The organism is Mucilaginibacter sp. OK098 (assembly GCF_900142915.1).
Classification (GTDB): Bacteria; Bacteroidota; Bacteroidia; order Sphingobacteriales; family Sphingobacteriaceae; genus Mucilaginibacter.
Window position 1 is genome coordinate 692060 of record NZ_FRCM01000001.1, and the last position, 57671, is coordinate 749730.

A 57671-nucleotide genomic window follows, 5' to 3' on the forward strand; every position below is an offset into this window, starting at 1 on the left:
GGCATTGCCGAAGCCTTAAGTGGATATCCCAATGTCCCGGTTATTTTCGACCCGGTGATGGTGGCGTCCAGTGGCGACCGTTTGATCGCCGGGGATACTGTGGAAACTTTAAAAAAATACTTGTTCCCTATAGCCGCATTAGTGACTCCCAATTTAGATGAAGCGGCTATCCTTGCCGGAATGGACATCAAAACCCCCGGCGATATGAAAACGGCCGCTGCACGGATCATGGAATACGGTTGTCATGCAGTACTGATCAAAGGAGGACATCTAAAAGGCCCTGACCTGTTTGATGTTTACCTGGACAAAGAGGGTAATGAGCGTATTTTCAGATCTACAGCTATTGATACCGTTAATACACATGGAACAGGATGCAGCCTCTCATCTGCCATTGCTTCTTTTACAGCATTAGGAAACGATCTGAATATTTCCATATCAAACAGTAAAAAATATATTCAACAGGCAATAGAGCAGGGCAGGGATGTAAAGACTGGAGAAGGTCACGGTCCGCTGAACCACTTTTTTGATCCCCAAAAATTAGTGAAATGTGAAATAGAGTGAGTCGGCTTGGCAGGAAGCTACCCCTGTTTATAGAAAATATTGTTGAGTTCTTTATGAAAGAACTCAACAATGGGTGGATACAGAAATTTTTTAGTTATTCTAAAGCAAAGGATTAAAGCATTAAGTTTATCTAAGAAAATGTTGCGATTATAGCTTGTAAGCCCCTGCGAATGAAACCCTACTAAAATTGAGGTAAGCTAAAGTAAAAAGTTGACCCTTTACCTTAAGCAAAGGATAATTTATTAGATAAATGGCGGTTACTGCATCATTGAATTTAACACCTGTTTAATTATGTTTTGCCCACTCTTTCAATTGATCTATAGCTTTTGCCAATACACCCGCTGAGCCTTTAAAAGCAGCGGAACCATTAGGCTTACCATCGATGCCATACCATTCATAAAAACCTTTGTCTTTGATTGTTCTGTTAAGCATGGGTTGTAATTCTGTATACGCTTCTTTAATAAAGCCATGCCTTATTAGCTGCCGAATCATTCTTGCACCAAACCAGGTCCAGTCTCCTCCGTTTTGATATATATATGGTTTTGACGCTGAGGAGTTTTTATAAATATTCTCCGGATAGATTGGGTAAAGTGTTAAGCCAATAGAAGGAGCGCCAGATAATTTAACATTGTGTAACATGTCCTGATTAACAAGCATAATTTCATTTTTTGATAAAATTCCTGCTTCAATAGCTATAGCCGTTCCGCCATGAAAATAGATTTTGTTTTCATCAAAACTTGCCGGGAATGGTGATTTATCAAGATACAAATGCGGAATGAATTTATGTTTTTTTATATCCCAAAGATATTTCCTTATCGAGTTGATGGTATTAGCTTTTAGCTGCTGCCACTTTTTTCGGTCTGTTTCTGTTTTATAAAAACCGGCCATATCATTAAGCGCTATAACAAACATGGCGTTATCATATATATCAATAGCCCAATGGGTGTTTTTATCAATATCAACTACCGCGCCGCCCTCTATCTGAACATCTCCCCAGTCCTGTGTTGTAGCTCCGGTTAAAAGATGATATTTGCCTGAGTAACGGTTCTTTTGCAAATAAGCAATAGCCATTTCCAGGCGTTGTAACGCGGTTTTTCCCGCTATTATTTCCTGCAAAATTGAGCTGTCGCCAGTTATACGGATGTATTTACCTATAGCCTGTATCAGCGAAGTTTCCTGGTCTGTTTCAACTGTGTTTTTAAAACCCACATGGGAAACATCATTAGGAGAGGTGTAAATATTAGGGTCGTTCCAGGTTACATGGCCCTTCAATACATAGCCGTCCACAATTTCGCCGTTGGGTTGTTGAAGCCTGAGAAAAGTAAGCAGATTTGCCCGTATGCTGTCCCGGCTGTAAACTTTACAGGAAGTTTCAATAAACGTATTAAAGTCACGTATCCAAACCTGGGGGTAACCATCACCAGCGTTAAAGCCTTTACTTAAAAGAGTTGTGGCTTTTGAGTATACTGTGTCCAACTTTTTATCTGCCATGATTTGTGCGGCCAGGTCCTGCTGTTGCTGAGCCAGTCCTTTTATAGAAATGCCAATTATTAAAACAGTAGTTATAAAGATGTTTTTCATGTTCGTTCTTAATATCAATGGTTTTGATATTTTAAAATCAAAAAAAGTCTATAATGGTCTGTAAAAATGACAAATGTTTAGTGATTGTAATTTCTCGTATTTGTCATATGATTAAGCGAAATTGGCAATATGCTTGTAGCATATATTAATCTTATCCCTCAAAGAAAAATTTGGAAAGAAGCAATGGTGTGTTAAAGGTTTTTTTAGAATCTGCGAATTAAATATTTATAAAGAAAAGCTTTATAAAAACAAGCTTCTACTTATGCTTGCGAATGGATTTTAACTTACCTATCTTGAACTTTCAACAGTATATACGAAACTATCTGCTTTATAATAACCCAGGTTAAATTCTATCGGCCGCTCCCCCTGGTCGAAAACAAACCGTTTTCGAAATAGTACAGGGCTGTCGACCGCTATTTTAAGTTTAGCAGCAATAAATGTATCAGCAGCTTTTGCACTGATTTCTTCTTTTGACAAGGTGGCAATAACAGAGTGATCGTTTTCCAGCATTTCATATAATGGTTTTTTAAAATCCTCGTCACCTGTTAACCCAACACGTGGATGAAAGTACGAAACAAAATACACGAAAGGCTCATTCGGTTTACCTCTTACCCTTTCCATCTTCAATAGTTTACGATCGGTCTTTATTTCAAAGAAATTAGCAAGGGCTTCATCCGGGTATACCCATGTTACATGCAACTCAAAGTTCTTGATCAGTATGCCCCTTAATTTCATTTCCTGCGAAAAGCTTAACCAATTATTTGATTTTGAGCTGACGGCGGCCTGGGCCACTTTTGTGCCGGTTCGTTTTTTCCGCACAAGCAAACCTTCAAAAACAAGCTTATTAATTGCTTGTCTTAATGTGGTACGGGATATGGCCAATTGTTTTGCCAGGTCCACTTCATTAGGTAAAGTTTTACCATTTTTATATTCTTCCTCTGCAATTATATCTCTTAAAAGCATTTCTGTTTGTATATGCAGGGGAATAGGGCTTTTGTGGTCGATGGAATATTTCATTTATATAAATATATTTACAATAATAAGCATTTTGAAAATTAGTTGATTTGTTTGTACATTAAACGCAACTGTAACATTATTACAAACCCTGCAAATAAACTTTAAATAATTGTTTTTAATTTATATGTTTGTACATTATAACATATATCGTATATGTGTTAATTATTGCAAATTAGTATAATGCAAAGTTTTTGCTTGCTAAATATACCCATACATTACTATAACAAATATGACTTCTAACCAATTGAATAATCGAATTTTTGATCAAACGCCAGTAGAAATAGCACTTCGTAAATCTTCACAATTTTTAATGCCCGTTAAATTGGAGCAGGATAATGCATTGGAAGGTATTTATAACATTTATCCGGCTTATTCACTTGGTGAAAATAAGATTTTCAATGGCTATGGTTCGCTTGCAAAATGGATTGTAGAACAAAAAACTGTTATTATAGATGGTTATGCAGGGGTGTTTTGGGATAAGATTAAATCGGCACTTCAACAGCAAATGGCAGCTACAGGTTTAAAGGTAAACTGGATTGATACCGCAGCTTTTTTGAAGCCCGTTTCAGAAATTGAAACCATTGTACAACCCTACCTGGGTGTACCGGAATCTGTATGGGGAACCAGGTGTTTGCTTGAACTTAAAGACCTTTATGTATTTGAGGACCTTGCCGCACAATTACCGGACAATGGGTATGATATTAATATTGCAATTGGTACGGCCGCTTCATTAATAAATTGGGATTCTCCCATAATTTATATAGACCTTCCAAAAAATGAATTACAATACCGGATGCGGGCTGGTTCAGTCACCAACATGGGTAATAACCAAATGGAAGAGCCTTTTCTGATGTATAAAAGATCTTATTTTGTGGATTGGGTTTTACTAAATCAGCATAAAAAAGCAATACTTGATAAAATAACTGTATTAGCAGATGGGCAATGGCCAACAGATATTAACTGGATGCTGGCAGCCGATTTTAAGGAAGGGCTAAACAAGATTTGTCATTCAACAATCCGGGTTAGGCCCTGGTTTGAGCCTGGGGCATGGGGCGGTCAGTGGATAAAACAACATATCCCCAATATAAATGAAGATGTAGTCAATTATGCATGGTCGTTTGAATTGATAGTGCCTGAGAACGGGCTGGTTTTTGAAAGTGAGGGTTACTTATTGGAAGCTTCGTTTGATTTTTTGATGTTCCACAATCAGGAACAGGTACTAGGCAAACATGCAGCACAATTTGGCGATGAGTTCCCGATACGATTTGATTTTTTAGATACGTATGATGGCGGTAATCTATCTATCCAATGCCATCCAAAACTAAAATACATCCAGGAGACATTTGGAGAAACCATTACCCAGGATGAAACCTATTATATATTGGATTGCGAAAAGGATGCCCATGTATATTTAGGTTTCCAGGAAAATATAGATCCTGAAGCTTTCAGGAATGAATTGGAGAAAAGCCAGGATGAAGGTTCCGAAGTAACAATTACCGATTATGTACAATCGCATTCCGCAAAAAAACACGATCTGTTTTTGATCCCTAATGGTACCGTTCATAGCGCTGGTGCCGGCAACCTTGTACTTGAGATAAGCGCCACCCCATACATTTTTACCTTTAAAATGTATGACTGGCTCAGGCTTGATCTTGATGGCAACCCGCGGCCAATTAATATTGATCATGCCTTTAATAATTTAAATTTTGAGCGTAAAGGAAATCGCGTACAGGAAGAGTTGATCTCAGCCCCCAAAGTTTTAGAAACTGGTAAAGATTGGGAACTTATCCATTTGCCAACACATGCCGACCATTTTTATGATGTACACCGCATTGATTTTGACAGTGCGATAAAGATAGAAACTGATAATTGCTGCCATGTGATGATGCTGGTTGAAGGTGAATCAATACTGATAGAAACAGCGGATGGATCAAGCCAAATATTCGCTTATGCCGAAACTTTTGTAGTCCCGGCGGCGGCAAACAGCTATAAGATTACAAACCTTGGTAAAAGCAAAGCAAAAGTTATTAAAGCATTTTTAAAATAACGCGATGAGCACAGCAACAATAAAAACTTTAACAAAAAAGAGCAACACTTACCTGTACCTGGTTTGCCTGGTAGCGGCCCTTGGCGGGTTCCTATTCGGGTTTGATACAGCTGTAATTTCCGGCACAGTTAGCCTGGTAAAACACGATTTTAACCTTGATGCCAATTACGAAGGCTGGTTTGTAAGCTGTGCCTTACTGGGTTGTATTATAGGGGTAAGCATTTCTGGTAAACTAAGTGACAAATATGGTCGGAAAATAGTGCTGATCCTCTCCGCAGTTTTGTTTCTTGCTTCGGCATTGGGCTGTATGTTTTCCGGCTCGTTCACCGTATTGGTATTGTTCAGGCTGATTGGTGGTTTGGGGATCGGCGTAGCATCAATGGTATCGCCTTTATATATCTCTGAATTTTCACCTTCGCGTTTTCGCGGGATGATGGTTTCGCTATACCAATTGGCTTTAACTATAGGAATAGTGCTTGCCTATTTCTCAAATGCTTATCTGCTTAACCACGCAGGTGGTTTCTTTGGCAGCGATGGTATGAATAGGGTTTTTTCTACCGAAGTATGGCGGGCTATGCTTGGCCTTGGCGCTTTGCCTGCTGCTATATTCCTTATTTCATTATTCATGGTACCCGAATCACCAAGGTGGTTGCTGTTAAAGGGCGAAGAACAAAAAGCAAAAGACATTTTAATAAAGATTGACGGCGCTGATGCCGCAAAAAATGAAATAGCGGCCTTTAAAGCGTTAGGGGATGAGGATTCGCAAGGATCATTGAAAGAGTTATTTAAGCCGGTATATCACAAAGCCCTTTTGATTGGTTTGTTATTGCCATTTATGTCGCAGGTATGTGGTATTAACGCGGTTATTTATTACGGGCCAAAAATACTGGAACAAGCGGGCTTTACACTCAATAATGCTTTGGGGGGCCAGGTAACCATAGGGCTGGTTAATGTTGTGTTTACTTTTGTAGCCATTTTTACAATTGATAAATGGGGGCGCAGGCCGCTGTTGTTTGCCGGTATAGGTGGTGCCGTAATTGCGTTGATTGTCATCGGTGCGCTGTTTGCATTGGGCATCACATCTGGTCCGTGGATATTGATTTTCATTATAGCTTTTACTGCTTGCTTTTCTTTCTCATTCGGGCCGGTTTGCTGGGTGGTAGTAGGTGAAATATTTCCGAATGCCATCAGGGGGAAAGCCATGGCCCTGGCGACACTTTCATTATGGATAGGCAATTTCTTGGTAGGGCAACTAACCCCGGTAATGCTGGAGGGGCTGGGCTCTTCATGGACATTCTGGCTATTTGCACTGTGTTGTTCACCGGCATTGTGGGTTACCTGGAAACTGATACCTGAAACCAAAGGTAAATCGCTGGAAATGATCGAAACCTTTTGGAAGACAGCTTATACCGATAATAAAAAAATAAGCAAAAGACTTTAAAGTAAAATAATGATCATATATAAGTTCAATTTAAGGCGATCTGTCAGCATTCAAAATGCTGGGTACAGGCCTCAAACATGCAGCTTAATATACCGATAAAGATATGGCATACTATAATCAACTATCCATTTAAATCAATTGAAAATTACCTGTGAGGTTTTTCTAACAGAAATGGAAAAAATGTGGAATAGTGTTGCAGCCAAAAGTATTTCAGGGATGAGATCCTGAGGTTTAGTTGATTGGTAGTCCCGGCTATGCCGGGACGTTTTTTGAAGTGAAAACCGGGTAATGTTAATAAATAGGCAATATCTATTTAAAAGGAAAACTGACCAAGCACCTTTAGACATAATTTATAAATTTTAGAACAATATATCATATAAAATATATATGCCCCTGATACATATGCCCGATTCTTTAATCCTGAAAATTATTTCATAATGAAAAAACAAACTTATACCGCTTATTTCATTCTTATTTCTTCTATTCTCAGTGCATTTTCAGCCTTTGCTTTAAAAAATCAACATAATACGGTTATCTCTGTTCCCCCTTCAAAGCGCGCTGTAGCGTTAGGTATCCCAACACTTGATAATTTGGCTGGCGATTGGATCCCGATGGCGCAGGTTGAAAATATGCCGGCTGTTCATAACTTCAATCATATGTTGGTGGTTAACCGCGATTTGACCTCCTATTTCTATTATCCGGGTGGCATATATCCCTGGAAGAAAGGCCACCCCATAACTACATTGACCATTGATGGGCAGGAATATCCTGCGATGGAAACCAGGTGTTTTCCCTATAAAGCTCTCCGCCGAAACCAGTATTGCAATGGCACATCGGTAGAAACCGATACGCGCATGATCAATGAGTTAAGAAATGTAATGTGCCGGATCATTGCAACTAATACAACTATATTGCCGCGTCGCATCACCCTTGCACTCCATGTGCCGGGTAAACTTATGGCTGATGGTATTGGTGTTTCTAATAGCACACAGCGCCCAGGTGTGGTGTCCGTCGTACGTCCGGCACGCAAGCCGGATGCTGTATCTGTTGAAAAAGATACTGTTGTTTGGCGCTGGATGGTGGAACTCCCTAAAGGTGGTTCTACGCATATTGAATTTGCTGCTGGGGACGAAGCTTCTGAACAAAGTGCTCAAACCGATGCAAATGTTATCAAATGGGCTGCCGGGTTCAACTCTTATTTTGATGCTTGTAAAACAAACTGGGAGAATCGCTGGGCTGATGCTTTTACTCCCGGAAATAAGCATTTTTCCGGGCATCTACCCATTTTAAAGAGTAATGATGCGGCGCTGATGCGTAACTACTATGTGGGCGTATGGACAATGTTAGCTTTAGAACGTACCCAGTTTCCTGTCAATAAACGTTCTTTCATTACAAGTGGTGAGCGTGAAGATGGCACCCAGTTTTACTGGGATGCATCCATGCAGTCAACCGCATGGGCACTTCTGGAACCTGCCGGTATGAAGGCAACGCTGCGCCGCTGGTTGGTGCAGAACCCGCGGACTGGACAGGCCAGCGGATATGCGCTTGATTTGAGGAATGTTAAGGGATTTGATACGACTCATTACAATCGCATCAATGGTTATGCCTTCAACGCATGCACTATTTTTAAAACGATTGACGAATATCTGCGTGTGACAAACGATCGTGCTTTTCTGGATGAAAAACTGGAAAACGGCAAAAGCGTTATAGAAACCCTGGATGCGCTTGCTACTGATTGGGAAACCCTTCCAAAAGGGCATGATGGATTGGCCAATTACGGTGAGAATAACAACCTTCTTGAATGTGCACCGGCTTATATCAATTGCGTATCATCTTGTAACGCGCAGGATATTTGGATGATGCGGCAGACGGCCAAATGGTATTCGCTGCGTAATAATAGTATGCGTGCTAAACAACTTGAGACAAAAGCTGCTGCTTTACTTCCCAAAGTAATGTCGCTTTACGAGCCGGGCGCCGGGGTTTGGAATGCCTGGCAGTTAAATGGCAAACGTGTGGAACTGCGTCACTGTGTAGACTTTATTTATACCGGTAACGCTTTGAAAAGAGATCTGTCGGGAAAGCAAAAGTCAGAGATGGTCTCATTTGTTAAAAATGAACTGCTTACCCGTGATTGGATGCGTGCCATGAGTCTAAAGGATTCTGCAGCGGTGAATTCAGACCGGCCGGATCATGGACCAATGGGAGCCTATGACGGTTGGGTTCCACTAACGGTTAATACCATGTGGAACCTGGGTGATCCCGAAGGCGCTTATAAATTCTATTGCAGTACGGTGGTGGTTACAAGCGAAGGCCCTTTTGCCCAGGCCCGTGAGTTTTTTGGCCCTAACCGTATGGAATATGATGCGCCCGTACGCATTGCAGCAAGGCAGGGTTGCATGAAGGAATGTATCAGTGGCGTGGCCTTTAGCGATGTTGTGATAACTACTTTCTTCGGCTTTGTTCCTGAAGCCGGTAATGGACGTATTTTGGCCGACCCATCTACACCACGCCCTTTTTCGGGCGAGTTACGTAATGTCCATTTTGCCGGTAAGGAATTTACGCTTAAAGCAGGACACAAAGGCGTTAAAGTGATTTCGGAACATTGAAAAATCAAAAATGAAAACATTAAATATTACCCTATCAATCAGTTTAGTTTTTGTGCTTATTGGCTTTAGTTGTTTAGCACAAAATACTACGTTCAAAATAAGTAAGGATATTCGGGCAAGCGAAATTACCTCGTCGGCATCGAGCAGTTTCGGTCCAGACCAAAGTGTTAACCATTTAACAGACGGTTCTGGTATTCATAACAACCTGCATGATAATAACGGTAGCGCACTCACCATGTGGCATACAACGGAAAATCCTGTTGCCAGCATCCCTGCAAAAGGATTGCCTTTATGTAAGGCATGGGTGAGATTTGATTTTTCAACTCAAAAATCTTTTAATAAGATTTGGATATGGAACCATAATCAGGAGAACCTGACTAGCCGTGGATTTCGTTTGATAAAAGTGTACGGAACAACAAATGAAATTGATTGGTTTGAGTTAACTACACTGGAATTACCTGATGCTAAAAACCTGAATGGAAAAGCATCAGAAATAGTCGTTAATGAAAAAAAGGCATTAAAGTCAGTAATTATTGCTGCCGAATCTAATTGGGGAGGCAATGTTTATGGCCTGAGCGGAGTGAAATTTATAGCTGAGCTTGAAGTTAATGAGTCAGCATTACCATTTCCCAATGATTTTGAATGTGCACCAACAAGCATATACCGTTATTGTAAAGATGGCAAGCCAGGAAGAGAAGTAGTGCTCACCTTTAAGGGGGCTAATTTATATCAACCTTCAGAAATAGAAGTTACAGCAGATAGCCGGACAATAACCACCTCTGTTCCATTTAGGAAGGATGGATTAGAAACGGCAACAATTATACTTCCATCTGGTGTTGGTGTTGAGAAAGAAATACAAATATTCGTTTCATTAAAAGCGGGAAGTAAAATCATAAGAAAATCATTTGTATTGCCTAAGCAAAGACAATGGACAGTATACATTTACCCACATGCACATGTTGATATAGGGTACACAAATACCCAGGCAAATGTCGAAATTATCCATAAGCGCAATCTTATTAACGGAATGAAGCTGGCAAAGGAAACGGCAAACTATCCGGAGGGGGCACGATATATTTGGAACCCCGAAGTTATGTGGCCTGTTGAGCGTTATTTAAAAAATGCGACACCAACCGAGAGGGAAGAATTATTGGATGCTATCAGAAAGGGATATATCCATCTTGATGCAGGGTATATTAATGATAATACGAGTGTTACGGCCGATGAGGAGTTTCCCGGGTTTTTTGGAGAAGCAAAGCGTCTGGAAAAGTTAACAGGTGTCCCGGTAAGTACGATCGACCAGACAGATGTTCCCGGTATGTCATGGGGAATCGTTCCGATGGCTGCTCAATTTGGAATTAAATACGTTTTCGCCCCGTTCAACGGTTCAGACCGCACCGGGTTAGCCGACAAATTCAATTTCAAACCATTCTGGTGGATTGGGCAGGATGGCGTTTCAAAAGTACTATTTCTTCAACCCGGCGATTATACTCCCGGAGCAAGAGAAAAAGGATTTAAATACTGGCCTTTAATGGCTGGCCAAAAAGATCCAAATAAATTACTGCAAATCGTAAAAACAGATCATCCCCGTGAAAATTTCATCGATGGTTATTTATGGGAAAAACTTAAGCAGTTGGAGGGTAATAGCAGTTATCCCTACGATTTATTTCCAATGACATGGGCAATGGCAGATAATACACCAATAGATGCTGACCTGCCCGATGCAGTTAAAAGCTGGAACGAAGAATATGCATTTCCGCACCTGGTTATTGCAAGTTCAACAGATATCATGTCGGCATTTGAGAAGAAATACGGAGATATAATCCCCTCATTCAGAGGTGATTTTACGGAATATTGGACAGATGGTTTGGGGGCTGCAGCTAAAGAGACAGCTATGAACCGGAAGTCCAAAGAGCGCTTAATTCAAACAGACGTTCTTTGGTCAATGTTGCATCCGCGCGAAAAAGCACCCCGCCCAGAAATGAATGAAGCGTGGCGCAATGTACTCATGGGATCAGAACATACCTGGTGCTATATGAATCCTTACCAGGCCGATATGCAGGATGAAATATGGGGGGTAAAGCAAAATTTCTTTAATACCGCTGAAAAAAGCAGCATTCAACTTCTTGCCAATGCGCTTAGCGCTGTATCGACTGATAAGTCAAATATTTTCTGTGTTTTTAACACTTTGTCCTGGGCACGCAATGGGTTGATCACAATTTCAAATGATCAAAGTGAAGGAGTTTTATCCGTACGGGATGAAAACAATAAACTGGTTGAGTCACAACGGCTAAGTACAGGCGAATTAGTGTTTTTAGCATCTGATGTTCCCGCATTAGGGACAAAAAACTATACCCTGAGTACTGAAAGCGGGGGTAAATCTGGTGTGAAGATGGCTAAAGGGAATATCCTGGATAATGGGTTGGTTAAAATTTTGATTGACCCTGTTACTGGGGATATTACCAGTTTAAAAGATAAAACAGGTGTTGAATTTGTGAACCCCGGTGATGCCTGTAACATGAACAGTTTTAGGTATCTTCTTGGAAGCGGAAAACCGGCCTCAAGTGGCCCGCAATATGCGGCAAATGTAACAACACCCTTCAGTACCACTCTTCAGAAGCCTGTACATGCAACAGGACCAACAGAAGTACAAACTTTAATTAAAGAGAATGGGCCACTTCTTGCCGCTATTGAGGTGACTTCAAAAGCCGATGGTTGCAATAAGCTGACCCGTGAAGTTCGTGTTATAGCTGGCATGCCGGAAATTGAAATAAATAATTTAGTAGATAAAATAGCCATAACGGAAAAGGAAGGGATTCATTTTGGGTTTTCATTTAACATTCCAAACGGACGAACACGTATTGATGTCCCATGGAGCGTGGTGGAAATAGATGCAGATCAACTTCCTGCTGCAAACCGAAATTGGATTTGTTTTCAGCGCTGGCTTGATATATCAAATGAAGGCAAGGGGATAACCTGGTGCTCATTGGATGCGCCTACTTTCGAAAGTGGTAATATTACTGCTAATATTATTGGAGGAGCTTTTCATTCGCCTGAATGGATCCAACATTTGCCATTAAGTTCAACCATATACTCTTGGGCGCTTAATAATCATTGGCATACAAATTTTCCGCTGTCGCAGGAGGGTAAATTGAGTTTTCGTTACAGGATATTACCTCATCAGTATGCTTATGATGCGGTTAAAGCTAATCGTTTTGGGCTTGAACAATCACAACCACTGATTGCTACTCCTGTTAAAGAAAAAATAAGCCTGAATACTTTAGTAAAAATAGATAATTTGAACGTTTTTATTTCGATCATCAAAACATCTGAAGATGGAAAGTCAATGATTATTCGTCTGCGATCATTATCTGATAAACCGGAAAAGGTAAATCTATCATTTCCTTCTTTTAAGCCACAATCTATACGAACATGCGTTGCTGATGAAACGCCGGGTGAAGAAGCAGGGAATTCAATTAATATGTTGCCACACGGAATTACTTCACTTATAATAGAATAGAAGTAGGTTTAGGAGGGAGCAATATGTTTAGGAGCCCCAGTTAGGTATATAAAAGGAAAAAGTATACCGATTGATAGATATGATCAATAGCAATAAATAGGATAACCTGGAGCAGATTAAGAAGATTAGGATAGGTTGAATAGTTGAGTTAGCCGACACTGGGACAGATAGGAGGTTTATAAAACACAAAATATTTTTTTACAATAGAACTTTAATAATTATGAAACTAAAACTGGTGATTTTATATCTGATGATGGCGGTTGCAACAGGGGCATTTGCGCAGCCGAAGAAAGTCAATCATAAGGATGCACCAAAAGTAACCGATATATGGGTAGTATTTAAAACCCACTTTGACCTGGGTTTTACCGATTTACCGGAGAATGTATTTGCGCGATATAGGGGAGAAATGATGGATAATGCGTTAAATGTTATAGAGAAAAACGCAACATTGCCCCAGGAAAAGCGCTTTGCCTGGACAGTACCCGGATGGCCCCTTTATGCTCAAATATTAGGGCCTTTGCAAACTCCTGAACGTAAAGCGAGGATAGAAAAAGCGATAAGAGACGGTTCAATAGTTGCTCATGGGCTGCCATTTACCATGCATACGGAGTCGTTGGATTATGAAGATTTGGTTCGCGGATTGGGTTACTCGTCAAATATTGCGCGTAAGTATGGACTGCCTTTGGCGATAAGCGCTAAAATGACCGATGTACCAAGTCATTCCTGGATTCTTCCAACATTATTAAACAATGCAGGTATAAAGTTTCTGCAATTAGGTTGTAATCCGGCAAGTCAGTACCCTCGATTTCCAGCACTATTCTGGTGGGAAGGTGCCGATGGTTCAAAGATTCTCTGCAACTATACTCCTTTGTATGGATCGGATATCAAGCCTATAAAAGATTGGCCTAGCAAGAATTATTTAGCAATGCAAATGACTGGTGATAATCATGGACCACCAAATGAGAAAGAGATAGCTAAATTGTTAGCTTACGCAAAAAAAGAATTGCCAGGTATAAAAATTCATTTTGGAACCCTTGATGATTTTGCCAAAGCTGTTTTAGCCGAGAAACCTAACCTGCCTACTGTTAAAGGTGATTGTCCGGACACCTGGATTCACGGCTTGCTTTCAAATCCGCAGGAAACAAAGCTTGCGCGAAATATCCGCCCTTTAGAATCTGCGCTTGATGGGCTAAATACGCAAATGGGAATTTGGGGCACACCAGCCGGGTCTGTTTCGGCAAAACTGGCAAAAGCTTATGAGCAAAGCCTTTTGTATGCTGAACATACCTGGGGCATGAATGCCGAATACGGTCCGCGTTTTAGCTACGGCGATGATTGGAAGAAATGGATGGCAGAAGCTGAAGCAGAACCTGTTCCTGAAAATGGTGATTATTCAAAACTTAAAAATAGTGATGCGGAAAACACAAAAGAAGGGAGTAAAAGAAAATGGCTGCATTCGTATGACGTAAAACGGCAATACATCCGTAATACAAACGATATTGTAAGTAATGAATTAAACACCCATCTTGATTTATTGGCAAAATCTGTAAACGTGGCGGGAAAACGTTTGGTAGTTTATAATCCGCTGCCATGGAAAAGATCGGGAATAGTTGCAAATCCATGGGAAAAAGAAAAAACTTTTTATGTGAAAGAAATTGCACCATCCGGTTACGTTACCTATTCTCAGAATGATTTAAAAGAATTAGCGGTTACCAATGATGAGCAACCTGTATTCAGCACCCCTAACTTTAAAATAGTTTTTGATTTAAGCAGGGGAGGGATATCTTCATTAACAGAAAAGACAACAGGGCGTGAATTAGTTGATAAATCCTCTAAATATGTTATTGGCCAGTTTTTGCATGAACGGTTCAGCACCAATGAGGTTGATAGATGGTGGAATGTTTATAGCCGGATAAAAGAGGGTTGGGGCCTGAATGATTTGGGAAAGCCCGGAATGATTAACGCTGAAAAAGCGCCATATGTAGCATTTACCCCAAATGATTGGAAAATATCTGTTTCGCATTCAGAGATTGCAGATATAGCTACTTTGACCTCACTTGCAACACAAGGTTTTGCAAAGAAATATACTTTAACGTTTACCTTTCCCCGAAATGATGCTCATGTTGATGTTGAATGGGCTGTAGAATCTAAAACAGCAGACAAACAGCCGGAAGGTGGATGGCTTTGTTTCCCTTTTTTAGTTAAGAACCCTAACTTCACAGTTGGCCGTTTGGGTGGCCCGATAAATCCTGTAACAGACATTGTTTCAGGTACTAACAGGTATCTGATGGCTGTAAATTCGGGCGTTTCAATTACTCAGGCAGATAAATCAGGAGCCGGGCTTACACCAATGGATTCCCCTTTGATTAGCTTAGGAGAACCCGGGTTGTGGGAGTTTGCACTAGAGCATACACCCACAATACCTTCTGTATTTGTAAACCTATATAATAACATGTGGAACACAAATTTCGCATTATGGCAAGACGGATCATGGAGTGAAAGAGTTCGGATCTGGCCTATTGATAAAAACACACCAACAGCCCCCAACCTGATTCAAAAATCGTGGGAAGCCCGCGTACCTTTATTAACAGGAACAGCTGAAGGCGCTGCAGGGAAATTAGCGGCGAAAAATACCGGTATATCTATTTCAAGAACCGGTGTGCTGGTAACCGCTTTCGGCGAAAATCCTGATGGTAAGGGAACTGTTTTGCGTTTGTGGGAGCAGGGTGGTATATCGGGTAATATTACGGTTACATTGCCTAAAGGTTCAACTTACACTAAAATGATTCCCGTAAACCTTCGGGGGGAAGTAGCAGGGAAACCGATTTATGTTTCCAAAGATAAGGTAACGTTTTTCATACATGCTTATGCGCCAGCAAGTTTTATCCTGACTATTTCTTCCATCGAACATAGAGCCGCTGCTCTGTGACTGGGGCGTTGCATAAAGGGAAAAAGATCATCATTGTTACTATGGCTACCAGCTTAACTGGCGGAGAATGGTGCTGGCCCGATGTTATGATAGGATATTCCGGAGGACTTGACCATATGATTCCGTTCTCCAAGTTTATGTACTTGTGTTAGATGGATTACTAAATTGATTCTGCTCATAAAAGTATTAGCATTATCAAAGTGTTTAGGAATGATATTTTTGATATTCCAGAACGAGGTGGTCAAAGATCCCGGAATATCCAGCTTACACAAAATATTCCTTATATATATGAGGAATATTTTGTTTCCCATGAGTTGGCTTATTGGGAAGAACATATATTTAAGACCTTAGTATTTTTTAATGAGCAATTATGAAAGACTTAAATTTAAAATCATCTCTTGATCTTGCAGATCATAGTAATCCGATCAGTAGCATGTTTGAACAACCAAAGAATGCAAAAGATTGGGAACAATATATACTGACAGAGGAGCAAATCTCCTCTTTTAAAAAGGATGGGTTTGTTCGTGGTATTAAGATACTGTCAGAAGGGCAGGTGGATATACTAAATAAGGAACTTGTAAAGCTACAATCTTTAAGTGAAGCAGAGAAGGAATTGTTTTATCATTACGAAAGTAATGAATCCGAAGATTCTGCAAAGGTGCTCTTTCACGCTATTGGAGCTTGGCGGGTTACCCCAGGGTTTCATGATTTGATCTGGTCCCCGGCGTACCGTATGGCGACATATCAGTTGTTAGGACAATCATTCAGGCTTTTTCATGACCAGTTATTTTGTAAGCCCGCCAAACACGGTGGCGTTGTAGCCTGGCACCAGGATTATTCTTACTGGACTTTTACCAGGCCGATGCATCACCTTACCTGCTGGATAGGCCTTGACGATGCAAGCAAAGAAAACGGATGCCTTTATTTTATCCCCGGTAGTCATAAATGGGGGCTATTACCTGTTACCGGATTAGCGGGAGATATGAACGCCGTAAAAAAAGTTTTAAATGAAGAGCAACTGGATATTTTTGAACATAAAGTAGCAAATGAATTGCCAAGAGGCTATGCGAGCTTTCACCACCCCTTAACCATGCATGGATCGTATGAAAACTTTTCTGAACAACCGCGAAGAGCTGTGGTAATTAATGCTATGGATCATCGTACGTTGGGGAACACAGCTGGATATGACAGATTGGAAGCATTGAAAAGTTTTCCTGCCATGCCTCAGGATAAACTTCTGGATAGCCGATTTTTCCCTCTTTTGTTCGATGGGGATAAAGAATTGGAAGCTTTAGGTAGAGATATACCCAAAGTTAATGATAGTGAATTATATGATGATCCTGCAATTTGTAAAAATAAATAGATATAAAACGGTTTAATGGCTTAAAAAATCATTTTCCTTGTTTTGCCTTTACTATCGGAAATAATTACAGATGTAACATTTTTAGCAATGCTCAAAAATCTTGCTGATTGTGACAAAAAAGAAAAGCCATAATAAAATTCCATCCTTTGTTTTTTACCATTTCTAAATGATATTTCAGCACTTATGTCATTGGGCTGCAAAGGTATATTGTTAGTATTTTTTTTAAGTTCAAATACTTTGAGGGGGCCCCGGTTTTGCCCGGCGGCCAGCAGATATTTACCATTTTTACCCCTAAATTTTATTAATGCCTTGCCATTGCCCGGAATAAAAATGCCACTTTCAAGAATCGTTTGCGGAATAAAATTACCTTTACCATCTCCTTTTAGCATCAACCCATTCAATGCATCGTAACGGCCAACGGTTACATCGGCTCCGTAATCATTTGTGTTGATTACCACATCCAGGTTACCATCACCATCAAAATCGTCTACAGTCATTCCATTTAAAGTGGATAGTTGAGCCTGAAAAGGTAAGGGAATCAGGGTAAATTTACCATTACCGTCATTTCTACAATAGCAGGAATTGAAATTATTTGCTTTTAATATTAATGCGTCTTTTAATTGTTCTTTCGAAAACAGTTGATCCATTGTAGCAGTAGCGTACGATTTATAATTCTGAAATATTGAACGCATTCCTATCATTTGTTTTACAATGTCATCTCTTGTTTGTGCCGGAAATTCTTTTTTTGTCGGGTCTTCCTGGCTTGCAGGAAGGAATAAAGAAGGGAAGGCATCGTAGCTCCCGTTGCTATCAAAATCTTTTGCATAAATTGATACTGGATACTGCTGGCTTGCTTTATAAAAAGAATTTTGTCCAAGGTTTCCTATTATATAATCAATATCTCCATCGTTATCAAAATCGCCTGCGGCGATACTATTCCACCATCCAATTTGATTTGACAGGCCCGTTTTTGGAGTTACATTTTTAAAAGTGCCTTTATCATTTTTCAAAAATGTAATGGGCATCCATTCTCCGGCCAAAACCAGATCAGGCCATCCATCATTATCAAAATCAGTAACCATTGCATCAGATACCAGGCCAATATTATTTAAGTCTTTTGCTACCTGGCTGGTAACATCGGTGAATTTTATTTTACCATTTTTGGAATCATTCCGGTAGATACAACTTGATACCGGTTTGGGGTAGCTCCAAGGTTCAACCCTTCCGGTAATTAAGAGATCAAGGTCTCCGTCTTTGTCATAGTCAATTGCCCTCACACATGATTTACTTGTGAAATTTCGGGGCAGCGCTAAAGAATCAATTGAAAAATTTCCCTTTCCATCATTAATGTAAAGAATATCCTGATAAGCTTCTGAATTAGGTTTGTTTTCATAACCACCACGGGCTATAAATATATCCAGGTCGCCATCGCCATCAGCATCAAATAGGGTCACACCTAAATCCTGCAACTGCAATATGCTTTTTTCAGACTGCTGTGGCAGCGCTTTCTTTATAAAAGTGCCATTAGCCTGCTGGAATAGGATAGTGGTCCCAAAGTCAGAATTTCCACTTACAATAATATCATCCAATCCGTCGCCGTTCAGGTCACCGGCAGCTAGCGCTGGCCCATATTCTGAAAACTTATGCGGTAGTAATTTTTGAATAGTAAAATCAATAAAATCTTTCTGGGAATGCGCATAGTGAATATTCAAAGAATCAGATACTTCTTTAAAAAGTGTGTTTGGCGCAATCATTGAATGGTCCCATGAATAATTGATCTTTGCATTTGCATTTGAAACACTTATTGTTTGATTGGTGTGTACTTTTTGTAAAACCTGTTTTTTACCATTGGGCCATTTTACAACCATAGAGTCAATAATGGAAACATTCCCCAGTCCAAAGTGAGGGTTTGACTGTATAGAAGATAAATAGCCACGATATGGTGTTTCCTCATAAGCCTGTTGCTTACCACCATAATATAGCTCTATCCATGTTCCCAACCCATTCCTGTTCATAGAATCTCCTATAAGTTTAACATCTAAATAGTGTTCGTTTATCGGTTTAGAATCCATCGTTGTATTCTCATAAACTGAAGCCTCATCATTGATATTATTAATAATCATATCCAGATCGCCATCATTATCTAAGTCAGCATAAACAGCTCCGTTTGAAAAGGTAACGGCGGTTAGCCCCCAGTCTTTAGAAACATCGTCAAAGGTTAAATTTCCATTATTATGAAAAGCGTAATTGTGCAGCTTTACTTCCGGTATTTGCTTCAAAGTATAAGACATTGGGATAATGGGCGAAGCATCCTTCCGAAAAGTAATAAAATCGTGATCCGTTATATCTTTCGGAAAGCCGTTGGTAATAATTACATCGCGAAAGCCGTCATTGTCAAAATCAGCAACTAATGGACTCCAGCTCCAATCCGTTGCTGACATACCTGAAAAGTACCCAACATCACTAAAAATCGGATCGCCAATTGAATCGTTTGAATTTACTCTTGGGCCCTGGTTAATCTGTATGGTATTTCTTACATACTGGTATTGGTATTTAAAAAAATCGTTGAGTTGAAATGCCTGATAGCTACTTGAACTCAGCATCATTTTTTTGCGATAATTATCTTCGGGGTTCATATCTAGTTCTATTACATCAGATAGGCCATCGTTATTAATATCTATCACATCTTGCCCCATTCCATTTGCAGAAGTATGTTTAAAATAGGATGCCGCTTTTTCTGTAAAAGTTCCATCATGATTATTTATATAAAGTAGGTCGTTTGAGATAAAATCATTGGTCACAAAAATATCTTTCCATCCATCTTTATTAATGTCTGCAATAGTTACTCCATGGCCGTAACCTTCAATGGTAAGCCCAGCCTGCTTGGTAACATTTGTAAATACAGGATGTTTGAGCTTAGTATTCCAGTCATTTCTATATAACCGGCCCGTACTTGGAAAAGAGCCATCTGTAACTTTAGGTCTAAAAATTGATGGATTTACGTTTGGAGGGATCTGATTTACTACCAGGTACATATCCAAATCGCCATCGTTATCATAATCAAAAAAGGTGGCCATGGTTGAATGCGTAGTATCATCTAATCCATATTCTGCAGCCATTTCTTTAAAATATGGCAGCCCGTTTTTATCCAGGCCCTGGTTAATGTAAAGAAGGTTTTTTCTCTTTTCCGGGTTTTTATCCATGGATGCGCAAACGTAGATATCCATCCATCCGTCATTATTAATATCTATAACAGTTACACCTTTGCACCATTTACCATCCCCGCTTACCCCCGCACTTTTTGTAATATCCTCAAATTGCAAGTTCCCTTTGTTTAAATATAATTTATTAGATACTATGTTTCCGGTAAAGTAGATGTCTTGTAAACCATCATTATTAAAATCACCTACACCTACACCGCCTCCGTTGTACATATTTGTTACATCAATAGGATTGATGGAATCACTCTCAACTATCTTATTATTAAAATGAATTCCGGAATGCTCCGAAGATATTAATTGAAAAAGCTGAGGGTTTTGCTTGCAAGAGAAAAAAAACAAGGAAATGGTTGCAAAAAAAAGAATGTTAAGAACAGATTTCATATGCGTATCATTTTAAAATAAAGTATCGGAAAAAAATATCAGCACTATTGTGTTTTGTGCTACCTCTCATATTATTTTTTATCTTAATACAAAAAAATAATATGAAGCTGCCAGCAGGTTTTATTATTTTGAAGCGGTTGCTGGTTTCAGTGAAACTGGCAAAACCCGAAAATATTTTTTGTATTTTATATAAGTATTAATTGTTTTTTTTCAAAAAATTGAAAATCAGCATTTTATTAAATATAAAATATTCCTATTCCCCCTAATACATACCAAATTCCTGAATAAAAAAAATTTGTGAGTTATAATTATTTTTTTTTACATTTGATATTAATGTATGTACATAATTACATATGTACAAAATTACATTTATATTTTAATTAAATTATTTTAGTTTTCAAAAACTGAAAATCAGATAATTATTAAGCCTTAAAATTTTTTCTTCTTTAGATATGCATCTCATGCCCCCAGAGGAGTAAAATTTTACTTTTATATATTATGTATATACATAATTACATTTAAATAATATTGCACCTATATTTTCAATAAACTATGTAGTTCCGTTTTTTATTGAAAAAAATAAACATTTAAATCTTGCTGGTTAGGCAGCAAACTAAAAATATGGAAAAAATAAACAGCCCTTAGAAAAGGATCAAACCTTTTATTTAAAGGTTCTTGTTGTGTGGGTCGCAACAAAGAATTATGGAACTCAAGTTTAATTTTTATCAACCATTAATTGCCAATTATGAAATATAAATTACTACACTATATTAGGTATATAACTAAATTCACTATTTGTGGGTTTGTTTTAACCTGTTTTTTTTGCCCGGAAGTATGGGCAAATACTCCTCCTCCCCGAATAAATAATGCGGGAAAAGCCCTTGATATTAGTGAATATGGAACGAGCAATTTCCAAAGTATAACTATTACAGGAAAAATAACAGATGAAAATGGACTTGGGATTCCAGGGGCCAGTATTCTGGAAAAAGGTACTAAGAATGGTTCCATTAGCGATCATGATGGAAATTACACCATTAAAGTGAAGGATGAAAGCAGTATTCTGGTAGCTTCTTATATCGGGTATTTGAACAAAGAAATAACAGTAGGTTCTTCATCTGTTATTAACATAAAGATGGAAGTAAATTTAAAAAAGCTTGACGAGGTAGTTGTTGTTGGGTATGGTACTCAAAAAAAATCGGAGCTTACCAATGCCGTTGTACAAACAACAGGTAAGGAGCTTACGAAATCAAACGAATTGTCCCTGTCTAATTCCTTATCGGGCAGATTGCCAGGATTATATGTAAATCAAACAAGCGCTGCCCCGGGTTTTGATGATGCACAAATTTTGGTTAGAGGATATAATACCTACCGGAATAGCTCCGCATTAATAGTTATTGATGGGGTGGCAAATGCAGATCCTGATGGGCTTAACCGTTTGGATCCGCATGATATAGCATCTATTTCTGTGCTGAAAGACGCTTCTGCTGCTATTTATGGTGCACAGTCGGCGGGTGGCGTTATCTTAGTAACTACCAAACGGGGTAAAACCGGGAAGCCATCTTTTGATTTTAGCACTAACTTTTCAGATCAATCCCCAACAATGAAAGTTAGGTCTGCCAATGCACTTGAATATATGAAAGTTCTTAATGATAGAAGAACATTAGAAGGCACACCTCCTGACTTTCCGGATGCATTGGTTCAGGCCTTTACTGATGGAACAAGAAGGGGAGAAAACTGGTGGAATGCATTGATTGGCCCCCCTGCCAATCAATCCAGGCAATCTCTAACAATGCGGGGCGGTTCTGAAAAAATAAAATATTTTACTTCAATTGGTACAGCTGCGCAAGGGGCGATTCTTCGTGGCGATAATAAATCAAAACTTAATCAATACAATATTAGGAATAACCTGGACGTATCGGTTACAGATAATTTTGATGTAGGGCTCGATCTTGCATTAAGAGAAAAAGATACTCAGACCCCTCAAGGCGGCCCCGGCGGAGAAATTGGATACCTTGCAAATACCAGTCCATTACAAGAAGCTTATCTGGGTGGGGATTATCGTTATCCGGCCATAGGATGGTCGCAATTAAATCCGGCGGCAAGAATTCTAAGCCCGGGTTACCGTAAGTATCAAGCCGATGTTTACAGCGGCACGCTTAAGTTCAAATACAACATGCCCTTTGTAAAAGGGTTGGCTTTAGATGGTTTTGCCTCTATGGATAAAACGATGAACTATAATAAAGCTTTTAACTATACATGGTTTTATTTTGAAAAAAACGCAGCAGGAGATATTGTAAAGGTACCATCAAGATCAGTAGAAGATATTGGATTGAGAGAGGATTTTGCTCAAAGTTTCAGAAGTACTGAAAACCTAAAACTTTCTTATAATACTACTATAAATGAAGACCATAAAATTAACGCATTTGTTTCCTATGAGCAAATGACGTATAAGGATAACAATTTCTATGCACAACGCCTTGGATTCGATTCTCCGCTAATTGATCAACTTTTTGCCGGTAGCCCAACCCCTGCAAATGGAAGTAACAGTGGCAGCGCTACGGAATCTGCCAGGCAAAATTATTTTGGACGTGTAAATTATGCATATAAGAGTAAGTACCTCCTTGGATTCAGCGCCAGGTATGATGGTTCACCTATCTTCCCTCAGGCAACCCGGTTTGGGTTTTTCCCGCAGGCTTCTGCAGCATGGGTAATTAGCGAAGAATCATTTATGCCGAAGGATCTGTTTAGCAACTTAAAAATAAGGGCTTCATGGGGCAAGTTAGGTAACGACAGGGTAAACCCTTTCCAGTATATCGGTGCGTATGGTTATACTATTAAAGATCCACAGGGCAATGTCAGCACAGTTCCTGGATGGGTTGTTAACGGAGTAGATGCGCGGGGTATTGCGGCTACATCAACACCCAACCCTAACATTACCTGGGAAGTAAGTGAAAAAACGGATTTAGGTTTGGAAGCCGGGTTTTTACAGAATAGGTTAACCTTTGAAATAGATCTTTATAAAAGTGCAACTTCACATATCCTGGGTCAAAGACAAGCATCAATTCCGGGATATACAGGATTGGTACTACCGGATGAGAACATCGGTAAAATGGAAAGCCATGGAATTGAATTTCAGGCAGGATACAGGCAGAGTATAGGGAAAGTGAATCTTAATGTTAGCGGGAATGTGTCATTTAATGCAAATAAAGTGGTGTATTTCGACGAAACACCCCAATCAGAACCCTATCAGAAAGCAGAAGGACATCCCATTGGCTCTATTTTGGTATACAAGGCTATTGGTATCTACAGAACCGCAGCAGACCTGACTAGTAATACGAGCTACCCGGGTGCAACATTAGGCGGGTTGATTTTTGCAGATTTAAACCATGACGGTAAAATTGATGCAAATGACCAGTATAGGTATGACGCGGGTTCGATTCCTGCTGACCCTACTACTGGTCAAGGCAGAGTAGCGGTTCCTAAAATGCAATTTGGATTAAACATCGGATTAGATTACCAAAGCTTTGACTTGAGCATATTATTACAAGGACAAAGCGGCGCCAAATGGCGTTTAAGCAATGGATTTAATTCTGGTGCAGGTGGTAACGGGCTTGAATACGTAGCTAATAACAGTTATTCATTATCAAATCCTAATTCAGTACTTCCAAGGATTGAACCGGTAGGTACAGAAGGGGCGGATGCTGATTTTTACTACCATACTTCAACCTGGTTGCGTTTAAAGTCGCTTGAAATGGGGTACACCCTTCCAAAGAGTTTAGTTTCCAGGCTTAAAATTTCCTCGTTAAGATTTTATGTGTCAGGTAATAACTTGTTTATGCTGGTGAACAATCTTAAAAAATATGGCGCCGGCGATCCAGAATTCTTATATGGAAATGGAGGAGGTTATCCAAATATGAAAATTTTTAATGCTGGACTTAATCTTACTTTCTAAATAAAAAACATATGAAATATTTAATATTTAATAATAAAATAGCTAAGAAAGGCTTTGTCATATTGATAATATCCTTTATAGCCGCTATCGCTTCGTGTAAAAAGCTATTGGATAAAAAGCCATTAGATGCAATATCCGACGATGCCGTTTTTAACGACCCTACATTTCTTCAAAACTATGTGTATAATGTGTATAATGGCATAAAACCACCATGGAGCCCGGGAAGCGGTGGTTTTGAAACATTGACAGATGTCGCAGTTGATCAACCCGAAACACATGACAGAGCTGCGGGGGTTCGTGAATATTTGCAGGGAATTCTTTCTCCGGATAATGTTACAGATCTTACTAATATTTGGAATGAAGAATATGGCTATATCAGGAAAGCTAATATTTTCTTTGAAAAAACTGGCAATTCCGCTATTAGTCCTGATAAACTTAATCCAATGAAAGGAGAAGTACATTGTATACGGGCCTGGATGTATTTTGAATTGATGCGAACTTATGGAGGAGTGCCGATAATTACAAGCAGCTTTGCATTAAATGATAAGAGTTTTGATAAGCCCAGAAATACCTATGATGAATGCGCAAAATTTGTATTAGATGAATGCGACCAATCAATTAGTTTATTGGATGGCATTACACCTTCTCCCGGAAAAATTAGCAAAGCGGTTGCTCTGGCTTTGAAAGCCAGAATGTTGCTGTATATGGCAAGTCCGTTGAACAATCCTTCAAACGATAAATCAAAATGGCAGGCAGCTGAAGTAGCTACCAAAGCTGTAATTGATGCCGGATTTACCTTGCATCCTACGTTGGAAGACCTGTTTGTAAAACCAGTAAAAACGGATGAAATTATTTTTGGTAAATCTTTTACTCCCGGAAACAGGATACCCGATTGGGGCTATAATTACGATTATTGGCCTTGTGGGTTTGATGCCAGGCAACGGCTTGAGCCAACGCAGACATTAATTAATATGTTTCAACTTACAAATGGAAAATATCCTTACCAGGATGACGGCATAACCGTAAATTCTGCCTCAGGATATGACCCGCAAAATCCAAATGTTAATAGAGACCCACGATATTATACTGATATTATTTATCCTGGTTGTAAGCCAGTAACCATCAATGATGGAGCTAAGAGTACCGTAAGGACTTATGAATATTGGGAAGATGCAAATCCTAATCCTGATAATGCCGCTCCTTACTTAAACCCTAATAAGGTAGATCCTCTTAATGGGCAAGATCTATTTGATTTTGGCAGGGATTCCAAAACATACTGGGTAAAAGGGTTAACACCGTTTCACTGGAGAGTTGAAACAGGATATACTTTTAAAAAGCTAACTGATTTTAGTGGGCCTCGTGCCAGTTTTGATTATGACTACGCTCAAGTAGTTGCTTTCATGAGAGTATCAGAATTTTATTTAAACTATGCCGAAATCCAAATAGCTTTAGGTAATGAACCTTTGGCACGCCAGTATATTAATATGGTTAGGAAAAGGCCATCGGTTAATATGCCAGATATAACAAGCTCTGGTGCGGATTTGGTTAAAGATTATAGAAACGAAAGGGCTATAGAATTACTCCTGGAAGATTCACGTTTCTTTGATCTTATGCGTTGGAAGGCAGCGCCTGGACATGTGGACATTCCAGTTATGGGGCTAACCAAAGTGACTATGGACTGGACAGGCGCTCATCCAGGAGATTTATTAGGAAAGCTAGCATTTACTTTTGGCGTGATTCCTGAAGCTGAAGTAAGAACAGCATGGAAAGGGGATTATTATTACTTATTCCCTATTCCAAACGTTGAAATTAAAAAAAGCAATAACGCTATAAAACAAAACCCTGGTTACTGACACCTTGTATTTTTAAGGTATTGCTAATTTGACCAATTTCATTTATAGTTAAAGTCAATGGCAGGAGCCCTCCTGCCATTGACTTTTTAGGGTAACTGCCTGAGGGTTAATAAATCAGGATCTAGTTAAAATAACCACAAAATAAACTTGTTTGGGCTAGTAACGCCAGGATTGCTAATTCTTCTAAAGCATTGCGTGAAACCAATGATATGGAATCTAAGAACAGACTGGCAAAAGTTATTAAAGCATTTTTAAAATAACCCGATGAGCACGGCAACAATAAATACTCTAACAAAAAAGAGCAATACTTACCTGTACCTGGTTTGCCTGGTAGCAGCGCTTGGCGGCTTTTTATTCGGGTTTGATACAGCCGTAATTTCAGGCACGGTTAGCCTGGTAAAACACGATTTTAACCTTGATGCAAATTACGAAGGCTGGTTTGTAAGCTGCGCCTTACTTGGCTGTATTATAGGGGTAAGCATTTCTGGTAAATTAAGCGATAAATATGGCTGTAAAATAGTGCTTATCCTCTCCGCGGTTTTGTTTCTTGCTTCCGCATTTTATTGTGGTTTATCAAGGCAGATCTTTTGATAGTTAAATTATTGATTATTAAGAAGATAGTGATTGAACAAAACTTGAACAAACTTGAACAGGTTTTTGTCAGCACCGATTTTATATTTGTTACCAAAGCCCTTTGTTGAACTCCGGTTAAAACATTAAAAATAATAACGGAGGGTTGAACTGTTTTTAAGGCAGCTGATATTTTTACCAATAAACATTATCAATCATGATGAAAAATAAAATAATTCTTCTTCTCTCCACCGTGATCTGTGTATTACTGCTCTGCTATAAATCCCGGGCACAGGACACGTTGATCCGCCACGATACTCTTTATTCCAAGATACTGCAGGAAAAAAGACCTCTGCAGGTAATTTTTCCTGGCGATTACCTCCCCGGCTCATCGGAACAATATGAGATCATCTATGTGCTGGACGGTACCAGCACCTTTATACAAATGGAGTGGAACTTTTTGCAGGGGGAAGGATTTATCCCCAAAAATATGATCATGATCGGCGTGGAAGACACCTTTCATGGCGATGTGAATCTCCGCGACCGGGATTTCACTCCGACCCGTACCAACCCCGTTTCCGGCGGTGCTAAAAATTTCCTCGCTTTTTTTAAGGAGGAGCTGATGCCTTATATATCCGTCAAATACCATGCAAAGCCGGGAGGCCATACGCTTTATGGGGGATCATTAGGGGGGCTGTTTGTTATGTATGCTTTTTTAAACGAACCGATGCTTTTTACCTCTTATGTTGCCGTTGACCCAAGCCTGTGGTGGGACAACTTTTACATGCATAAACTTGCCGTAACGAAACTGGATAGTGTTAAAAATTTTCATAACACCCTGTGGATTGCCGGGCGTCAGGGTAACCCTTATCATTTCATGGGAACCTTCGGGATGGATTCCCTTCTCCAGGAGAAGACTCCGGTTGGGTTGGACTGGAAATGCACGGCTTATCCCAATGAAAGTCACTACTCCACCAATTTTAAAGGTTTTTATGAGGGGATGAAATATTCGTACGGCGGATTTTACGCCTCAACGGGGGGCTATAACACATCCAGAACTATTTTTATTAAGCCCCGCTATGGTCGGGTCATTAAGGATAAACCGTTTCAACTACTTTGCTTTAATTTAGTGCCTGAGCTTTACATACATTATACTGTTGATGGTTCAGCTCCGGTTCGTTCTTCCCCTAAACTGGCAGGGGAAATCACTCTGCTAAGTTTGAGCGACAATACTAAACTCCGGGTTAAATCTTTTGGTATGCGCGATGAATATAATAAGACGGACAGTGGATATTTCCTTACCGGGGAGATTTTACCAGCCATGGCGAGACCTAAAAATGTTCAGCCGGGTGGTTTACAATACACTTATTATGAAGGGGAATGGGACAAGTTGCCTGACCTTAAGAAATTAAGACCAACTCAAGCCGGGTTTGCCGGCAAAGACTTTGATGTCAACCATTTCGGCAAGCAAAAGAGTTTTGTTTGTGTGCTGGATGGACACCTGGAAATAACCAGGAATGGTTATCATATCTTTGAAATGGGGGATGGAAATGAGTACTCGAAAGTATTTATTGGGGATACTCAATTGCTCGGTGAACATTTTGTACCCGAAAACGGAGAATTTTATCTATTGCCTTTACAAAAAGGCTTTTACCCATTCCGGATCGTCTACGTCTACAAAAAGGGCGGCGGCGATCTGGTGCCGATTTATTTAAAGCCTGAAGGCATAGATGACTTTCCGATAGCTGGCAAAATGTTATATAGCCGCCATTAGATGGTCTTATAGGAAAAATGAAGTCATGGGGGTGCTAAATGCCTGTGTGGTGGACCACGATACGCCGCTCCATAGGACTTCTTGTACAATTAAACTCCAGACCTTTTCGATAAACACGTTTGACCATTAAATTTACCTCTTTTGCATAGTAGAGAATGTTCTGTTCTCAATGATGATGAAATACATAAGCTTGTAGAGAATTGTAGATTCTTTATGTGTTAATCTATATATTATTGATAACCCATTAGTTGGTAATAAGTATTACTTACTGGCAGAGTTTATATAAAATCCTTCATTTTAATTTTTAAAATAATTGATAAGTAGTTAGTTAATCTGAGAACCTTATATAACAAACTAAGGCATATCCTTTGCCCGAATAGCTCTTGTATAATGGAATAGAGAACATCAAATTTCATTAAAAAAAGATACTATCCCTCAAATCAAACAACTTCAAACAAAAAACCCTCTCTACTTAACCGTAAAGAGGGTTTTTAATTATTACAGTAAAGTTAGGTAGTACCTAAACTTTTCCTGTACCCAGAGCCGGGGTCGAACCGGCACGGCCTTGCGACCACAGGTGTTTGAGACCAGCGCGTCTACCGATTCCGCCATCTGGGCATTTTTTAAGACATGAACGGTGGATTAGTCGTTCAGAATCGGGATGCAAATGTATTCAAACTCTCTTTAATACGCAACAGATATTTTTGTCTAAAATAACAATCTGCTATTTTATTTAAACGGTCTTCCTTTGCGGTATCATCCAATTGCTCATAACCGGCAGTAAACCCTGCAATACTTTCGTCAATATCTCCCTCAATAGCAAGCACTTCTGCGGTGATGTGGCCAAGCTCATTGGCGTCGTCCACTTCCATCAGCCGCTCGTTAAGATCCATCATTTCCATTAAAAAATCTGAAGGAAGCTGTGGTTTTGCACCATCTTCCAACAAATTATGGGTACGTAAAATGTATTCGAGCCGCTTATAGGGGTCTGAAAGCGTTTGATGGGCCTTGTTATTTAGGGTGGAAAGCTCTAAGATCTCCTGTTGTTTTTCATCACTCTCGTTGGCATGAAAATCGGGGTGATATTTTTTGCTTAGCTCATAAAATTTCTTCTTTAGCAAAGCAACATCTGGTGTAAACGATTCAGGAATACCGTAAAACTCAAAGTAATTCATGGGGTAAAGTTAGTCCGAAAGTCCGGAAGTCGGAAAGTCCGGAAGCAGAAAAGGTGAATTTTATACGAATTTTACATCCGGCAGAACTAATTGCAGCGTCTTTCGGGACTTCCGGACTTTCCGACTTTCGGACTAAAAAAAAGAATTATCTTTGGCAATTATATTCCAAGTTTATGTTATTTGACCAAATGCGGCAGAAGCCGTTCTTTATACTGGGCCCATGCGTAATGGAAAACCAGGAGCTTTTATACACCGTGGCCGAAAAGGTTGCCGAAGCAGGGCAGAAGTATAATGTGCCTGTTGTTTTTAAATCATCGTTTGATAAGGCAAATCGTACCTCTATTCATTCATACCGCGGGCCGGGACTTGAAAAAGGTATGGAAATGCTGTTGAAAGTAAAGGAACGTTTTGGTTTGCCGCTTATAACTGACATTCATGAAAGCTACCAGGCCGCTATTGTAGGCGAGGTGGTTGACATACTACAGATCCCGGCGTTTTTATGCCGTCAAACTGATCTGCTGGTGGCTGCTGCTAAAACCGGGAAGATAGTTAATATAAAAAAAGCGCAATTTCTGTCGGGACAGGATATGTTTTACCCGGCTCAAAAGGTTATTGAGGCCGGCAATACACAGGTAATATTAACCGAGCGTGGCAACATGTATGGCTATAATAACCTGGCGGTTGATTTCAGGAATATTTATGATATGAAAAAAATCGGCCATCCGGTTTGCATGGATTGTACACATTCGGTACAGCGGCCGGGCGGCGCAGGTGGCAAAACCGGTGGCGACCGTACTTTTGTACCTATGATGGCCCTTGCGGCAAAAGCCTTTGGCGCTGACGGCTATTTTATGGAGATCCACCCAGACCCGGACAACGCGTTGAGCGATGGGCCTAACATGGTAAAATTACAGGATTTGGATAAAGTAATGGCGCCTCTTGTAAGTTAAGTATGAAAGATATTGCCAAAAGAGTTTTTGATACCGAGATAGCTTCACTGCAATTTGTTGCTGATTCCATTGATGACGAGTTTACCAGGGTGGTTGAGGCGATATTGAAAAACGCGGGTAAGCTTATTGTTATCGGCATTGGTAAATCGGGGATCATCGGGAAAAAGATAGCGGCTACTTTTGCCAGCACAGGCACGCCCAGCTTTTTTTTGCATCCTGGGGAGGCTTTTCATGGTGATTTAGGGATGGTGGGCACCGATGATATGGTGATCCTGATCTCGTACTCGGGGGAGACAGACGAGGTATTAAAGCTGATCCCTTTTTTGGAGTGGAATAAAAATACCATTATTGCTATAACGGGTAATCCTAAATCAACGGTTGCAAAAAACAGCCACTATCACCTTAATATTTGTATCAAGCAGGAGGCTTGTCCATTGGCGCTGGCGCCAACATCATCAACCACGGCCGCACTGGTTATGGGTGATGCACTGGCGGTTGCCTTGATGGAATCGCGCCAGTTTCAGCATGAAGATTTTGCACGTTTTCATCCTGGCGGCAGCCTTGGGCGTAAATTGCTGATAAGGGTTAAGGACCTGATGCGGACCGATAAATTACCTTTTATAACCGTTGATGCATCATTTACCGAGTTATTGCTCAAAATGTCAGAAGGACGTTTAGGGATGGTTATAGTAGGAGATGCCAATAATGTAAATGGAATAGTTACCGATGGCGACTTAAGGCGCGCCTTATTTAAAAACCCGGATACCGCGCAGCTTACCATTGAAGGCATGATGACCAAAACCCCTGTGTTTATTCATGAAGATGAGTTTATAAACCAGGCCGAGCAGTTAATGATAGAAAAAAAGATCACAACGGTACTGGTCGGATCATCAGATGATAGGTTTGTGAGCGGGGTTTATCAGATCTATAATAGTTGATTGAGTTGAGTGAGTTGGATTAGGTTGATTAAGTTGTTGCAAGGTTGGAACGTTTTAAAAAACTAAGATGTGCTATTTTTAACTCAATCTAACCCAATCCAACTTAATGAACTTAATCTAACTCAATCAATCCAAAAAATGCCTGTATTTTACGATCAGCTCAATAGGGGAGTAAACCTGCCATCGGTACCAAAAAGAATAATTTCAGTGGTGCCGTCGCAAACGGAATTGCTGTTTTATTTAGGGTTGGATGAGGAAATTATTGGCATAACCAAATTTTGTATCCATCCTGCTGATAAATTTAAATCGACCACAAAGATTGGCGGCACCAAACAGCTGGATATTGCCAAAATTATTTCTTTAAAACCCGACCTTATCATCGCCAATAAAGAAGAGAATGAACGCAGCCAGTTGGAAGAGCTGATGCAGCATTTCCCGGTTTGGATAAGCGATATAAGTGATCTTGACGGAGCGCTTCAAATGATAGCGGGGGTGGGCGCATTAGTTGGTAAGCACAAGGAAGCTTTAGCGCTTAATAATAACATCAGCCTCAAATTTAATGAGTTAAAACTTGCACCATTAGATCTGCATGTAGCCTATTTTATATGGCGAAAACCTTACATGGTTGCAGGGAAAAATACTTTTATTGATGATATGCTGCAAAAATGCGGGTTAGTAAATGCATTTGAAAAGGAAAGATATCCTGAAATTGATGCTTTATTATTGCGTGAAGCTAAACCGGATGTTATCCTGCTTTCATCAGAGCCTTATCCTTTTAAAGAAAAACACATAGTGGAGCTTAAAGCAATAATACCAAATGCAGTAATTAAGCTGGTTGATGGTGAAATGTTTTCATGGTATGGCAGCAGGTTATTGGATACACCTGCTTATTTTAATACTTTAATTAGTGAATTAATTTAGATTTACTAAATTTAGTAAGTAAATAAAGCGGTTTCCTTATTGCCATGAAAATATTAAAGATCACATTCAGTATACTTGTTGTATTTCTTTTTTCATCATGCCTTTCGGGGATTAAAAAAGGTGCAGATATTTCCAGGAATCATATTGATTATATCAAATCGCTTGGGATTTTACCAGGTGATGAACGAATTGTGCTTTTTGTTTCGCAGGGCAGAATGAAGGTATCAGGGAATTTTTTTACCGATAAAAGGATTGCTGCTTACTGGATTGACGGAAAGCATAAAGAAAACTCCTTTATTAAGTTTGCTTTTTATAAAGAAATAGATTCTATAGTTCCCCATTTAATAAAAGAGGCAAACCATTCTTCCTACCTGGAAGTTTATAAAAACAATGGCCAGAAGTTTAAAGTTTATGTTGATGCCAGTAGCGAGGAAACTCAATATTTTTTTGAAAAGGCAATTGCCGAATGGAAGAAAAATAAATAAAAAGTAGTTTATCTGGCTTCCATAACATACTCCCTGCTCCAACCCACTAAAAGGTCCATTATCCCGTTAAGTGCCCTGCCTTTTTCTGTTAAGGTATATTCAACCCTTGGTGGAACTTCCGGATAGGCTTTCCGGGTAATAACGCCATCAGCTTCCAGTTCTTTTAAATGCCTTGATAAAACCTTTAAGGCAATGCCCGGGATAGATTTATGCAACTCGCCGAACCGCCTTGACCCAGTCATCAAAATCCAGATAATGATAGGTTTCCACTTGCCCCCAATAACATTAACGGCTGCAGTTATGGGGCAGTCGCAGGCCTGTTCATATTTTTTTCCAATTATTTCTGTTTCTATCATGCTGATATTCAATAATTATTACTTTTCTGTCAATACTTGACAAAAAGGTAATTACTTGATAAAAGTAAAGTATTGATTTATGTTTGTCAAAAAAAGCTATGGAAAATCATAAAACAGAAACTTATCAAAAAGGCCTTGCGCTTCTAAATCAACTGCATGGCGGACAAGCAGGTGAACAATTGGTTAATAATTTGAAAGATATTTGTCCGGACTTTGTAGATATGACCATTGAGTGGGCCATGCAGGGGATAATGGCCCGTCCGGGGCTTGATCTGCTAACCCGCGAGTACTTGCTTATTGCATCATGCACCACGCTTGGCCATACCGTGCCGCAATTAAAAGCACATATTGACGCTGCGGTGAAACTTGGCGCTAGCAAACAACAAATTGTTGAAGTAATTTTACAGATGACCTTTTATGCAGGCGGAGCTGCTGTAAGCAATGCACTAGCCCATGCAAAGGAAGTATTTGAACAGCATAAAAATTAAACCCAATATAAATGAAAATAATCATCATCGGCGCAACAGGCACCATCGGAAAGCATATAACCAAGGCATTACAGAAAGACCATGAAGTAATAAAGGCAGGCTCAAAAAGCGGTGATTTGCAGGTTGATATTACCTCCCCGGATTCCATTGAGCGTTTTTTTGAACAAACCGGCAAATTTGACGCCCTGGTTAGCGCAACCGGAAGCGCACATTTTGGCCCTTTAAATACCATGAAGGATGCTGATTTCAGGAAAGGAATAGATAGTAAGCTGATGGGGCAGATCAATCTGGTTTTAATCGGTCAGCATCATATAAACCCTAAAGGATCATTTACTTTAACATCAGGCATATTGAGTGAAGACCCTATTGTGCTAGGGGCTAATTTAAGCGCGGTTAACGGGGCCATTAATGCTTTTGTTAAAGCCGCAGCGATTGAACTTGATAATAGTGTGCGGATCAATGCGATAAGTCCCGGAGTTTTTGAAGAATCGCCCGATTACTTCCCGTATTTTGCAGGTCATATCCCGGTTAAGATGGATAGGGTAGCGCAGGCGTATATCAAAAGTGTTTTAGGGGCCCTTACCGGAGAGGTTATTAAGGTTTTTTGAAAGGACTTAAACAAATTGCAACTTTTTTATATAGAATAAGCAAGAATATTTTAGGTTTGAGGTAGTTACCATTTAGAAATTAATGGTAATATGTTCCCTGGTCTTAGTTTAATTGTATAATCTTATAAAAAAGTTGAATGTATTGGTACGAAGAGGAGATTAAGCGTCTTGAAAAAGATTATACGAAAACAGCGAATGAAGTCGAAACGGTTTTTTATGGCAGCTCTTCAATTCGTTTATGGACAAGCCTTAATGAAGATTTTAAAGAGCTGAAACCTGTTAACCTGGGTTTTGGAGGTTCAACACTGGCGGCATGTGTATGGTTTTTTGAAAGGGTGATGATCCCTTATCACCCAAAAAGAATTATAATTTATGCCGGCGATAATGACTTAGGCGATGGGAGACACCCCGAAGAAGTTTTTATTTTTTTTCAGCAGCTGGTTGTAAAAATAAATAAACGCTTTGGCGACCTGCCTTGTTATTTTGTTTCATTGAAACCAAGTATTAGTCGCTGGCAAATGGTTGATCAATTTAAATACACCAATAATTTAATTGAAACGGAGATTATTACGCGTAACGATAATTGGCATTTTATTAATGTGTTTAAAGAAATGATTGATCCTGCAGGTCGTTTGAAAAAAGAATATTTTCTGAATGATGGTTTGCATTTAAGTGAAAATGGATACAAATTATGGAAAGAAATTATAAAGAAACATATTAACTATTAATTATTTGTTTATATTCAATTCACATAGTCTATAGATCTTTCCAACATGAACACTATGCCGAAATGAATAGAGAATATCATAAATGGTATAGTGCCAATTTACAGCGCGACATGGAGCTGTTAGTTTTTGGACACTCCGGCCGGGCGGTATTGTTTTTCCCAACCCGCATGGCCCGTTTTTATGACTACGAAAACTGGGGGATTGTAAGTGCCCTGCGGGACAAGATCTATAATGGTGAGTTGCAGCTATTTTGTGTAGACAGCATTGATGCAGAAAGTTTTTATAACCTGTGGGCAGATCCATCAACCCGTATTAATCGTCATTTGCAATATGAGCAGTATGTTTTGCATGAGGTATTGCCCTTTATGCGACTCAAAAACAGTGGAGATTTTTTTGAAGTTGCAGGTTGCAGCATGGGCGCATATCATGCGGTAAACCTTGCAATGAAATATCCCATACTCTTTAAAAAGGTGATATGTATGAGCGGGAGGTACGACCTTACCCGGCAGATAGCGGATTTCAAAGATCTTTTTGATGGCTATCATGATGAAAATGTTTATTTCAACATGCCCCAGCAATTTATTGCGAACCTTGATGCCCCCAATATTTTAGAGGCTATCCGTAATATTGAAATTATAATAGCAATAGGTGAAACCGACCCGTTTTTATCAAATAACCTTGAATTTAGCAATGTGCTTTGGAACAAGGGGGTGCCCAATCAATTATTCATCTGGGATAATTATGCCCACCGGCCCCGTTATTGGAAACAGATGGTTCAGCTTTATTTGTAACAGCGGATAATAAAAAAGAAGCTGTATCAAAAATCTTAAATCTAAAAAAAACACTCAAAATAATATTTGATCTCTGTGATCTTCGCGCCTTCTTTGTGCGCTCTGCGGTTTATTTTTAACCACAGAGCGCACAAAGTAAGCTCAGAGAAACACGGAGCTTTTATTATCCAAAATTTAATTTTGTTTAGTATCTTATGATTTTACTTTTGATACAGCCTTTTGTTGGAGATTTCTAATACCTGTCCCAAAAAGCAGGCGGCTCAATCCCTAACGACCGTAGGTAAACATAACCTTGTGCCCTGTGATGAATTTCGTTATCAATCCAGTAAAGAATGATATCAGATGTTACTCCTTCGTATGCGCCGAAAGCCAGCATCACCTCCTGGAAACGCTCTTGCGGGATCAGTGGCCAAAGCGTGTCGATCTTGTGCGTTACATCATCCCATAAATTTAAGATCTCTTCTTTTGTGCAGGCCATGGCAGTGCCAGAGTTTTTACTGATCTCGTCTACGGGCGTAGGTTCATCCTGGAAGAGTTCCTGGAGGCCGGCATCTGCAATGCCTATGATCTCCTTTAACATCATCCCAAAAGTTCGCATGCCGCCAATTGAATATTCAAATAGCTTATCTTCCGGGAAAGCTTCAATAACCTTTCTTGTTAACTTGCGGTGACCTTGCCAATGTTTTAATATGGCATCAGAAGAAGTAAATCCTTCAATCGCACTGTTTGTTTGTTGTTTGATTTGATTGTTTTCCATTGTTGTGTTAGTTTTAATTGTTTTCATAACAAAGAAAAGCAGGGGCAGTGACAACCCTATGTCAGTAGAGAGAAATATGTTTTGAGAAATAAAATGACCTAACAATAAAAAAGTCACCAACTATTTCAGTTAAGGCTTTGTGGGAAACCTGTGTGCTCCTTCAAAATATCTTCAAGATATTTTGAAGGTTGTTAAAGAAATATTGGCTTCAACATTGCGCCAAAATAACTAGATGCTATTTTTTAACCATCCAAAATGCACCTGGTTCACGTCCTGACTGTTTAGCAAAAATTGGGCACTTATCCGAAAACTCTTTATTATAATTATGTGCTAAATAATTCAAAGAACCTATTATTTTATATTTTTCGTTAAAGGTTAAAAACGCTTCCAATAAATATTGTTCATTCCATAAAACATGATTATAAACCCACTCATCCAGGTAGTCCTTAGGCATAAAAATATCATGTATATGAACAATAACACCAGGGTTTAAAATGGGCAAAATTTCCAGGTATTCAAAAAGCACATCACCTTGTGGCCTGATAATGTGTGAAGAATCAATAAATAATATATCATTGTGACCAAGAGTTTGAAAAAAAGATTTATTTACAGTTTCTACCCGCTTTCTAACCACTTCTACACCTAATTTCTCAAGCCCGGAAAATTCATAAGGCTCTATACAAGCATGATTGCATTGATAACTGGCGTCATCGATTTTATTTTGTGATATAGCATTTTGCGCCATAAATGTAGAGTGTCCGCTTCCTATTTCAATTACGCGTTTCGGTTTAAAATATCTAATAATATTGTATAAATATTCAGCATCACCTGATGCATATGAACTATTATTATAAAAGTATGTCAATTCTCCACTTTTCTCAAGTGGAAATTTATTTAACTCATCATTATAGTTGAATTTATCTAATAACTCTAACTGCTCTTCAGTATTAAAATCAATTCCTGGTAGTTCTCTATCACTTCTTAACGATTTTATCAGCTGTTTTTTAGGGTTTATTAAAGGCTGATAGTACTGATCATGAATAGGTAAAATACCTGTTGTCATAAAAATTTTCTCTTCAAAATACCCGATTCCGACTGATCGAATAAATTTTAACCATAAAGCTGAAAGAAAAGTAAAAGGCAGGCCAAGGTGTGATAAAAATTTAAAGGCTTTTTTCATAGAAACAAATATAAATTTATTCTCTAAAAATACTTAGAATCATTTAAGTACCTGATGTTAAACACATATATACCTGTTTATAATCTAATATTAAAGTTTCCTTGCTTTAATACTAGTTGTGCAAATCTGTTCAAAAGAGAAAACCCTCTTCAAATTGTTTTAAATTGGGCTTTCTTATTTTGTTTGGAACCTTGCAGGAGTTAGAACACCTTGAAGAAATTTTATTGCTCATCAAAATATACTTAACAAATAAAAACATGAACGAAAAGACCAAATCAACAGAGCGTTCCATGGAAGAAGAACAAATTCGTGAAGCCCTGGATGCGCACTGGCAGGCGTCGGCAGCCGGTGATGAAAACGTGGAACATGATATTTACGATGATGATGCCATTTGTGATTATCCACAGTCGGGCGAGAGAATCCTCGGACGAAGCAATTTACAGGCCTTGCGGAGTCATCATCCGGGTAAGCCGTCGGGTTTCAATATCAAACGAATTCTCGGAAAAGGTGATCTATGGATCACGGAATACACAATCACCTATCAGGAGCAACCAGCATACACAGTGAGTATTATGGAGTTTAGCTACGGTAAGGTGGTGCACGAGACACAGTATTTCGCAGATCCCTTTGTGGCGCCGGCCTGGCGAAGTCAATGGGTTCAGCAGATCGTGTGATGCAGTATTTAGCCTATGGCCGGTGTTTTCACTGCACCATTTTAAACTTAAAAACTCAGCCAAATTGACCGGGTTTGATTCGGTGCAGAACCTATGCATGAATTAGAATACATTGGATGTATTTTACTGATAATTAAGTCGATATATCGGTATGGAAAATGAAATTATTTTAGGTGCTTTTCGGGATTATAGAACTTTTATCAGGGCTCCGATGATAGCGGCAATTCCAATGATGTAAGGTTCTTGTAGTTTTTTGACATAGATAAGTGCCAGCACCGTGACTATACCAATTAATGCTGTAGGAATATCTATTATAGAACGCAACCCAATAATAATAACTGAGCCAACCAAGGCCCCGATAACTGATGCGGTAATACCCTCTACAAATGCTTTGATGCTGTTATTTTTAGCGATCTTTTTAAAGGATGGCGCTAAGGCCGTGGTAAACAAATAACAAGGCAGAAAAGTAGCTATTGCAGCGACAGCAGCGCCGGGAAAGCCCGCCACTAAATAACCGATAAAGCCAACGGTGATGACCACCGGCCCCGGCGTAATCATGGCCACTGCTACCGCATCCACAAACTGCTTTTCGTTCAGCCAGCCAAACTCCTTAACTACCCCGCCATGCAGGAAAGGCACAATAGCCAACCCGCTGCCGAATACAAATGCCCCGGCTTTTAAAAAGAACCAGCCGATCTCCTGCAAGGTCTTGCCGTTATAATTCCAGAAACCAACACTCAACAAAATTTCGGCAGGAACAATTGTTGGTTTTTTTATCCATTGAGGCGGTGCTTTGATCAACATATATAAAATACCACAAGACAGAAATAATAAAATTTCTTCTTTTTGGGTAATGACTGTGATGGCGATCCCAACGCTATAAAACAGCCATAACAACCATTTGGATTTCATAGCAGACAGTTTAAACTTACTGATGGATTTTACGGTCAGTTTGTAGGCACTCATCCCGATAATACCAATCACAGCGGCACCTACACCATAGAATACTGCCTGCATCCAGGCCAGCCCGCCGTAAAGCTGATAAGCCATCCCTAATAAGACCACCATGATAAAGGACGGCAATACAAAAGCCAGCCCCGCTAGTGTCGCACCGATCAGCCTATAATGTACAAAGCCGATATAAATACCCAATTGCGCGGCCAGAGGCCCCGGTGCGAGTTGCGCCAATGCCAAACCCTCTTTGTATTCTTCATCGGTCAGCCAGCCTTTATCTTCCACCAGGTCACGGTACATATAACCCACCAAAGCAACCGGCCCGCCAAAACCCCAGGCGCCGAGTTTCAGGAAATACATTACCAGGTCTTTGAGACGGTAACGTTCCATCACATTTTCATTTTGTTTATTGGCTCTTTGCCCAATACATCCAACGCAGCGCGGAAGCCCTGGGCTAAGTCAACTGCTTTTCCGCGTCCATAATAATGCAGAAAGATCATGTGAGGGTCATCGCCGAGCATGTGGTTGTGTACGGCCACTATCTCCAAGTTATGCGCCCTTAAAGTTTTGATCACGCTATTCACCTCGCTTTGCAGCATGGCAATATCACCCGCGATATGCGCATCGTCCTGCTTGCCTGCAAAAGATGCCCAAGTGTTTAACCCTATATTGGTAGTCATTTCCACACCCATTGTAATTACTTTCAGGTCAGCCCGGCCAATGGTGTATTTGTAGGTCGGGCCGTTTACTGTGCCTGTATATTTTACAATGGCATCGAGTGCGGGCAGATCAAAGTTTTCCTTTCCTGTAATTGCTGGCGGTGCAGATTGTGCAGGCTGGTTGGCTGGGAATATTTTGCTGTCGCGAATTGTGTCGGCATATTTCTTAGCTAATTCTTCAACGGTTCCCATACCATGAATGTGCATATAGAATATGCGTGGCTCTTCATAAAAGAAGTGGTTATGTATAGCGGCTATCTCCAAGCCGTTGGCGTGCGCTGCAGATATTAGCGGATTTACTTCTTCCATTAGCAATACATTATCGCTCATAGCCATCGCAGATTTGCCGTCCAAGGTCTTTTTGAACGAAACCCAACCACCAAAGCCAAAGGGTATAGGTACCGGCTCTCCTTTGATCTTCATTTTTAGATCGTTCCTGGGCAATGGTGTGGTATAAACAGATTCAGCATCTTTATAGCTACCTTTCTTGCCTAAAGCGGCGTCAATGGCGGCCATTTCATCAGCCGTTATAGCCGGAGTTTTGGCGATTAATAATGAAGCCGCCTGTAATTTTTGTAAGGGTAGTATTAGGGTAGTACCCAATACTACGGTTGCCTGCAAAGCTTGCCTGCGGGTGAATTTGTGTTTTTCCATAATGATAGTTTGCGTTAACGAAAGCAATACTACCCATATACAAATTCCTAAAATTGTATGGATTTAACTATTTGTATCCTTTTTACTTTTCAAGCTGTTTTTTTTATAAATCGACGGGTTTTGCCCGGTCTGTTTTTTAAAGATCCGGTTAAAGTGGCTTTGATCGGAAAATCCTGTGAGGTAGGCGATCTCCGTTAATGAGTAGGTAGTGCTATCTATCAGGTTGATAGCTTTTTCTATTCGTAGTTTGCGGATATAATCTCCAAAGGATAAATTTTCAAAGTATTTTGAAAACTCTCTTGAAAGATAAGCTGGGTTGATCTCGAGCTCACTCGATACTTGTTGCAGGCTCAAAGTAATGTTCGTATCTAATTGATCCTGGATCATCTCCTTGAGTTCTCTTGCCCATTCCGGCGCTTTTTTAGCGCTTCCCTGCTTCAAATACTTATGATAAACTTCTAATAGTAATTGTTCGACAGGGGCTTGTGTATGTTTTTGCTGATGCAGGTATTTTGCCCAGGTATAAAGCCCGTCGTAAACTTTCATACCCAATTCCAGCAGTTCGTGGTCATCCGGGATATTCTTTGATAGCCCTAAAAATATAGCTGATAAGCCTGAAGCCTGGGGTGCAAAATCATGACGGTCAGTGTCTGCCCCCCTGATAACAGCCGCCATCCTGTCAAGCGCAACGTCTTTGATATGGTGCTTTTTAAGAAAATAATCAAACGTGCATTGGTCTTCATAATGTGTGTATTCAACTCCCGGAAGATCAAATGGAACTGCATTTATTTCTGTTGCCTTTGTTATAACCTGGTCAAAAGGGACATAGATAATTTCGGCGTCGGCATCAATAAACCGTTTAATTAGCCAGGGACAAGCGATACGATCAATCTTCGGATGTTCACGGGTGATCCATTTCATTTTGTAAATATAAAGACACTTTGATATATCATTACTACGCTTAATGCAGGCTAATCCTGTCATCAAGTGCTACAACGATTCCGGCTCTCTACGCTTTTACTTTTAACAGACTTGCATTGATAGCAACCACCACAGTACTCACTGTCATCAATACAGCCCCAGTTGCCGGGCTTAATATAATCCCCTGATTATACAGCACGCCTGCCGCAAGTGGTAAAGCAATTACATTATAACCAGTGGCCCAGACCAGGTTTTGGATCATCTTTCGGTAGGTCGCTTTGCCAAATAAGATCAGGCTAACAATATCCTTAGGGTTACTATTCACCAATACTATACCCGCCGTTTCTGCTGCTATGTCGCTTCCCGAACCCACCGCGATACCAATATCCGCTTGTGCTAATGCAGGCGCGTCGTTCACACCATCCCCCGTCATAGCCACAAACTCACCCTGTGTTTGCAGTTCTTTGATCTTCTCCAGCTTTTGATGTGGCAATACCTCGGCAATGAAACTATCCATACCTAACGTTTTGCTCACGCTGGCCGCAACTTTATGGTTATCACCCGTAAGCAGTATAGATTTGATATTTTCTTCTTTCAGGGTTTTTATTGCTTCTGCTGATTCGGGTCTTAGCTTATCTGACAAAGCAATGTATCCGGCTAATTCTCCATCGATAATCACAAAAACAATCGTTTCTGTATCATTGGTGGTAAAGCCATCTGGAACAGTTAATTTATTTTCCTTTAAATAACCCGGACTCACTACCAAGATCTTTTTACCCTCCACAATGGCTTCAACACCCCGACCTGTGATTGCCTTAAAGTTTTCAGCTTTTGGAATAGTCAACTTTAAGTCTTTTACTTTTTGCAGGATGCCTGTCGCAATTGGATGCTCAGATTCTTGTTCTAATGCTGATGTCAAGCGGATGAGCTCCTTTTCATTCATCCCTTTTTGTAATGAGATCACTTTGGATACTTCAAACCTACCCACGGTAAGTGTGCCCGTTTTATCGAATACAACGGTGGTGATTTTTCTTGCATTCTCAAATGCTGTGCGGTTCTTTATCAATAGGCCATGTTTCGCAGATAAGGCTGTTGACCTGGCAACAACCAACGGCACAGCCAGGCCCAAAGCATGAGGACAGCAAATAACAATAACTGTCACCATTCTTTCCATTGCGAACGCTAAAGGCTGGCCTGTTAAATACCAATATAAAAATGTGCCGATTCCTGTTACTAAAGCAATTATAGTTAGCCACCTTGCCGCTGTATCTGCTAAAAGTTGGGTTTGTGATTTTGATTTTTGCGCATCATCCACAAGTTTAACTACCTGAGACAGGTAAGAGTCTTTGGCCGCATGGGATACAGTAACTTTAAATGAGCCATTACCGTTAATTGAGCCGGCGATTACCTTGTCACCTTTTACTTTTTGTACCGGTTTTGATTCCCCGGTCAGCATCGATTCATTAACGTAACTTTCGCCCTCTAATATGATCCCGTCTGCCGCGACTTTTTCGCCGGGCTTAACCAGGATAATATCGTTCTTTTTCAGGGTATCCGTTTTTACATCATGGATCATGTCTTTCATAACCATGTGCGCATCAGCGGGCATTAACTGAACCAACAACTCCAGTTCATTTGAAGCCCCCATCACAGACCGCATTTCTATCCAATGCCCCAACAGCATGATCAGGATAAGTGTATCCAGTTCCCAAAAGAAATCCATTCCTTTTAAGCCAAAGACAATGGCTACACTGTAACTATAAGCAACACTTATCGCAAAACCGATCAGGAACATCATGCCAGGGTTCTTTGTCTTTACTTCGCTGGCCAACCCTGTTAAAAATGGCCAGCCGCCATAAACAAACACCACCGACGATAAGGCAAACAAAATATAGGATGAGCCTGTAAATTGCCAGCTTACGCCCATAAAATGCTGGATCATGGTTGATAACAGCATAATTGGAATAGTAAGCACCAATACAACATAAAACCGTTTTTTAAAATCAGCGACCATCATCGTATGGTGGTCATGCTCTGACATGCCCATATGCGGGTTATGGCCTTTATGCATATTACTGTGATCAATGCCTGCGTGCATTTTATCCATATCCATTTTAAGTGAGTTAAAACAATATTTGTTTCAGGATCTTATTTTTGTGCTTTTGCAAAGTTGCAAATTGTTGGATACCAATTAAATGATGCTAATCATATTGTTAATTGTTCCCAAATACATTAATCATGTTATAATTGATTAACAATGAAATAATAAAGGCGTCCATTTGTTTTATACTCCAAAAGAAATAGACATTTAAAATAGACCAGTAAGGGCATTTAGTCTATTGTTGGTATTTTCACCGCAGTATTTTTAAACTAAAACCCCAGCCAAATTTGACCGGGTTTAATTTTGTACGGAAGAAGGGGCGATGTTAGAATACCTTGAAGATATTTTTAACATAATTAAGTATATTGTGGGGGTGTAATGTTCTATCTAATGCATCATAATTAAATAGCCTAATAAAAATTCATACTATGTTTACATCATTGTTCAAATGGCTTGGTCTTTTCCAAAAGAAGAATGATCAATCAAAAAACGATTTAACTGAACAGATAACCCAACCTGTAGAAAGCTTCAAAAATAGAAACATATACAAAAAGCTAACTTCTGAAATTATTAATAATAGTAATGACGACCAGTTACTTCAAATTGTATTCGATAATTTATCAGGGAAACTCTCTGATGATTACACAGAAGAGTATGAAGCAGTATTAACTTTTTCAAAAGCACAGCAAGCAATTTACATTATTTGGTGTTTAGAGGCAGAAGTAAATAATGGAGGCTTTAATCAATATTATTTTAACTCAAGTGGACAATTTGCCTCATTAACACCTGATGCCTTGCAACTTGTCGGGGCTCATAAATTTTCTGCTCTGACAGCTATGGCAAATAATATTTATGAAACTGAATATTCAAATATTACAAAGTATCAGGATGGAACTCTGGAGGGTTTCAGCAAATCGTATAATGATAATCCATTAAATGAATTTGATAATGAATTCTATGAGCTTTATAAAGTTGAGAATTTACAACAATTGCAGATTGACTTCATTAGAAGGAATTTATTCAATTTTATTGAAGAATAAAAAAGCCGCTAACTTATTCAGTTAACGGCTTTTTTGTGCGGAAGAAGGGACTCGAACCCCCACGCCGTGAAGCGCCAGATCCTAAGTCTGGTGCGGCTACCAATTACGCCACTTCCGCAGTTAGGATTTTTATGAGGTCGCAAAGATAGCTTAAAATAGTAGATTATAAAATATTTTTTGCTTTTAGCTGTAGTGGCCTATTACACAATGTTTTATTTTTTAGTCGGGAAGACGGAAGAAGCTTCAAGGGGCTAGCTGGATAATATCAGACTTACGAAGTTTTCAAAACTTCGTAAGTCTTAGGAAATATAAGTCTTTGAAATTATATATTCTAAAGCAAAGGCCGGGGATCAAAAATCACTCTAATGGTGCTGATCTTTCCGTCTTTCATATGGTACCACCCGGAGCTTAAAATAGGGATCCCCCTCATGGTTACATCAAACAGCAGGCATGCATCATCATCTTCCGCAACAAGTTTTTTAACGTTGTATTTTAGCTTCATCCGTTCCATGTCGCTAAAATACAGGTCGGCCCCCTCGCGCGAGCCCAAAACGCCCTCAAACTTCATATCATCACATACATATTCCCTCGCGGTTTTAAAATCTTCCTGGTTAAGGGCATTTACAAAAGCAAGCAATACATCCCTGGTAACACTTGCAGGTGAATGAATTTCTGTTTTCATTTTGGTTTATTGGTTTTGTTAAATAAAGATAAAAGATTTAGGAGACTTCCTAAACCTTTTATCTAAGGAAATCACTTTTAGAATCGCAGGCCTTCGACCTGCGCTATTATATGTTGCCCCTTCAGGGCTTAATGTGTTGGTTTTACTACAATGTTAAAGGCCTGAAAGGTCGTAATGCGTTAGCACAGGTCGAAGGCCTGCGGGAGAATTTTATCCTGATTATTACTCTTTTAAGCTCGTTTTTTATAATAGAACAGGCTCCAGTTTAGTACTTACCCCAATCCTGTTCCAGGCGTTAATGGTGATGATGGCCATGATTAGCTGGGCAAGATAAGCCTTATCAAACATGGCTGCAGCAGCGTTATAGGTTTCGTCGGATACTTTATTGCTGATCAGTGTAACTTCTTCGGTAAGGGCGAGTATGGCGCGTTCCTGTTCGTCAAAATATGGGGTTTCGCGCCATGAGGTAAGGCTGTAAATGCGTTGTTCTGTTTCGCCTGCTTTGCGTGCATCGCGGGTGTGGATGTCAATACAATAGGTACACCCGTTTATTTGTGAGGCGCGGATTTTTATCAGGTCCTTATGTTTGGTTGTTAAACCGGTGCTTTCAATGTAATTCTCCATGGCTAGTATAGCTTTGTATGCTGCCGGATCTGCTACGTTAATTTTTGTTCTGTTGCTCATGATCTTGTTGTTTTGATAAAGCAAAGTTGCGCAACAAAAGCCCCTCAAAAAATGAACTACAGTTAAGAAATTAACGTATTCTTCATGAAGTCTGGCAGTATGGTAATTGATTATCAGATACTTACAGCTATTTAATTCTTTAATAAATTCAACTATCTGATAATGAGGATGTTTTACAGTGTTCCATATGTTTCACTGTGAAAATGGAACGCTTGTTTGCATACACAAACTTGCGCTTCTCTTCAACGCGGTTGGATAAAGGCTTGGGGTGAGGTGACCGTTTGCTCATGTCGACCACACGTTAAACTAAATCTTTTTTGCCCTGAGCCGGCTTAAAAACTGTGGAGTAAAACCAAGATACGATGCCAGCATATATTGCGGCACCCGCTGCAAAAAATCGGGAAAGCGGCTTGAAAAATGGATGTACCGCTCTTCTTCAGTCAGGTTAAAAATGTAACCGATCCGGCGTTGAGAGGCTACATAGGCCTTTTGCATCATTATCCTGAAATATGTTTCCAAACACGGGATCTGCTCAAAAAGTATTGCTTGGTTCTTTTCACTTAACAGCAACACCTCCGATGGCTCAACTGCCTGGATATAGCAGGTTGATGGTTGTTTGCTCGTCAGCCCGTCGTAGTCGGTGATCCACCAGTTCTCTATCCCAAACTGGATAATTTGCTCGTTAAGCTTATTGTTTACAAAATACAGCCTTAAACATCCTTTTACCACAAAGTAATTGCCGTGGCAGTGTTTGCCGGCTTCAAGCAAAAATGCTTTCTTCTTTAGTGTTTTTGGCTCAAGCTTTTCACAAAGCAACTGTTCTTCGGCAGCTGTTAGCTGTACATATCTTTTTATGTGGGCGAGGAGTTCGGGATACATAGGCAGTTAGAATTAAGAACCAAGATACAAGAAATAAGAGTCAAGATACAAGAGTGAGGAGAGAAGAAATAGGGTGTTATCATATTCGTTGTATTTTAGTTTTATTTCCTTTTTATCTTGATTCTTGCGTCTTAATTCTTGCTTCTCAACACTATCTTAGCAACATGAAAACTATCAAATGGGGAATTTTAGGCGCCGGGCGCATAGCCGGTAAGTTTGCGGGCGACCTTAAACTGGTTACCGATGCAGAATTAATAGCCGTAGGCTCACGTACACAGCAATCTGCTGATGAATTTGGGAAGGAATTCAATATAAAATACCGACATGCCAGTTATGAAGCATTGGTTAAAGACCCTGAGGTTGATGTAATTTATATTGCAACACCGCATAACCTGCATTATGAAAATACCCTGCTTTGTTTGCAGCATAACAAGGCTGTGCTTTGCGAAAAGCCATTTGCCATGAATGCCAGGCAAACTAAAGAAATGATTAACCTGGCAACGGAAAAGAAAGTTTTTTTAATGGAAGCGCTATGGACAAAATTTCACCCGCATTATAAAAAAATGCAGGAAATGATAGGGCAGGGGTTACTGGGCGAAGTATGCTCTGTATTGATAAACTTTGGCTTTAAGCCTGCACCGCCTATCCCGGCAAGGCTTTTTGACCCTGCGCTTGGTGGAGGTACCTTAATGGATATAGGTATTTACAATGTTTTTATGGCGATGAGCATATTAGGGAAACCGGATGCTATTGAAGCAAGTATGACCCCGGCTTCCACAGGTGTGGATGAGCAATGTGCCATCCTGTTCAAATACAAAAATGGAGCTATGGCACAGCTGTTTTCAACCTTCTCCTCAAACCTTGCAACCGAGGCTGATATCAGTGGAACCGAAGGCCGGATAAGGCTTACCTCCCGGTTTTACGAGCCATCGGCGACAATAGAATACTACCCCAAATACCCTGACAGCAGGGAGATTATTCCTGTTGAAAGGGAAGCGGGCTTTGGTTACCAGTACGAAGCTCGACATGTAAATGATTGTTTAAGAAGAGGACTTACTGAAAGTGATGTTATTTCGTTTGCTGACACTTTGCTGCTGATGGAAACTTTGGATATGATAAGAAGTATTGCAGGGATCCATTACGCAGTTGATGGAAATTAATAAGTAGGGTGGTATATTAGCTGCAACACAATGCAATTAAAACGTGTCAATAAATAAACCAATTATCAGCAGCCAGGCTGTTAATGAACAATCAATGTGGGAGAAAAGTAAATGTAAAAAACATTGTGCCGCAAATAAGCATTGCAAAACAAATAAACCATTTAATATCACCTATTGATCTGCCTGGTTTTAAAATAAGTTGCCTGAACGGATCACTCAGCAGCATGCCCAACCCGACCAGGAAAATAAAGCCTGTTGCAAACTGAACTCCAATCCACATCGGTAGACTGCTATGCCAACCCGGTACGAAATTAAGAAAACTGAAGAGGATAAATATATTCCAAATAGCCACTATGGCTATAACCGCAGGTCTTTTTAAAGGAAAAGCCCCGCTTGATTGTAATTCAAGAATTTCGTTTTTCTCCAGGAATGACAGAGGTGTTTTGTTGTTTAAAAAGCCAATTTGTTCAATCCTGTTAATTAGGGAAGCAGCGCTTTCTGAAGACGTGAAAATAACCTTTGAATTATAATTATCTACCCGGTGGTTAATTTTTATCCCTCGTTTAGCAAATAATCCATAAGGCTCAATGGAAATAATATCCGCAGGGGCGAAAACAAGGTTACCAAGTATTGAGGCATTGAGTTGCAATTTATTACTAGTTACGGTCAATGTTACAAACGGCCAGGTAGCATTTGCACGCCCTATTTGAGCACCACCGGTTTCTTTTAATTCAATCATGATAAGTTTAAAAATTCATTTTCAGTCATTTCAAAATCACTTCCGAATGTGAATGCTGCCTTGCCTTCTAACAAGCCTAATTTACGTTTTTTCGGTTTAAATATCTGCTTAACGAAATAACCTATAGCTTCGCTTTTATTGTCTTCAGTTATAGCAAATTCTTCTCCGGCTTTTACCTGTTTAATTATTTCTGAAAAACTATTCTTAAACTCAATGACTGAAATTGATCTCATGATTTTTAATTTAGTGCGCTCTGTTTATTTTCAATACCTTGTGGTTGATTTTTAACCACAAAGGCAACAAATTTCATTGAAATTTTATTTCAAATACAACTTGTCCAAAAATAAATACCTTCCCCGCTCACTTTCAGCTTCCAGTTTTGTGTTTACATCAATGTTCATGAACTTTACTTTACTGCCATTGGTATTTGGCTCCCATTTGGGTAAGCCTTTGCCATTGGGGTTACCTGTTTTTATAAAATTAGCAAAGTAGTTTTCCATCAATGCTGATACCTTGTAGTTGTCTGGTGTCCAGGCATAAACTTTATTGGATTCAAGGTTGCCCATTGCAAACTCAATCTCCGATGCGTGTGATGCGCCAACCAATGCTTTTGGCATTTTATTGGCATTCGCATTATCAGTTGGTTTTACCTCAGGTGGGCGTGGGCTTGAGAATACATAACGGTAAACAGGTTTTTCACCGGTTTTACTTTGCAAATCGGCCCATTTCCAGGTGCTGTAGACGATAAACCTGTCGCTGGCCAATGCGGTTGCTGATTTGATCACCTCGTCCTGTGTTGTGCCGGGATACAGTTTTAAAACCTCGTCGGCGTTATCGGGAAACTGTTGTTTTAGCTTTTTTGCATAGTTTTCAGTTGTTGGCATATCGCCGCCTGTAAATGCCTGGTAAGGGATCTCGGCAGAATTCCATCCAACCAGTAACGGAACATGCGCCTGTTCTCCGGCTTCAAAAATTTCAACAGGAGATTTTGGGAGGAAATAGCCATCAACAGTAGCTGACAATCTCCATACACCGGGCTTTGAGGCAGCATCAAGTAGCTGAGCAGCTGGTATGGCACGTAGTTCGGCCAGTGTTTTAGTTCCATTCTTTTCAGCAAAACTTACACCGTTCTTTTCTCCTTCGGCAAGCGGGATAGCGGGCAGGGTCGGCTTTATCATAGCGCCGCTTTCGCCAATAGCTCCGGCAATAAGGTCTTTTGATAATGGCGATACCACCTGCGCACAAACTGAAATGGATCCTGCTGATTCGCCGGCAATGGTTACTCTTTTTGGATCGCCGCCAAATGCTTCAATATTTGCCTGTACCCATTTTAATGCAGCGTTTTGATCAAGTAATCCATAATTTCCGGAAGCATGGTGAGCTGATTCTGCTGTAAGTTCCGGGTGCGAGAAAAAGCCGAATATTCCCAGCCTGTAGTTGATAGTTATAGTAACAATCCCTTTTTGAGCCATACTTTCACCATCATAGCGGGATTCTGATCCATCCCCGCCTACAAATCCTCCACCGTAAAAATATACCAGCACGGGCAATTTCTCTTTTGGCGATTTTGCAGGTGTCCATACATTAAGGTACAGGCAATCCTCGCTCATGGTATCGGCACGAAAGATCATATCAGCGAATACTCTTTTTTGCATCGGCATATGGCTAAAATGATCAGCTTTACGCACACCGTCCCAGTTTGCCGGTGGTTGCGGCTCTTTCCAGCGCAGGTCGCCGATGGGGGGCAGGGCATAAGGGATACCTTTAAAGCTCCGGATCCTTATTGTTTGGTTAAAAGTGCCTTCGAGTGTGCCGTTGCTTATTTTAAGCTGGTTTGTGATAGACTGTGAAAAGGCCGTTGTGAAAAATAACAGCGCGCAGAGCAGCGAAAAAGGAGTTTTCATAATAAACAGGTTAAATGGATGAATGATTTAATTTAGGGATAGAAAAATAAACTTTTCTATTGTAACATAATGATACAATAATAATTGCTTATTTTGAGATTATCAATTTATTTTGTTTTTTTAAAGATAAATTCTTTTGTAGATGACCAAAGTCCATTCAGCCAGCGAGATCGATGAAAAAGGGGAGGGCTTTTTAAAAAACATCGCCATTGATGCGGTTATATTTGGTTTTCATGACAATCAGCTAAAAGTTTTGCTGATTGAGTATAAAGGAACCGGGTTGTTTGCCCTGCCCGGAGGGTTTATAAAAACTGAAGAAGATTTAAATAGTGCTGCCTTAAGAGTTGTTAGCGAGCGGATTGGGCTTGAAGATATTTTCCTGGAGCAATTTTATGTATTTGGTGACTATTCCCGATACAACCCGACACAATTTAAAATCATTATGAGCGCTAACGGGGATGTGCCACCAGATGATCATTGGCTGTTAAAAAGATTTATTTCGATAGGTTATTATGCCCTGGTTGATTTTACCCAGGCCAAACCGATGCCTGCCGCAATATTTGACAGCTGCAATTGGTATGACCTTACCGCCATGCCCAAACTGATCCAGGATCATACCCGGATAGTTGAAAAGGCGCTGGATACGCTTCGTTCAAACCTTGACCAGAAACTTATCGGATTTAACCTGCTGCCACAGGATTTTACGATGGGCGACCTGCAAAAGCTTTATGAAACCATATTGGATAAAAAGCTGCTCCGCCCGGCCTTTCAGCGTAAAATACTTGCTTTGGGCATATTGGAAAGGGTAGCCAAAAAATGGACAGGGGGGGCGCACAAAGCACCATATTTATACAGGTTTAGATCCGCTAAGCGTGTTTCAGAATAAAACGCAGATTAGCTTTGACAACTTTAAAAAAGTTGTCAAAGCTTTACGAGCAGATCAATTGTTCACATCACCTTCAATAAAAATTTATTGGTAATGCTTGCTTTAGCTGCATCTGTGGCTGTAATATTTATTTCATAGTTCCCGGCAAGGGGTTGGCCGGTAATTGTTTTAGCTGCGGCATCAAACTTTAACCCCGCAGGTAATTGGCCAGCCGAAAAGGTTAATGTATTGTTCCCGTCATCATCAAAAAAAGCATCACCTGGGATTTGAAACGAAAAGGCACTGCCCGCTTTAGCAACCTGATCCTTAAGCGGATTTTTAACATATGGTTCAAAATTGGTATGCTTTAATTTTTCAAACAGGGTGTCAAATCTCACCCAAAAAATAAAACAATCTTTTTCGCTGTGACCATGGGTATAAAACAGGTATTTACCATCCGGACTAACATACTCGCCCCAGCGGTGGGCCAGGCCGTTATTAATGAGCGGTCCCAGGCTTTTGGGATTTGTCCAGGTATCATCAGGTTTATGGTAGCTAATGTAGAGCTCACATTCAAAATCAGGGTGTTCTTTTGTACTGATGATCATATACGATTCATCTTTTGCCACAAAGAAATCGCCATTGAAGCCGGGTGAATTTAATGGTACGCCCAGGCTTTTAATAGCAGTATCGCCTTTTGAAGCATCAGTTCTTGAAAATTTACAGTTTTGCCAATCCCTGGTGCCCCAGTTACCATTGCTGCCTGCATAAATATTGCCGCTTATGGTAGGCATAAAATCGTAAAGCCGGTAAGATTTATGCATGTATTCAGTCGGAGCTGTCCAGCCCGTGCCTGTTCTGTGTGCCTGCCAAACAAAATCTTTCCCCGGTATTTTATTGGGGCCGCCAATAAAATACATTGTTTTTCCATCCGGCGAAAAGGCAGGCGCATAATACTTTTTAGTTAGTACATAGGGGCCATTCCATTTGCCATTTGCGTATTTTAAGTATTTTAGCTTATGGTTTTTACTGTCAAACCATGTGGTATTGTGGCTGTAGTAAAATTCCTTCCCATCGTTTGAGAAAGCAACCCTGTCGCCGGCCCAGGCGCCTTCTTCGGCCAGTATGCCAGGGGCGAATACCTTCGGCGTATCAGATGGGAGAGTTTGCCCTAAATATGCATCAGGACTATCCCAAAGCGTGGCAGGTTCCTGTTTGCAGGCGTAAAACGCCGATATTATGATGAGTAGTATAAAAGTTAATTTATTCATGATCGTACAGGTTTATTTATTTTTAAAGATGCCGGCATGCAGTTCATTGCCTGCTGACTCGGGCGAAAGATTTAAATAGTTGTGTGGAATACCTTTGGCCGTAACCTCATTTAACAGCACATTTCCGGTTTTGCTGATGTTCACTTCAATAGGCGTGTTTTTTATATCAGGGCCTTCAATCTCCATTCCGTTAAGGCCCATGAAATATTTGTTATTGGTTATAAGAGAGTTACTGAAGGTATAATGGTGAGTATGCTCTTTATCGCTCACCCAGAAATAGTTACCGTTAGCAATTATGTTATTGCTGAAGGTAAATGGTGCGTTTGAACTTTCTCCATAACCATACCATATGGCAGCTTCATAAGCGCCATAAATAATGGAATGGGTAAGCGAAAAATTCTTTAAACCGAGGAAAACTAAAACCGCGTTTTTACAGTTATAAAATATGCAGTGGTCTATATTTATATCTGCACCCTGCCCGAAAAGAGCGCCTTGTATAGCTGCTGAATTTCTTTCGCCTATAAAGTAGCATTGGGAAATTTCAAGCCCTTTCAGTTTTTCATTTTGACGCTCTATACAGTAATAATACTCAACGCCCGGGTTGGGATTACCTAAAAATTTCAGCGCTTTAATACTCACATTATTCCTGGCGATTTGAATGCCTACACAATATTTGAACTTTTTACCGCTGTTAGTATCAGCTATAGATTGGATCACCGGCATTTTACCCGGCTGCCAGGCAGTATCATCTGGCATTACTGTTGCTTCGATTGTGAATTTTGAAGTATCTGCCATCCCGTTAGGCGATTCAATATGTAATTTGTCAGTAAGCCGGTATAAACCGGGTGCAAGTTTTATAGTAACAGGCTGAGGGCCTGTAAATCCGTTTGCAATGCTTACCGCTTTTTGCAGGCTTGCAAGCGGATCAGCAATAGTTCCCTTGCTCTCATCATGGCCTTTAATGGCATCAACATATAAGGTTTGGGCCTTTAATTGCAGGTTTAATATCACCAGTAAAACGAGCGGTAAGGATTTAATTAACTTCATTTGCATTAGTTTTTTTCTTTTTTAAAGATCCCTGCGTGCAGATCATTTCCAGCTGATCCGGGGGCGAGGTTCAGGTAATTATGCGGTTGTGATCTTTCGGTTTTTATTTCAACCAGGATCACTTTACCCGTTTTGCGAATATTGTTTTCTGTGAGGTTGCTTTTTGACGCCGGGATAAGGTCGTTAGCGATGTATCCCATATAATTACCGTTTTCGGTGATGAGTGAATTGCTGAAAGTATAAACTGGCTGTGTGTTATCTGGCCTAACCCAAAAGAAATTGCACTGGGTAACTATGTTATTTTTAAACACAAAAGGCGCATTTGAGTCTCCAAACCATATAGCTGATTCATAAGCGCCATAAATAATAGAATTCGCAATGGAGAGACCTTTTATCCCTTTGATCAACACCATAGCATTGCGGCAGTTGTAAAATATACAATGGTCAACATGGATCCCGGCGCCATGTGTCCAGAGTCCGCTTTGCAGGCGGTTTGAATTCTTTTCACCAATAAAATAGCATTGGGAAACCTCTAATTCGTTTAAATTTTCATTTTCGCGGGTAATAGGGTAATAATAAGGGACATCCGGGTGGGCATTGCCAACAAATTTTAGCCCTTTAAAACTCGCATTGTTTTTAGCTACCAAAAAACTCACACAATGTGTAAATTGGAAATTTGAATTGTTTGGTGAAACTGATTGGATTACCGGCATTTTTTCAGGCTGCCAATCGATATCATCGGGCATATGAATAGCTTCAATGGTAAATTTTGATGCATCGTTTCCCTGTTTTGCGGTTTTTATAGCCATTTCGTGTGCAACTACATATAAACCTGGCTCCAGCTTAATGGTAACCGGTTCATTGCCGCTGAAGGTGTTGGCTATAGCAACAGCCTTTTCAATACTTAATAATGGATCAGTTTGAGTCCCTTTTGCAACGTCTTTGCCTTTTAAAGCGTCAACGTACAGGGTTTGGGCATTAAGGCGCATGCTTGCTGCCAACAGGATGATTATGGATAAAAATTTTAGTTTGTTCATTTCTTTAGTTTTAAATTGCCGTAATTAATCATATGTGATTTTTGCTTTGTTATGTAAACTTACAAGTGGCAATTATTTATACCAATTCATTTAAAGTTCAAGTTTTTTCAAGTTTTATCATTTTGATTTTCAATGACTTCTGATATTCAAAAACTCATTGCAATTATTGAGCAACAGCTTGACTGGGGAGATTCGTCTGCCTGGCAAAGCCGGGATTTTGAAGTTCTGAGCCAGCTGATCTATGACAAAACCAAAGTTTCGTTAAGCGAGAGCACGCTCAGAAGAATATGGGGGAGGGTTGAATATAAACACCTGCCAAGTACTACCACATTAGATACCCTTGCGCAATTTGCCGGTTTTGAAAACTGGCGTACATTTATTAAGCAAAACACCGATAAAGCACCTGGGATTGCAACAAACATGCCTCAGGTTAAACAGACTGAAAAAAACGGCATTAACGTAACGTATATCATATTGATCATTATCCTGGTAGCGACAGGAGCGGTATCTTTTTTTATTATTAAAAGGGCCGATACGGGTATTAATAATGCAGATTATAAGTTCAGCAGTCAGCGGCTTACCAATGCTATCCCTAATTCTGTAATATTTAATTACGATGCTGTAAATGCTCCAATTGATTCTGTTTATGTTCAGCAATCATGGGATCCGCATACAAAAACGCTGGTGGATAAGAAAATGCACCAGCACACCTCTGTATATTACGAACCCGGCTTTTACCAGGCAAAATTACTTGTCGGAAAAAAAGTTGTAAAAGAGCATAAGCTGATGATCCCAACCGAAGGCTGGCTGGGCCTTATTGAGGATAAACCTGTGCCGGTTTATCTTAATCCACAGGATTTTATACAGAAAGACATGCTTAACCTGCCGGTTGCTGTAATACAGCAAAAAAACATGAGCATGCAGCCTAAACCAACCTATGTAAAATATTATAACGTTGGCAATTTTACACCTGTACCGGTAAATAATTTTAGCTACAGCGCCGAAATAAAGAATGGATATAAAGATGGTGAAGCCGCTTGCCAGTTTGCTGCTGTAGCGCTTATTACCGATAGCGGGCCTATCATTATTCCCCTTTCTATAAAAGGTTGTGTATCCGAGCTTACCTTGTTTAGCGTTGATTGGATCATATCGGGCAAAACGGCAAATTTTTCCGGCTTTGGGGTTGATCTTTCCAATTGGGTTAGGGTTTCCTGTAAAAGCACGGCTAAAACCATCAGGTACTATGTAAATGATAAACAGGTATTTGAATTTCAGTTGCCGGCCAACAATGTAAAAATTGTGGGGGTCTGGTTTGGTTTCCAGGGAACCGGGGCGGTTAGGAATATTGAGCTAAAGGGACAGGATAAGATGGTGTTTAAGGCGTTTTGAAGAGCTCTACAGTTTTAACCACGGAGTTCACGGAGCGGAGCACGGAGATTATAGTATTTTGGAATGATATATGAAGGTAGATTAAATGTGAGGACATAAATTAAAAAACTCCGCTTTCTCCGTGCATTCTTTGTGATCTCTGCGGTTATCTTCAGTTAGCGGTCAAAAATTCTAGCACAATCTATTTCCCCCAAAAACGTTCTATAACAATTCCCCTAAATAAAACCTTCAAATCATACCTATGAGAAAGGGAACGCTTACTTTATTCATTCTTGCTTTTTTATTCCTGAGCAGTTGCAGTAAAAAGGAAAATGGCACGCTGGTTACCACGGGCAGTAAAACGCCAACAAACGGCTCCGGCAGCACCTGTAATGCAAAGGTTGCCGATGTTGAAAATATGGCTATTTTTCCTGCTGACAACTCATGGAACCAGGATATTTCCGCCGCCGCAGTTGATCCTTACAGCAGCCAGATAATAACAGGGATAAGCACATCAAGCCTGAAATCCGATTTTGGGAGTGGTTTATATGATGGTGTACCTATCGGCATCCCTTTTGACGTTGTTTGCGGGAGCCAACCGAAAGTTAATATAATTTTTCGGGCGAATTCCTACGATGGCGATTATGGCAGTGAAAGTGATCCCGGGCCTTATCCAATCCCTTCAAATGCCAATATTGAGGGCAACGGTCAGGGCGATTCGCACGTGCTCGTGGTTGACAAGGATAACAGTATGCTTTATGAATTGTACAATGCCAGCT

45 protein-coding genes and 2 tRNA genes (2 of these 47 running past the window's edge) are annotated in these 57671 nt (G+C 39.9%); 25 read left to right on the forward strand and 22 right to left on the reverse strand.

What is annotated here, in order from left to right; genetic code table 11:
• Positions 1-561, forward strand: the 3' portion of a protein-coding gene (gene thiD / locus BUE31_RS02860) for a bifunctional hydroxymethylpyrimidine kinase/phosphomethylpyrimidine kinase (protein ID WP_073400060.1). 273 nt of this gene lie to the left of the window's left edge; 561 of the gene's 834 nt are visible here — the last part of the coding sequence; its start codon lies off the left edge, out of view; it ends in the stop codon at positions 559-561.
• Between the two features lie 285 nt (positions 562-846).
• On the opposite strand, the gene BUE31_RS02865 is transcribed toward thiD, so the two are convergent.
• Together BUE31_RS02865 and BUE31_RS02870 are read right to left on the reverse strand one after the other, a co-directional pair.
• Entirely contained in the window at positions 847-2142 is a 1296-nt protein-coding gene (locus BUE31_RS02865) for a GH36-type glycosyl hydrolase domain-containing protein (protein WP_073400062.1), read from the reverse strand.
• Positions 2143-2430: 288 nt separating this feature from the next.
• Positions 2431-3159 carry a GntR family transcriptional regulator gene (locus BUE31_RS02870; RefSeq protein ID WP_073400064.1) on the reverse strand — a complete coding sequence of 243 codons (729 nt, stop codon included), beginning with the start codon at positions 3157-3159 and terminating at the stop codon, positions 2431-2433.
• 310 nt (positions 3160-3469) lie between these two features.
• On the opposite strand from BUE31_RS02870, the gene BUE31_RS02875 reads away from it, so the two are divergent.
• From BUE31_RS02875 to BUE31_RS02900, 6 genes are all read left to right on the forward strand, one after another.
• Positions 3470-5206: a class I mannose-6-phosphate isomerase gene (locus tag BUE31_RS02875; protein WP_234997739.1), complete on the forward strand. Its 1737-nt coding sequence runs from the start codon at positions 3470-3472 to the stop codon at positions 5204-5206.
• A 4-nt stretch (positions 5207-5210) separates the two neighbouring features.
• Positions 5211-6647: a sugar porter family MFS transporter gene (locus BUE31_RS02880; protein ID WP_073400068.1), complete on the forward strand. Its 1437-nt coding sequence runs from the start codon at positions 5211-5213 to the stop codon at positions 6645-6647.
• A 590-nt stretch (positions 6648-7237) separates the two neighbouring features.
• On the forward strand, positions 7238-9253 hold the full coding sequence (locus tag BUE31_RS02885; protein ID WP_143167014.1) for a hypothetical protein: 2016 nt from the start codon (positions 7238-7240) through the stop codon (positions 9251-9253).
• A gap of 10 nt (positions 9254-9263) precedes the next feature.
• Positions 9264-12773, forward strand: a complete 3510-nt coding sequence (locus BUE31_RS02890; RefSeq protein WP_073400072.1) for a glycoside hydrolase family 38 N-terminal domain-containing protein — start codon at positions 9264-9266, stop codon at positions 12771-12773.
• A 220-nt stretch (positions 12774-12993) separates the two neighbouring features.
• Positions 12994-15702, forward strand: coding sequence for a glycoside hydrolase family 38 N-terminal domain-containing protein (locus tag BUE31_RS02895; protein ID WP_073400074.1), 2709 nt, complete (start codon positions 12994-12996; stop codon positions 15700-15702).
• A 370-nt stretch (positions 15703-16072) separates the two neighbouring features.
• Positions 16073-17065, forward strand: a complete 993-nt coding sequence (locus BUE31_RS02900; protein ID WP_073400076.1) for a phytanoyl-CoA dioxygenase family protein — start codon at positions 16073-16075, stop codon at positions 17063-17065.
• Between the two features lie 20 nt (positions 17066-17085).
• Here the strand turns inward: BUE31_RS02900 and BUE31_RS02905 are convergent, their stop codons facing one another.
• Positions 17086-20667 (reverse strand): VCBS repeat-containing protein, encoded by a 3582-nt coding sequence (locus BUE31_RS02905; RefSeq protein WP_073400078.1) that lies wholly within the window; start codon positions 20665-20667, stop codon positions 17086-17088.
• Between the two features lie 745 nt (positions 20668-21412).
• On the opposite strand from BUE31_RS02905, the gene BUE31_RS02910 reads away from it, so the two are divergent.
• The 4 genes from BUE31_RS02910 (at position 21413) to BUE31_RS02925 (ending at position 28816) form a co-directional block, all read left to right on the forward strand.
• Positions 21413-24619 (forward strand): SusC/RagA family TonB-linked outer membrane protein, encoded by a 3207-nt coding sequence (locus tag BUE31_RS02910; RefSeq protein WP_073400080.1) that lies wholly within the window; start codon positions 21413-21415, stop codon positions 24617-24619.
• 107 nt (positions 24620-24726) lie between these two features.
• Entirely contained in the window at positions 24727-26472 is a 1746-nt protein-coding gene (locus tag BUE31_RS02915; RefSeq protein ID WP_159440631.1) for a RagB/SusD family nutrient uptake outer membrane protein, read from the forward strand.
• A gap of 264 nt (positions 26473-26736) precedes the next feature.
• Positions 26737-27063, forward strand: a complete 327-nt coding sequence (locus BUE31_RS02920) for an MFS transporter (RefSeq protein WP_073400084.1) — start codon at positions 26737-26739, stop codon at positions 27061-27063.
• A 196-nt stretch (positions 27064-27259) separates the two neighbouring features.
• Positions 27260-28816 (forward strand): alpha/beta hydrolase-fold protein, encoded by a 1557-nt coding sequence (locus BUE31_RS02925; RefSeq protein ID WP_083619273.1) that lies wholly within the window; start codon positions 27260-27262, stop codon positions 28814-28816.
• 534 nt (positions 28817-29350) lie between these two features.
• Here the strand turns inward: BUE31_RS02925 and BUE31_RS02930 are convergent.
• A tRNA-Leu gene (locus BUE31_RS02930) sits at positions 29351-29434 on the reverse strand.
• Positions 29435-29466: 32 nt separating this feature from the next.
• On the reverse strand, positions 29467-29991 hold the full coding sequence (gene hscB, locus BUE31_RS02935; protein ID WP_073400088.1) for a Fe-S protein assembly co-chaperone HscB: 525 nt from the start codon (positions 29989-29991) through the stop codon (positions 29467-29469).
• A 173-nt stretch (positions 29992-30164) separates the two neighbouring features.
• Here hscB and kdsA point away from each other — a divergent pair, with 173 nt between their 5' ends.
• The 4 genes from kdsA (at position 30165) to BUE31_RS02955 (ending at position 33285) form a co-directional block, all read left to right on the forward strand.
• Entirely contained in the window at positions 30165-30941 is a 777-nt protein-coding gene (gene kdsA / locus BUE31_RS02940) for a 3-deoxy-8-phosphooctulonate synthase (RefSeq protein ID WP_073400090.1), read from the forward strand.
• A 2-nt stretch (positions 30942-30943) separates the two neighbouring features.
• Complete coding sequence (locus tag BUE31_RS02945; RefSeq protein WP_073400092.1) at positions 30944-31879, forward strand: KpsF/GutQ family sugar-phosphate isomerase; 936 nt, start codon at positions 30944-30946, stop codon at positions 31877-31879.
• Between the two features lie 138 nt (positions 31880-32017).
• Positions 32018-32800 carry a helical backbone metal receptor gene (locus BUE31_RS02950; protein ID WP_073400093.1) on the forward strand — a complete coding sequence of 261 codons (783 nt, stop codon included), beginning with the start codon at positions 32018-32020 and terminating at the stop codon, positions 32798-32800.
• 44 nt (positions 32801-32844) lie between these two features.
• Entirely contained in the window at positions 32845-33285 is a 441-nt protein-coding gene (locus BUE31_RS02955) for a hypothetical protein (protein ID WP_073400094.1), read from the forward strand.
• Positions 33286-33293: 8 nt separating this feature from the next.
• Here BUE31_RS02955 and BUE31_RS02960 read toward each other — a convergent pair whose 3' ends face one another.
• Positions 33294-33641 carry a winged helix-turn-helix transcriptional regulator gene (locus tag BUE31_RS02960; RefSeq protein ID WP_073400096.1) on the reverse strand — a complete coding sequence of 116 codons (348 nt, stop codon included), beginning with the start codon at positions 33639-33641 and terminating at the stop codon, positions 33294-33296.
• Positions 33642-33739: 98 nt separating this feature from the next.
• On the opposite strand from BUE31_RS02960, the gene BUE31_RS02965 reads away from it, so the two are divergent.
• The 4 genes from BUE31_RS02965 to BUE31_RS02980 all read left to right on the forward strand — a co-directional run bounded on the left by BUE31_RS02965 (position 33740) and on the right by BUE31_RS02980 (position 36256).
• A complete protein-coding gene (locus BUE31_RS02965) occupies positions 33740-34129 on the forward strand; it encodes a carboxymuconolactone decarboxylase family protein (protein ID WP_073400098.1) in 390 nt (129 codons plus the stop codon).
• A gap of 11 nt (positions 34130-34140) precedes the next feature.
• Positions 34141-34737: a short chain dehydrogenase gene (locus BUE31_RS02970; RefSeq protein ID WP_073400100.1), complete on the forward strand. Its 597-nt coding sequence runs from the start codon at positions 34141-34143 to the stop codon at positions 34735-34737.
• Between the two features lie 137 nt (positions 34738-34874).
• Positions 34875-35465, forward strand: coding sequence for an SGNH/GDSL hydrolase family protein (locus BUE31_RS02975; RefSeq protein WP_073400101.1), 591 nt, complete (start codon positions 34875-34877; stop codon positions 35463-35465).
• A 62-nt stretch (positions 35466-35527) separates the two neighbouring features.
• The gene (locus BUE31_RS02980; RefSeq protein ID WP_073400103.1) at positions 35528-36256 is read left to right on the forward strand and encodes an esterase family protein; all 729 of its coding nucleotides are present in this window, start codon (positions 35528-35530) and stop codon (positions 36254-36256) included.
• A gap of 232 nt (positions 36257-36488) precedes the next feature.
• Here the strand turns inward: BUE31_RS02980 and BUE31_RS02985 are convergent, their stop codons facing one another.
• Both BUE31_RS02985 and BUE31_RS02990 read right to left on the reverse strand, forming a co-directional pair.
• Complete coding sequence (locus BUE31_RS02985) at positions 36489-37013, reverse strand: DinB family protein (RefSeq protein ID WP_073401611.1); 525 nt, start codon at positions 37011-37013, stop codon at positions 36489-36491.
• 235 nt (positions 37014-37248) lie between these two features.
• Entirely contained in the window at positions 37249-38193 is a 945-nt protein-coding gene (locus BUE31_RS02990; RefSeq protein WP_073400105.1) for a class I SAM-dependent methyltransferase, read from the reverse strand.
• Between the two features lie 257 nt (positions 38194-38450).
• On the opposite strand from BUE31_RS02990, the gene BUE31_RS02995 reads away from it, so the two are divergent.
• Positions 38451-38867 carry a nuclear transport factor 2-like protein gene (locus BUE31_RS02995; protein WP_200801851.1) on the forward strand — a complete coding sequence of 139 codons (417 nt, stop codon included), beginning with the start codon at positions 38451-38453 and terminating at the stop codon, positions 38865-38867.
• Between the two features lie 186 nt (positions 38868-39053).
• On the opposite strand, the gene BUE31_RS03000 is transcribed toward BUE31_RS02995, so the two are convergent.
• From BUE31_RS03000 to BUE31_RS03015, 4 genes are all read right to left on the reverse strand, one after another.
• Positions 39054-40211, reverse strand: coding sequence for a chromate transporter (locus tag BUE31_RS03000; protein WP_073400107.1), 1158 nt, complete (start codon positions 40209-40211; stop codon positions 39054-39056).
• Positions 40211-41194, reverse strand: coding sequence for a DUF1259 domain-containing protein (locus BUE31_RS03005; RefSeq protein WP_083619279.1), 984 nt, complete (start codon positions 41192-41194; stop codon positions 40211-40213). The genes BUE31_RS03000 and BUE31_RS03005 overlap by 1 nt, the downstream gene beginning before the upstream one ends.
• A gap of 63 nt (positions 41195-41257) precedes the next feature.
• A complete protein-coding gene (locus tag BUE31_RS03010) occupies positions 41258-42115 on the reverse strand; it encodes a chromate resistance protein ChrB domain-containing protein (RefSeq protein WP_073400109.1) in 858 nt (285 codons plus the stop codon).
• Positions 42116-42203: 88 nt separating this feature from the next.
• Complete coding sequence (locus BUE31_RS03015; RefSeq protein WP_073400111.1) at positions 42204-44228, reverse strand: copper-translocating P-type ATPase; 2025 nt, start codon at positions 44226-44228, stop codon at positions 42204-42206.
• 416 nt (positions 44229-44644) lie between these two features.
• On the opposite strand from BUE31_RS03015, the gene BUE31_RS03020 reads away from it, so the two are divergent.
• Positions 44645-45256, forward strand: coding sequence for a DMP19 family protein (locus BUE31_RS03020; protein ID WP_083619282.1), 612 nt, complete (start codon positions 44645-44647; stop codon positions 45254-45256).
• 36 nt (positions 45257-45292) lie between these two features.
• Here BUE31_RS03020 and BUE31_RS03025 read toward each other — a convergent pair.
• The 4 genes from BUE31_RS03025 to BUE31_RS03040 form a co-directional block, all read right to left on the reverse strand.
• Positions 45293-45374 (reverse strand) — tRNA-Leu (locus BUE31_RS03025).
• Positions 45375-45587: 213 nt separating this feature from the next.
• Positions 45588-45938, reverse strand: coding sequence for a nuclear transport factor 2 family protein (locus BUE31_RS03030; RefSeq protein WP_073400113.1), 351 nt, complete (start codon positions 45936-45938; stop codon positions 45588-45590).
• A gap of 243 nt (positions 45939-46181) precedes the next feature.
• On the reverse strand, positions 46182-46622 hold the full coding sequence (locus tag BUE31_RS03035) for a carboxymuconolactone decarboxylase family protein (RefSeq protein WP_073400115.1): 441 nt from the start codon (positions 46620-46622) through the stop codon (positions 46182-46184).
• A gap of 306 nt (positions 46623-46928) precedes the next feature.
• Positions 46929-47501: a Crp/Fnr family transcriptional regulator gene (locus BUE31_RS03040; protein WP_073400117.1), complete on the reverse strand. Its 573-nt coding sequence runs from the start codon at positions 47499-47501 to the stop codon at positions 46929-46931.
• Between the two features lie 164 nt (positions 47502-47665).
• Here BUE31_RS03040 and BUE31_RS03045 point away from each other — a divergent pair, with 164 nt between their 5' ends.
• Positions 47666-48661, forward strand: coding sequence for a Gfo/Idh/MocA family protein (locus BUE31_RS03045; RefSeq protein ID WP_073400119.1), 996 nt, complete (start codon positions 47666-47668; stop codon positions 48659-48661).
• A 91-nt stretch (positions 48662-48752) separates the two neighbouring features.
• Here BUE31_RS03045 and BUE31_RS03050 read toward each other — a convergent pair whose 3' ends face one another.
• From BUE31_RS03050 to BUE31_RS03060, 3 genes are all read right to left on the reverse strand, one after another.
• Positions 48753-49400, reverse strand: coding sequence for a hypothetical protein (locus BUE31_RS03050; RefSeq protein ID WP_073400121.1), 648 nt, complete (start codon positions 49398-49400; stop codon positions 48753-48755).
• The gene (locus BUE31_RS03055) at positions 49397-49633 is read right to left on the reverse strand and encodes a type II toxin-antitoxin system Phd/YefM family antitoxin (protein ID WP_073400123.1); all 237 of its coding nucleotides are present in this window, start codon (positions 49631-49633) and stop codon (positions 49397-49399) included. Before BUE31_RS03055 ends, BUE31_RS03050 begins: the two co-directional genes overlap by 4 nt.
• An 84-nt stretch (positions 49634-49717) precedes the next feature.
• On the reverse strand, positions 49718-51304 hold the full coding sequence (locus tag BUE31_RS03060) for a carboxylesterase/lipase family protein (RefSeq protein ID WP_073400125.1): 1587 nt from the start codon (positions 51302-51304) through the stop codon (positions 49718-49720).
• Positions 51305-51446: 142 nt separating this feature from the next.
• Between BUE31_RS03060 and BUE31_RS03065 the strand changes: the two genes are divergently transcribed.
• The gene (locus tag BUE31_RS03065) at positions 51447-52190 is read left to right on the forward strand and encodes an NUDIX hydrolase (RefSeq protein WP_073400127.1); all 744 of its coding nucleotides are present in this window, start codon (positions 51447-51449) and stop codon (positions 52188-52190) included.
• A 62-nt stretch (positions 52191-52252) separates the two neighbouring features.
• Here BUE31_RS03065 and BUE31_RS03070 read toward each other — a convergent pair whose 3' ends face one another.
• From BUE31_RS03070 to BUE31_RS03080, 3 genes are read right to left on the reverse strand one after another with little or no spacing between them, the layout of a single operon-like run.
• Complete coding sequence (locus tag BUE31_RS03070; protein ID WP_073400129.1) at positions 52253-53440, reverse strand: Ig domain-containing protein; 1188 nt, start codon at positions 53438-53440, stop codon at positions 52253-52255.
• A 12-nt stretch (positions 53441-53452) separates the two neighbouring features.
• Entirely contained in the window at positions 53453-54487 is a 1035-nt protein-coding gene (locus BUE31_RS03075) for a right-handed parallel beta-helix repeat-containing protein (RefSeq protein ID WP_159440632.1), read from the reverse strand.
• A 5-nt stretch (positions 54488-54492) separates the two neighbouring features.
• A complete protein-coding gene (locus tag BUE31_RS03080) occupies positions 54493-55524 on the reverse strand; it encodes a right-handed parallel beta-helix repeat-containing protein (RefSeq protein ID WP_073400133.1) in 1032 nt (343 codons plus the stop codon).
• A gap of 132 nt (positions 55525-55656) precedes the next feature.
• On the opposite strand from BUE31_RS03080, the gene BUE31_RS03085 reads away from it, so the two are divergent.
• Both BUE31_RS03085 and BUE31_RS03090 read left to right on the forward strand, forming a co-directional pair.
• Positions 55657-56913 (forward strand): hypothetical protein, encoded by a 1257-nt coding sequence (locus BUE31_RS03085; protein WP_073400135.1) that lies wholly within the window; start codon positions 55657-55659, stop codon positions 56911-56913.
• Positions 56914-57154: 241 nt separating this feature from the next.
• Positions 57155-57671: the 5' portion of a hypothetical protein gene (locus BUE31_RS03090; RefSeq protein WP_073400137.1), read on the forward strand. Its footprint extends 479 nt past the window's final position; the window shows 517 of its 996 coding nt (coding positions 1-517); its start codon is at positions 57155-57157; its stop codon lies beyond the right edge, outside the window.

What these genes read in the sequence shown, in the direction of transcription:
- BUE31_RS02865 (WP_073400062.1), bottom strand. Translation starts at nt 2,142, where the DNA reads ATGAAAAACATCTTTATAACTACTGTTTTAATAATTGGCATTTCTATA.
- BUE31_RS02870 (WP_073400064.1), bottom strand. Translation starts at nt 3,159, where the DNA reads ATGAAATATTCCATCGACCACAAAAGCCCTATTCCCCTGCATATACAA.
- BUE31_RS02875 (WP_234997739.1), top strand. Translation starts at nt 3,470, where the DNA reads ATGCCCGTTAAATTGGAGCAGGATAATGCATTGGAAGGTATTTATAAC.
- BUE31_RS02880 (WP_073400068.1), top strand. Translation starts at nt 5,211, where the DNA reads ATGAGCACAGCAACAATAAAAACTTTAACAAAAAAGAGCAACACTTAC.
- BUE31_RS02890 (WP_073400072.1), top strand. Translation starts at nt 9,264, where the DNA reads ATGAAAACATTAAATATTACCCTATCAATCAGTTTAGTTTTTGTGCTT.
- BUE31_RS02895 (WP_073400074.1), top strand. Translation starts at nt 12,994, where the DNA reads ATGAAACTAAAACTGGTGATTTTATATCTGATGATGGCGGTTGCAACA.
- BUE31_RS02900 (WP_073400076.1), top strand. Translation starts at nt 16,073, where the DNA reads ATGAAAGACTTAAATTTAAAATCATCTCTTGATCTTGCAGATCATAGT.
- BUE31_RS02905 (WP_073400078.1), bottom strand. Translation starts at nt 20,667, where the DNA reads ATGAAATCTGTTCTTAACATTCTTTTTTTTGCAACCATTTCCTTGTTT.
- BUE31_RS02910 (WP_073400080.1), top strand. Translation starts at nt 21,413, where the DNA reads ATGAAATATAAATTACTACACTATATTAGGTATATAACTAAATTCACT.
- BUE31_RS02920 (WP_073400084.1), top strand. Translation starts at nt 26,737, where the DNA reads ATGAGCACGGCAACAATAAATACTCTAACAAAAAAGAGCAATACTTAC.
- BUE31_RS02925 (WP_083619273.1), top strand. Translation starts at nt 27,260, where the DNA reads ATGATGAAAAATAAAATAATTCTTCTTCTCTCCACCGTGATCTGTGTA.
- hscB (WP_073400088.1), bottom strand. Translation starts at nt 29,991, where the DNA reads ATGAATTACTTTGAGTTTTACGGTATTCCTGAATCGTTTACACCAGAT.
- kdsA (WP_073400090.1), top strand. Translation starts at nt 30,165, where the DNA reads ATGTTATTTGACCAAATGCGGCAGAAGCCGTTCTTTATACTGGGCCCA.
- BUE31_RS02945 (WP_073400092.1), top strand. Translation starts at nt 30,944, where the DNA reads ATGAAAGATATTGCCAAAAGAGTTTTTGATACCGAGATAGCTTCACTG.
- BUE31_RS02950 (WP_073400093.1), top strand. Translation starts at nt 32,018, where the DNA reads ATGCCTGTATTTTACGATCAGCTCAATAGGGGAGTAAACCTGCCATCG.
- BUE31_RS02955 (WP_073400094.1), top strand. Translation starts at nt 32,845, where the DNA reads ATGAAAATATTAAAGATCACATTCAGTATACTTGTTGTATTTCTTTTT.
- BUE31_RS02960 (WP_073400096.1), bottom strand. Translation starts at nt 33,641, where the DNA reads ATGATAGAAACAGAAATAATTGGAAAAAAATATGAACAGGCCTGCGAC.
- BUE31_RS02965 (WP_073400098.1), top strand. Translation starts at nt 33,740, where the DNA reads ATGGAAAATCATAAAACAGAAACTTATCAAAAAGGCCTTGCGCTTCTA.
- BUE31_RS02970 (WP_073400100.1), top strand. Translation starts at nt 34,141, where the DNA reads ATGAAAATAATCATCATCGGCGCAACAGGCACCATCGGAAAGCATATA.
- BUE31_RS02975 (WP_073400101.1), top strand. Translation starts at nt 34,875, where the DNA reads ATGTATTGGTACGAAGAGGAGATTAAGCGTCTTGAAAAAGATTATACG.
- BUE31_RS02980 (WP_073400103.1), top strand. Translation starts at nt 35,528, where the DNA reads ATGAATAGAGAATATCATAAATGGTATAGTGCCAATTTACAGCGCGAC.
- BUE31_RS02985 (WP_073401611.1), bottom strand. Translation starts at nt 37,013, where the DNA reads ATGGAAAACAATCAAATCAAACAACAAACAAACAGTGCGATTGAAGGA.
- BUE31_RS02990 (WP_073400105.1), bottom strand. Translation starts at nt 38,193, where the DNA reads ATGAAAAAAGCCTTTAAATTTTTATCACACCTTGGCCTGCCTTTTACT.
- BUE31_RS02995 (WP_200801851.1), top strand. Translation starts at nt 38,451, where the DNA reads ATGAACGAAAAGACCAAATCAACAGAGCGTTCCATGGAAGAAGAACAA.
- BUE31_RS03000 (WP_073400107.1), bottom strand. Translation starts at nt 40,211, where the DNA reads ATGGAACGTTACCGTCTCAAAGACCTGGTAATGTATTTCCTGAAACTC.
- BUE31_RS03005 (WP_083619279.1), bottom strand. Translation starts at nt 41,194, where the DNA reads ATGGAAAAACACAAATTCACCCGCAGGCAAGCTTTGCAGGCAACCGTA.
- BUE31_RS03010 (WP_073400109.1), bottom strand. Translation starts at nt 42,115, where the DNA reads ATGAAATGGATCACCCGTGAACATCCGAAGATTGATCGTATCGCTTGT.
- BUE31_RS03015 (WP_073400111.1), bottom strand. Translation starts at nt 44,228, where the DNA reads ATGGATATGGATAAAATGCACGCAGGCATTGATCACAGTAATATGCAT.
- BUE31_RS03020 (WP_083619282.1), top strand. Translation starts at nt 44,645, where the DNA reads ATGTTTACATCATTGTTCAAATGGCTTGGTCTTTTCCAAAAGAAGAAT.
- BUE31_RS03030 (WP_073400113.1), bottom strand. Translation starts at nt 45,938, where the DNA reads ATGAAAACAGAAATTCATTCACCTGCAAGTGTTACCAGGGATGTATTG.
- BUE31_RS03035 (WP_073400115.1), bottom strand. Translation starts at nt 46,622, where the DNA reads ATGAGCAACAGAACAAAAATTAACGTAGCAGATCCGGCAGCATACAAA.
- BUE31_RS03040 (WP_073400117.1), bottom strand. Translation starts at nt 47,501, where the DNA reads ATGTATCCCGAACTCCTCGCCCACATAAAAAGATATGTACAGCTAACA.
- BUE31_RS03045 (WP_073400119.1), top strand. Translation starts at nt 47,666, where the DNA reads ATGAAAACTATCAAATGGGGAATTTTAGGCGCCGGGCGCATAGCCGGT.
- BUE31_RS03050 (WP_073400121.1), bottom strand. Translation starts at nt 49,400, where the DNA reads ATGATTGAATTAAAAGAAACCGGTGGTGCTCAAATAGGGCGTGCAAAT.
- BUE31_RS03055 (WP_073400123.1), bottom strand. Translation starts at nt 49,633, where the DNA reads ATGAGATCAATTTCAGTCATTGAGTTTAAGAATAGTTTTTCAGAAATA.
- BUE31_RS03060 (WP_073400125.1), bottom strand. Translation starts at nt 51,304, where the DNA reads ATGAAAACTCCTTTTTCGCTGCTCTGCGCGCTGTTATTTTTCACAACG.
- BUE31_RS03065 (WP_073400127.1), top strand. Translation starts at nt 51,447, where the DNA reads ATGACCAAAGTCCATTCAGCCAGCGAGATCGATGAAAAAGGGGAGGGC.
- BUE31_RS03070 (WP_073400129.1), bottom strand. Translation starts at nt 53,440, where the DNA reads ATGAATAAATTAACTTTTATACTACTCATCATAATATCGGCGTTTTAC.
- BUE31_RS03075 (WP_159440632.1), bottom strand. Translation starts at nt 54,487, where the DNA reads ATGAAGTTAATTAAATCCTTACCGCTCGTTTTACTGGTGATATTAAAC.
- BUE31_RS03080 (WP_073400133.1), bottom strand. Translation starts at nt 55,524, where the DNA reads ATGAACAAACTAAAATTTTTATCCATAATCATCCTGTTGGCAGCAAGC.
- BUE31_RS03085 (WP_073400135.1), top strand. Translation starts at nt 55,657, where the DNA reads ATGACTTCTGATATTCAAAAACTCATTGCAATTATTGAGCAACAGCTT.